At 70.7% G+C, this 54,917-nt stretch carries 57 protein-coding genes, 1 tRNA gene and 1 pseudogene (1 of these 59 only partly in view); 24 read left to right on the top strand and 35 right to left on the bottom strand.

Translation table 11 applies throughout. The features are described 5' to 3' along the window. Positions 1 to 121: 121 nt before the first annotated feature. The 3 genes from FHX53_RS06585 to FHX53_RS06575 all read left to right on the top strand — a co-directional run bounded on the left by FHX53_RS06585 (position 122) and on the right by FHX53_RS06575 (position 3,156). Positions 122 to 1,264, top strand: a complete 1,143-nt coding sequence (locus tag FHX53_RS06585) for an NAD(P)/FAD-dependent oxidoreductase (RefSeq protein WP_343050874.1) — start codon at positions 122 to 124, stop codon at positions 1,262 to 1,264. Beyond that, a complete protein-coding gene (locus tag FHX53_RS06580) occupies positions 1,237 to 2,343 on the top strand; it encodes a bile acid:sodium symporter (protein WP_182490525.1) in 1,107 nt (368 codons plus the stop codon). The genes FHX53_RS06585 and FHX53_RS06580 overlap by 28 nt, the downstream gene beginning before the upstream one ends. 441 nt (positions 2,344 to 2,784) lie before the next feature. Next, positions 2,785 to 3,156, top strand: coding sequence for a hypothetical protein (locus FHX53_RS06575; protein WP_182490524.1), 372 nt, complete (start codon positions 2,785 to 2,787; stop codon positions 3,154 to 3,156). On the opposite strand, the gene FHX53_RS06570 is transcribed toward FHX53_RS06575, so the two are convergent. The 3 genes from FHX53_RS06570 to FHX53_RS14015 are packed head-to-tail and all read right to left on the bottom strand — an operon-like array spanning position 3,114 to position 6,805. Further along, positions 3,114 to 4,631, bottom strand: coding sequence for a glycoside hydrolase family 130 protein (locus FHX53_RS06570; protein ID WP_246335503.1), 1,518 nt, complete (start codon positions 4,629 to 4,631; stop codon positions 3,114 to 3,116). The two genes, FHX53_RS06575 and FHX53_RS06570, sit on opposite strands and share 43 nt — an antisense overlap. After that, a complete protein-coding gene (locus FHX53_RS06565) occupies positions 4,628 to 5,665 on the bottom strand; it encodes a glycosyltransferase (RefSeq protein WP_182490523.1) in 1,038 nt (345 codons plus the stop codon). The genes FHX53_RS06570 and FHX53_RS06565 overlap by 4 nt, the downstream gene beginning before the upstream one ends. 6 nt (positions 5,666 to 5,671) lie before the next feature. Beyond that, entirely contained in the window at positions 5,672 to 6,805 is a 1,134-nt protein-coding gene (locus FHX53_RS14015; RefSeq protein ID WP_182490522.1) for a glycosyltransferase, read from the bottom strand. A 198-nt stretch (positions 6,806 to 7,003) separates the two neighbouring features. Between FHX53_RS14015 and FHX53_RS06555 the strand changes: the two genes are divergently transcribed. Next, positions 7,004 to 7,237: an ANTAR domain-containing protein gene (locus FHX53_RS06555; protein WP_182490614.1), complete on the top strand. Its 234-nt coding sequence runs from the start codon at positions 7,004 to 7,006 to the stop codon at positions 7,235 to 7,237. On the opposite strand, the gene FHX53_RS06550 is transcribed toward FHX53_RS06555, so the two are convergent. From FHX53_RS06550 to FHX53_RS06530, 5 genes are all read right to left on the bottom strand, one after another. Then, positions 7,234 to 8,131 (bottom strand): IS5 family transposase gene (locus tag FHX53_RS06550; RefSeq protein WP_425488290.1). Its coding sequence is split into 2 segments (ribosomal slippage): positions 7,234 to 7,795 and positions 7,794 to 8,131, totalling 900 coding nucleotides; the frame shifts between segments, so codons are not numbered across the junction. The genes FHX53_RS06555 and FHX53_RS06550 overlap by 4 nt on opposite strands. A 45-nt stretch (positions 8,132 to 8,176) precedes the next feature. Then, positions 8,177 to 8,647 carry a UDP binding domain-containing protein gene (locus FHX53_RS13815; protein WP_182490521.1) on the bottom strand — a complete coding sequence of 157 codons (471 nt, stop codon included), beginning with the start codon at positions 8,645 to 8,647 and terminating at the stop codon, positions 8,177 to 8,179. Between the two features lie 185 nt (positions 8,648 to 8,832). Then, complete coding sequence (locus FHX53_RS06540) at positions 8,833 to 9,843, bottom strand: CNNM domain-containing protein (protein WP_182490520.1); 1,011 nt, start codon at positions 9,841 to 9,843, stop codon at positions 8,833 to 8,835. After that, positions 9,840 to 11,309, bottom strand: a complete 1,470-nt coding sequence (locus FHX53_RS06535; RefSeq protein ID WP_182490519.1) for a CNNM domain-containing protein — start codon at positions 11,307 to 11,309, stop codon at positions 9,840 to 9,842. Before FHX53_RS06535 ends, FHX53_RS06540 begins: the two co-directional genes overlap by 4 nt. Before the next feature lie 186 nt (positions 11,310 to 11,495). After that, a complete protein-coding gene (locus FHX53_RS06530) occupies positions 11,496 to 12,470 on the bottom strand; it encodes an arsenic resistance protein (RefSeq protein WP_182490613.1) in 975 nt (324 codons plus the stop codon). Positions 12,471 to 12,566: 96 nt separating this feature from the next. On the opposite strand from FHX53_RS06530, the gene msrB reads away from it, so the two are divergent. The 4 genes and pseudogenes from msrB to FHX53_RS06510 all read left to right on the top strand — a co-directional run bounded on the left by msrB (position 12,567) and on the right by FHX53_RS06510 (position 16,002). Next, complete coding sequence (gene msrB, locus FHX53_RS06525) at positions 12,567 to 13,031, top strand: peptide-methionine (R)-S-oxide reductase MsrB (protein WP_182490518.1); 465 nt, start codon at positions 12,567 to 12,569, stop codon at positions 13,029 to 13,031. Then, positions 13,028 to 13,582: a peptide-methionine (S)-S-oxide reductase MsrA gene (gene msrA / locus FHX53_RS06520; protein WP_220476221.1), complete on the top strand. Its 555-nt coding sequence runs from the start codon at positions 13,028 to 13,030 to the stop codon at positions 13,580 to 13,582. Before msrB ends, msrA begins: the two co-directional genes overlap by 4 nt. A gap of 21 nt (positions 13,583 to 13,603) precedes the next feature. Further along, positions 13,604 to 14,458, top strand: a pseudogene (locus FHX53_RS14155) (serine hydrolase domain-containing protein); the annotation flags it as partial. Between the two features lie 161 nt (positions 14,459 to 14,619). Further along, positions 14,620 to 16,002 (top strand): DUF2130 domain-containing protein, encoded by a 1,383-nt coding sequence (locus tag FHX53_RS06510; RefSeq protein WP_182490517.1) that lies wholly within the window; start codon positions 14,620 to 14,622, stop codon positions 16,000 to 16,002. A gap of 9 nt (positions 16,003 to 16,011) precedes the next feature. Here the strand turns inward: FHX53_RS06510 and FHX53_RS06505 are convergent, their stop codons facing one another. Further along, on the bottom strand, positions 16,012 to 16,476 hold the full coding sequence (locus tag FHX53_RS06505) for a DUF5997 family protein (protein ID WP_220476220.1): 465 nt from the start codon (positions 16,474 to 16,476) through the stop codon (positions 16,012 to 16,014). Positions 16,477 to 16,530: 54 nt separating this feature from the next. Here FHX53_RS06505 and FHX53_RS06500 point away from each other — a divergent pair, with 54 nt between their 5' ends. Beyond that, complete coding sequence (locus FHX53_RS06500; RefSeq protein ID WP_182490516.1) at positions 16,531 to 17,088, top strand: LysR substrate-binding domain-containing protein; 558 nt, start codon at positions 16,531 to 16,533, stop codon at positions 17,086 to 17,088. 12 nt (positions 17,089 to 17,100) lie between these two features. Here the strand turns inward: FHX53_RS06500 and gdhA are convergent, their stop codons facing one another. Continuing rightward, positions 17,101 to 18,450: an NADP-specific glutamate dehydrogenase gene (gene gdhA, locus FHX53_RS06495; protein ID WP_182490515.1), complete on the bottom strand. Its 1,350-nt coding sequence runs from the start codon at positions 18,448 to 18,450 to the stop codon at positions 17,101 to 17,103. A gap of 241 nt (positions 18,451 to 18,691) precedes the next feature. Here gdhA and FHX53_RS06490 point away from each other — a divergent pair, with 241 nt between their 5' ends. Continuing rightward, positions 18,692 to 19,453: a MerR family transcriptional regulator gene (locus tag FHX53_RS06490; protein ID WP_182490514.1), complete on the top strand. Its 762-nt coding sequence runs from the start codon at positions 18,692 to 18,694 to the stop codon at positions 19,451 to 19,453. 10 nt (positions 19,454 to 19,463) lie between these two features. Here FHX53_RS06490 and FHX53_RS06485 read toward each other — a convergent pair whose 3' ends face one another. Then, complete coding sequence (locus FHX53_RS06485) at positions 19,464 to 20,009, bottom strand: small multidrug efflux protein (protein WP_182490513.1); 546 nt, start codon at positions 20,007 to 20,009, stop codon at positions 19,464 to 19,466. A 227-nt stretch (positions 20,010 to 20,236) separates the two neighbouring features. After that, positions 20,237 to 21,661, bottom strand: coding sequence for an SNIPE associated domain-containing protein (locus FHX53_RS06480; RefSeq protein WP_182490512.1), 1,425 nt, complete (start codon positions 21,659 to 21,661; stop codon positions 20,237 to 20,239). An 87-nt stretch (positions 21,662 to 21,748) separates the two neighbouring features. Between FHX53_RS06480 and FHX53_RS06475 the strand changes: the two genes are divergently transcribed. The 3 genes from FHX53_RS06475 to FHX53_RS06465 are packed head-to-tail and all read left to right on the top strand — an operon-like array spanning position 21,749 to position 24,433. Beyond that, complete coding sequence (locus FHX53_RS06475) at positions 21,749 to 22,066, top strand: nucleotide pyrophosphohydrolase (protein WP_182490511.1); 318 nt, start codon at positions 21,749 to 21,751, stop codon at positions 22,064 to 22,066. Further along, positions 22,053 to 23,834: a DUF2075 domain-containing protein gene (locus tag FHX53_RS06470; RefSeq protein ID WP_182490510.1), complete on the top strand. Its 1,782-nt coding sequence runs from the start codon at positions 22,053 to 22,055 to the stop codon at positions 23,832 to 23,834. The genes FHX53_RS06475 and FHX53_RS06470 overlap by 14 nt, the downstream gene beginning before the upstream one ends. Positions 23,835 to 23,851: 17 nt before the next feature. Next, the gene (locus FHX53_RS06465; protein WP_182490509.1) at positions 23,852 to 24,433 is read left to right on the top strand and encodes a DUF1643 domain-containing protein; all 582 of its coding nucleotides are present in this window, start codon (positions 23,852 to 23,854) and stop codon (positions 24,431 to 24,433) included. Positions 24,434 to 24,507: 74 nt separating this feature from the next. Here the strand turns inward: FHX53_RS06465 and FHX53_RS06460 are convergent, their stop codons facing one another. Then, entirely contained in the window at positions 24,508 to 25,248 is a 741-nt protein-coding gene (locus tag FHX53_RS06460; RefSeq protein ID WP_246335501.1) for an integrase core domain-containing protein, read from the bottom strand. Between the two features lie 79 nt (positions 25,249 to 25,327). Here FHX53_RS06460 and istA (FHX53_RS06455) point away from each other — a divergent pair, with 79 nt between their 5' ends. Further along, on the top strand, positions 25,328 to 26,539 hold the full coding sequence (istA, locus tag FHX53_RS06455) for an IS21 family transposase (RefSeq protein WP_182490508.1): 1,212 nt from the start codon (positions 25,328 to 25,330) through the stop codon (positions 26,537 to 26,539). Continuing rightward, positions 26,539 to 27,336, top strand: a complete 798-nt coding sequence (istB, locus tag FHX53_RS06450; protein WP_182490507.1) for an IS21-like element helper ATPase IstB — start codon at positions 26,539 to 26,541, stop codon at positions 27,334 to 27,336. Before istA (FHX53_RS06455) ends, istB (FHX53_RS06450) begins: the two co-directional genes overlap by 1 nt. A gap of 259 nt (positions 27,337 to 27,595) precedes the next feature. On the opposite strand, the gene FHX53_RS06445 is transcribed toward istB (FHX53_RS06450), so the two are convergent. From FHX53_RS06445 to istA (FHX53_RS06430), 4 genes are all read right to left on the bottom strand, one after another. Beyond that, entirely contained in the window at positions 27,596 to 27,913 is a 318-nt protein-coding gene (locus tag FHX53_RS06445) for a transposase (protein WP_159502532.1), read from the bottom strand. 208 nt (positions 27,914 to 28,121) lie between these two features. Next, positions 28,122 to 28,195: transfer RNA gene (locus FHX53_RS06440), tRNA-Pro, on the bottom strand. 151 nt (positions 28,196 to 28,346) lie between these two features. After that, positions 28,347 to 29,165: an IS21-like element helper ATPase IstB gene (istB, locus tag FHX53_RS06435; RefSeq protein ID WP_182490506.1), complete on the bottom strand. Its 819-nt coding sequence runs from the start codon at positions 29,163 to 29,165 to the stop codon at positions 28,347 to 28,349. Further along, positions 29,162 to 30,469 (bottom strand): IS21 family transposase, encoded by a 1,308-nt coding sequence (gene istA / locus FHX53_RS06430; RefSeq protein WP_425488304.1) that lies wholly within the window; start codon positions 30,467 to 30,469, stop codon positions 29,162 to 29,164. The genes istB (FHX53_RS06435) and istA (FHX53_RS06430) overlap by 4 nt, the downstream gene beginning before the upstream one ends. A 167-nt stretch (positions 30,470 to 30,636) precedes the next feature. On the opposite strand from istA (FHX53_RS06430), the gene pcp reads away from it, so the two are divergent. Then, the gene (gene pcp, locus FHX53_RS06425) at positions 30,637 to 31,302 is read left to right on the top strand and encodes a pyroglutamyl-peptidase I (protein WP_182490504.1); all 666 of its coding nucleotides are present in this window, start codon (positions 30,637 to 30,639) and stop codon (positions 31,300 to 31,302) included. Positions 31,303 to 31,349: 47 nt separating this feature from the next. Here pcp and FHX53_RS06420 read toward each other — a convergent pair whose 3' ends face one another. Next, positions 31,350 to 32,090: an SDR family NAD(P)-dependent oxidoreductase gene (locus FHX53_RS06420; RefSeq protein ID WP_182490503.1), complete on the bottom strand. Its 741-nt coding sequence runs from the start codon at positions 32,088 to 32,090 to the stop codon at positions 31,350 to 31,352. Positions 32,091 to 32,222: 132 nt separating this feature from the next. Here FHX53_RS06420 and FHX53_RS06415 point away from each other — a divergent pair, with 132 nt between their 5' ends. Both FHX53_RS06415 and FHX53_RS06410 read left to right on the top strand, forming a co-directional pair. Beyond that, positions 32,223 to 32,828 (top strand): TetR/AcrR family transcriptional regulator, encoded by a 606-nt coding sequence (locus tag FHX53_RS06415; RefSeq protein ID WP_182490502.1) that lies wholly within the window; start codon positions 32,223 to 32,225, stop codon positions 32,826 to 32,828. Further along, the gene (locus tag FHX53_RS06410) at positions 32,825 to 33,223 is read left to right on the top strand and encodes an NUDIX hydrolase (protein WP_182490501.1); all 399 of its coding nucleotides are present in this window, start codon (positions 32,825 to 32,827) and stop codon (positions 33,221 to 33,223) included. Before FHX53_RS06415 ends, FHX53_RS06410 begins: the two co-directional genes overlap by 4 nt. 17 nt (positions 33,224 to 33,240) lie before the next feature. Here the strand turns inward: FHX53_RS06410 and FHX53_RS06405 are convergent, their stop codons facing one another. Beyond that, the gene (locus FHX53_RS06405) at positions 33,241 to 33,768 is read right to left on the bottom strand and encodes an NUDIX hydrolase (RefSeq protein ID WP_182490500.1); all 528 of its coding nucleotides are present in this window, start codon (positions 33,766 to 33,768) and stop codon (positions 33,241 to 33,243) included. A 53-nt stretch (positions 33,769 to 33,821) separates the two neighbouring features. Continuing rightward, a complete protein-coding gene (locus FHX53_RS06400; protein WP_182490499.1) occupies positions 33,822 to 34,541 on the bottom strand; it encodes a class I SAM-dependent methyltransferase in 720 nt (239 codons plus the stop codon). Between the two features lie 73 nt (positions 34,542 to 34,614). On the opposite strand from FHX53_RS06400, the gene FHX53_RS06395 reads away from it, so the two are divergent. Then, positions 34,615 to 35,394, top strand: a complete 780-nt coding sequence (locus FHX53_RS06395; protein WP_182490498.1) for a DUF2071 domain-containing protein — start codon at positions 34,615 to 34,617, stop codon at positions 35,392 to 35,394. A 210-nt stretch (positions 35,395 to 35,604) separates the two neighbouring features. Here the strand turns inward: FHX53_RS06395 and der are convergent, their stop codons facing one another. The 7 genes from der to FHX53_RS06360 all read right to left on the bottom strand — a co-directional run bounded on the left by der (position 35,605) and on the right by FHX53_RS06360 (position 42,155). Beyond that, positions 35,605 to 37,164, bottom strand: a complete 1,560-nt coding sequence (gene der, locus FHX53_RS06390; RefSeq protein WP_182490497.1) for a ribosome biogenesis GTPase Der — start codon at positions 37,162 to 37,164, stop codon at positions 35,605 to 35,607. Positions 37,165 to 37,220: 56 nt separating this feature from the next. Further along, entirely contained in the window at positions 37,221 to 37,889 is a 669-nt protein-coding gene (gene cmk / locus FHX53_RS06385) for a (d)CMP kinase (protein ID WP_182490496.1), read from the bottom strand. A gap of 37 nt (positions 37,890 to 37,926) precedes the next feature. Beyond that, the gene (locus tag FHX53_RS06380) at positions 37,927 to 39,015 is read right to left on the bottom strand and encodes a prephenate dehydrogenase (RefSeq protein ID WP_182490495.1); all 1,089 of its coding nucleotides are present in this window, start codon (positions 39,013 to 39,015) and stop codon (positions 37,927 to 37,929) included. After that, positions 39,012 to 39,764, bottom strand: a complete 753-nt coding sequence (locus tag FHX53_RS06375) for a pseudouridine synthase (protein WP_246335547.1) — start codon at positions 39,762 to 39,764, stop codon at positions 39,012 to 39,014. The genes FHX53_RS06380 and FHX53_RS06375 overlap by 4 nt, the downstream gene beginning before the upstream one ends. Positions 39,765 to 39,837: 73 nt before the next feature. Continuing rightward, on the bottom strand, positions 39,838 to 40,479 hold the full coding sequence (gene scpB, locus FHX53_RS06370; protein WP_182490493.1) for an SMC-Scp complex subunit ScpB: 642 nt from the start codon (positions 40,477 to 40,479) through the stop codon (positions 39,838 to 39,840). Further along, complete coding sequence (locus FHX53_RS06365; RefSeq protein WP_182490492.1) at positions 40,469 to 41,314, bottom strand: segregation/condensation protein A; 846 nt, start codon at positions 41,312 to 41,314, stop codon at positions 40,469 to 40,471. Before FHX53_RS06365 ends, scpB begins: the two co-directional genes overlap by 11 nt. After that, the gene (locus FHX53_RS06360) at positions 41,298 to 42,155 is read right to left on the bottom strand and encodes a ParA family protein (protein ID WP_246335546.1); all 858 of its coding nucleotides are present in this window, start codon (positions 42,153 to 42,155) and stop codon (positions 41,298 to 41,300) included. Before FHX53_RS06360 ends, FHX53_RS06365 begins: the two co-directional genes overlap by 17 nt. A 278-nt stretch (positions 42,156 to 42,433) precedes the next feature. Between FHX53_RS06360 and FHX53_RS06355 the strand changes: the two genes are divergently transcribed. From FHX53_RS06355 to FHX53_RS06340, 4 genes are read left to right on the top strand one after another with little or no spacing between them, the layout of a single operon-like run. After that, on the top strand, positions 42,434 to 43,615 hold the full coding sequence (locus FHX53_RS06355) for a hypothetical protein (protein WP_182490490.1): 1,182 nt from the start codon (positions 42,434 to 42,436) through the stop codon (positions 43,613 to 43,615). Continuing rightward, positions 43,612 to 44,412, top strand: coding sequence for a hypothetical protein (locus tag FHX53_RS06350; RefSeq protein ID WP_182490489.1), 801 nt, complete (start codon positions 43,612 to 43,614; stop codon positions 44,410 to 44,412). Before FHX53_RS06355 ends, FHX53_RS06350 begins: the two co-directional genes overlap by 4 nt. Continuing rightward, the gene (locus FHX53_RS06345) at positions 44,409 to 45,509 is read left to right on the top strand and encodes a hypothetical protein (protein WP_182490488.1); all 1,101 of its coding nucleotides are present in this window, start codon (positions 44,409 to 44,411) and stop codon (positions 45,507 to 45,509) included. The genes FHX53_RS06350 and FHX53_RS06345 overlap by 4 nt, the downstream gene beginning before the upstream one ends. After that, positions 45,506 to 46,039, top strand: coding sequence for a hypothetical protein (locus FHX53_RS06340; RefSeq protein ID WP_182490487.1), 534 nt, complete (start codon positions 45,506 to 45,508; stop codon positions 46,037 to 46,039). Before FHX53_RS06345 ends, FHX53_RS06340 begins: the two co-directional genes overlap by 4 nt. A gap of 6 nt (positions 46,040 to 46,045) precedes the next feature. Here the strand turns inward: FHX53_RS06340 and FHX53_RS06335 are convergent, their stop codons facing one another. The 3 genes from FHX53_RS06335 to pyrG are packed head-to-tail and all read right to left on the bottom strand — an operon-like array spanning position 46,046 to position 49,349. Continuing rightward, complete coding sequence (locus FHX53_RS06335; protein ID WP_182490486.1) at positions 46,046 to 47,029, bottom strand: tyrosine recombinase; 984 nt, start codon at positions 47,027 to 47,029, stop codon at positions 46,046 to 46,048. Continuing rightward, a complete protein-coding gene (locus FHX53_RS06330) occupies positions 47,026 to 47,643 on the bottom strand; it encodes an NUDIX domain-containing protein (RefSeq protein WP_343050873.1) in 618 nt (205 codons plus the stop codon). Before FHX53_RS06330 ends, FHX53_RS06335 begins: the two co-directional genes overlap by 4 nt. Then, complete coding sequence (pyrG, locus tag FHX53_RS06325; protein ID WP_182490485.1) at positions 47,640 to 49,349, bottom strand: CTP synthase; 1,710 nt, start codon at positions 49,347 to 49,349, stop codon at positions 47,640 to 47,642. Before pyrG ends, FHX53_RS06330 begins: the two co-directional genes overlap by 4 nt. 72 nt (positions 49,350 to 49,421) lie before the next feature. Between pyrG and FHX53_RS06320 the strand changes: the two genes are divergently transcribed. Continuing rightward, positions 49,422 to 50,318 carry a hypothetical protein gene (locus tag FHX53_RS06320; RefSeq protein WP_182490484.1) on the top strand — a complete coding sequence of 299 codons (897 nt, stop codon included), beginning with the start codon at positions 49,422 to 49,424 and terminating at the stop codon, positions 50,316 to 50,318. A 38-nt stretch (positions 50,319 to 50,356) separates the two neighbouring features. On the opposite strand, the gene recN is transcribed toward FHX53_RS06320, so the two are convergent. The 5 genes in view from recN to FHX53_RS06295 are tightly spaced (at most 20 nt apart) and all read right to left on the bottom strand, a layout consistent with a single transcriptional unit that may run on beyond the window. Then, complete coding sequence (gene recN / locus FHX53_RS06315) at positions 50,357 to 52,057, bottom strand: DNA repair protein RecN (protein ID WP_182490483.1); 1,701 nt, start codon at positions 52,055 to 52,057, stop codon at positions 50,357 to 50,359. Continuing rightward, positions 52,054 to 53,052: an NAD kinase gene (locus tag FHX53_RS06310; protein WP_182490482.1), complete on the bottom strand. Its 999-nt coding sequence runs from the start codon at positions 53,050 to 53,052 to the stop codon at positions 52,054 to 52,056. The genes recN and FHX53_RS06310 overlap by 4 nt, the downstream gene beginning before the upstream one ends. A 12-nt stretch (positions 53,053 to 53,064) precedes the next feature. Then, on the bottom strand, positions 53,065 to 53,913 hold the full coding sequence (locus FHX53_RS06305; RefSeq protein ID WP_182490481.1) for an SAM-dependent methyltransferase: 849 nt from the start codon (positions 53,911 to 53,913) through the stop codon (positions 53,065 to 53,067). Positions 53,914 to 53,933: 20 nt separating this feature from the next. Further along, positions 53,934 to 54,152 (bottom strand): hypothetical protein, encoded by a 219-nt coding sequence (locus FHX53_RS06300; protein WP_182490620.1) that lies wholly within the window; start codon positions 54,150 to 54,152, stop codon positions 53,934 to 53,936. A 16-nt stretch (positions 54,153 to 54,168) separates the two neighbouring features. After that, positions 54,169 to 54,917, bottom strand: the 3' portion of a protein-coding gene (locus FHX53_RS06295) for an HAD-IIA family hydrolase (protein ID WP_182490480.1). Its footprint extends 280 nt past the window's final position; only the last 749 of its 1,029 coding nucleotides appear in the window; its start codon lies off the right edge, out of view — the gene reads right to left on this strand; the stop codon is at positions 54,169 to 54,171.

The following is a 54,917-nucleotide window of genomic DNA, read 5'->3' as shown; positions in this document are numbered from 1 at the left end:
CCGCGACTGATCGATCCACGGCACCGCTGACCGCGCTTGCGCGGGAGCAGTGCCGTCGGTCGTCGCAGACCCGCGCCACGGGCGCGTCCGTTAGGCTATTGAGAACACTTATCAATAAGCCGTGATCGGACGACACATGCAGCGCACTCCCACCCCCGGCAGCACTCTCGACGCCCTCGTGGTCGGAGCCGGCCCCGCCGGAGTCGGAACTGCGATTGCTCTCGGCGCCGTCGACGACCTCCTGTTCGGCGTCGTGGAGCGCGGCGACATCGGGCAGACCTTCCACGACTGGCCCACCCACCAGCGGTTCCTCACGCCGTCGTTCACCGGCAACGGCTTCGGCGCGACCGACCTCAACTCGGTGCACTTCGCGACATCTCCCGCATACACGCTCGGCGTCGACTATCCGACCGGGGCGCAGTACGCCCGCTACCTCACCACCGTCGCCCGGCACTTCCGGGTTCCCGTCATGACCGGGACCGAGGTGACGGGAGTCGACCGCGACGACGAGGTCTTCGTCGTGCGCACGTCCCGCGGCCCCGTCCGCGCTCGCACGCTCGTCTGGGCCACGGGCGAGTACTCGCGGCCCAGACTGCCCAAGGCCGTCGGCAGCGGACTGCTCGACCACTCGTCGACCGAGGCCGCCTGGGCGCTTCGCGAGGGGCGCGTGATCGTCGTCGGCGGCAACGAGTCGGGGATGGAGCTCGCCTGCCACCACGTCGAAAGGGGCAGCGACGTGCTCGTCCTCGACCCCGACACCCCGTGGGATTCCGGACGCGGCTCCGACCCCTCCCAGCGGCTGTCGCCTCGCACGCGCATCCGCCTCGCCGAGGCCACCGCCACGGGCCGGCTCGAGCTCTCAGACCGCCCGGTCCGCCGCCTCCGCACCACGGCAGGGTCCATCGTCCTGTCGCTCGACGACGGGTCGACCGAGAGCACGCCGTCGAGGCCGATCGCGGCGACCGGCTACTCCCCCGCGATCGACCCCGTCGGATCCCTCTTCGCGCTTCGCCCCGACGGGCTTCCCGAGCTCACCGAGGACGACGAGTCGACGATCACTCCCGGGCTGTTTCTCGCCGGGCCCTCCGTGCGCCACCAGTCGCTCGTGTTCTGCTTCGTCTACAAGTTCCGGCAGCGATTCGCCCACGTTGCCGGCGTGATCGCCGAGCGGACCGGTCACGACCGCTCGCCGCTCGAGGAGTGGCGCGAGAACGGAATGCTCACCGACGATCTGTCGTGCTGCGGAATCGAGTGCGCATGCTGACGGCGGAGACGTCACCGCGCTCCGCCTCCGCGGAGTCCCGCCGCCCCGTCGCCGTGCTCGTCGTCGCCGCGATGGTGATCGGGGGGCTCTCGGCTGCCGGCGCGCCCGCCGCCGCCGAGACGCTCGCCTCGTTCGTCGACCCGATCATCATCGCGCTGCTGGTCCTCCTGCTCGTCGACCTCCAGCTTCCGTCGATGAGCCGCCGTGAGCGTCCGAGTCCGCGACCGATCGCGCGGACGTGCGGCGCCCCGATCGGCACGGTGCGTCTCGCTGCGCTCGTCCTCGGCGTGAACTTCCTCATCACCCCGCTCGTCGCCCTCGCTCTCGCGGCGGCGCTCCCGGCCGAGAGCGGCGTCCGCCTCGGAGTGCTGCTCTTCTGCCTGTTCCCGTGCACCGACTGGTTCCTGGGGTTCACGAGAACAGCGGGGGGCGATGTGCGCACCGGCGCTGTGCTGATCCCGATCAGCCTCGCGCTGCAGCTGACGCTCTTCCCCGTCTACCTGACCGTCCTCGCGAGCTGGCTCGTGACCACCGACGCGTCCGCGAGCCCCGGCGATCCGCTGCTCGCGATCGCCGAGTGGTTCCTGCTGCCGCTCGCCCTCGCGGCGATCGCCCGAGCCCTGCTGCGCATCGCGGTCGCCCCCGAGGCCCGCGCGAGCATTCGCTCCCGGGTGGGACAGAGCATCCCCTTCGTCATCGCCGCGCTCATCGCCTGCCTGTTCGCCGGGAACATCGCGACGGTGCAGACGCAATGGGTGCTCCTCGGAATCGTCGCGGTCGTCGTCGCGGCGTTCTTCCTCGTGATGGGCGCGATCGGCGAAGCCCTATCACGGGGGCTGGGCCTCGATCGAGGGCAGCGCTCGCTGCTGCTGATCGCGACGAGCGCGCGCAACGCGCCGCTCGTGCTCGCGCTGACTGCGGTCGCGGTGCCCGGCGAGCCGCTCGTGCTGACCGTCATCGTCATCGGGATGCTCGTCGAGCTCACCCACCTCACCGCCCTCTCGACGTGGCTGGACCGGCGGCGCGGCGCGCCCGCCCCGTCCGCCCCAGTCGTGTCGCCGACGGGCGCTCCTCGGTGACCGCTCGAGCTCCCGTCGACGACTACGAGGCGATCGGCGAGCTGCACGACCTTTTCATGGCCGACCGCTGGGCCCGCTTTCGACCGGCGCTCACCGCCGCGTTCGGCGACCTGCCCGCGACCGCGCACGTCGTCGACATCGGTGCCGGCTCGGAGCTCGGCACGCGCGCGCTCGCCGCTGCGACGCGGGCGCGCATCACTGCGATCGAGCCATCGCGAACGATGCGCGCGCAGCTTCTCGCGCGCGTCGACGACGACGCGGGGCTCCGCGAGCGCGTCACGGTGATGCCGGGGCACGGCGAGCGACAGCCTCGCCGACACCCCCGAGATCGACGGCTTCCTCGCGGCGCACATGATGGGTCACCTGGACCAGAGCGCCCGACGAGAGTTCTTCGACGCCCTCGGATCGCGTCTTCGCCCCCGGGGCGTCGGTATGCTCACGATGCCCGCTGCCGAGCCGCCGATCGAGAGTGCGCCCTCCGAGAGCGTCGAGCGAACCCGCATCGGCCGGCTCACCTACACCGCCCGCCATCGCGACCCCGGCGACGGCAACTTCGTGAGCGACTACGAGGTGCGGTGCGGCGAGCGGGTCGTGCAGCGCCTGTCGATGACCTGCCGATGGCGGATGCCCACTCGCGAGCAGCTCGAGAGCGAGCTCGCCGACGCAGGACTGACGCTCACCCTGCTGCCGTCGTCCGGGGTCGGGGTGGTGATGCGCCGCCGGTCGGCGTCGAGCGGCACCCCCTGCCCGCTTAAGAGCGGCCTGCGTTTCTACCGCATCGACGCGAGCAGTTCGTCGACCTCGATCGAGTAGACGCCGATCCGCGCGTCGCCGATGCCGATCGGCACCCACAGGACGCCGTCGACGATCGTGCCGCCGCAGGAGTAGATGACATTCGGCACGTACCCGGCATGCCACTCGGGGCCTGGCGACATCAGCGGCGTCGCGGTGCTCGCGATCACGGCAGCAGGGTCGTCCAGGTCGAGCAGTAGAGCGCCGAGCGAGTAGACGCGCATCGGGCCGACGCCGTGCACGAGGACGAGCCATCCGTCGGGGGTCTCGATCGGCGATCCGCAGTTGCCGCTCTGGATGACCTCCCATCCGTGCACGGGGGTGTGCACGGGGCCGACGATCCACCAGTCGAGCCCGTCCGGCGACTCGGCCAGTGACAGGCTCTCGCCGCCCGTGCGGCTGAGTGCCAGCTGCCGGCCACCGACCGCGCGCGGGAACAGCGCCATGCCCTTGTTGTGCGCGGCGTCGCCGGTGAACCGGTGAATGGTGAACTCGCGCAGGTCGGGCGAGGTGATCAGGCGCGGAGCGATACGGTGCCCGTCGTAGGCGGTGTAGGTCGCCCGATACTCGGTCGCGCCGTCGGCGCCGGCGACCTTCACGAAGCGAGCGTCCTCCATCCCGTGATGCTCCTCGACCGAGACCGGCATGAGGATTCGCTGACAGAGCGCTGAATCGGCCGGAAACCGCGCCTCGTACGCCGAGCTCACGAGCTGGCGGAGCCCGTCGAGACGACGATGGTTCTCGGGCCTCATGGTGAGCTCGTGCGGCAGGCCGACGATCGCCGCCTCGAGATCGGTGGAGGTGAAGGATGAGGGCAGCACGCTCAGCAGCGCGCTCGCGATCTCGTCGAGGCCCTCACCGTGCTCGACGGCCGAGCGGAGGTGCGCGAGGGTCCATCGGCCCTCCGCGATCGTCGCCCGCACCAGAGGGCGCGCGCGCTCCTCGAAGCGCCACTCGCGCCCGGGCCCCACAATCGCCTCGGCGAAGCCGATCGACGATATGTGCCCCTCGCCGATCGCGCGCACGCTCACCGCGAGCCGCACCTGGCCCGATTCGAGTCCGCTCTGGTCGGGGTGCTCCACGGCGCTCGGGTTGCACAGAGCGGCACCCTCGACAGCGAACTCGGCGGTGAAGCTCGCACCGAGCACGTGTCGACGGGCCACGCTCAGTACGCTCCCGTCGTCGAGGTGCGAGCCGATGACGTCGGCGTGGTGCGCGAGCACGGTGGTGAGATCGGCGTCGTGGGCGGCGAAGTCTCCGTCGATCTCACGGGCGATCCGCTCCACGTCCCTCTCGTCGAGTAGCAGGACGCGCTCAACGACTTCGGCGGCGCGCGATCGCGACCCGCCCATCTCCTCCCCCGGCACGAACAGCTGCGCGGTCACTCGGGAGGGGTCCGCGCGCAGAGCGGCGTCGTGGATGCGCCCGGGCTCGGGACGGTCCGGGGTCCGGCGGGCGGGAATCCGGTCGGCGGGCATTCGGTCGTCGGTCGTCATGTGAGCACCACCTCGTCGAGTCGCGCTGCCTGCTGGTGCACAGTGAGCGCGGCCAACGTGGATTCCGCCCCGCGGTTCTCATTGCGTCCGTCGGGCTCGAGACCGTCGTAGCCCGCGCCCGTGACGGCGTCGACCATCGGCGTTCCCGCGTCGTTGTCGCCCGCGAACCAGCGCCGGGCGAGGGCCACGGTCTCGAGCCAGGCCGGGTCGCCGGTCACCGCGAACGCCCGTGCGCAGGCGTCGGCGAGCGCCGCCACCTCGACGGGCTGCTGGTCGAACTGCATCGCGAGCTGGCCGCGCGCCCGACCCGTCGTGCCGGTCACCGACAACCGGCCATCCCGCGTCTCGACCGAGACCAGGAAGGCGAGCAGGCGCAGCCCGCGCGCGATCGTGGCCGGCCGACCGAGCGCGGTGCCGGCCGCGATGAGAGCCTCGGGGATCGCGGCGTTCGCGTACCGGAGGGTCGGCTCGGGCCACGGCCAGTCGGCGTGCGCTCCGGGCGGGATCCCGTCGTCGACGCGCTCGAGCAGATCTCGGGCCGCGGCGTTCCCCTGGTCCACCAGGAGAAGCTCGGCGGCGCCCAGGGCGGCGAAGACGGTGGGGCGCAGGTCGTGCGTCCGCCGGTCTCGCGTCCGCTGCGCGAGCGCCGTCGCGACACCGGTCGAGGCGCGGATGCGCGTAGCGAGGTCGGCGCTGTGCGCGGAGGCGACGCCGAACGCCCACACCGCGCGTCCCCACCAGTCGGCGGAGCCGCTCGGGTCGCTCCACGCGCCGTCGACGCCGCGGCGGTTGCGCACGACGCCGTCGGGCGTCATCGACTCCTCCAGGAACCGCAGGTAGGTTTCGGTCAGCAGGGCCACCTCGGGGGGAGCATCCGCGTCGTCGGAGGCCTCGCGCACCATCGCGACGAGCGCGCGGGCGACGTCGTCGACGCAGTAGCCGTGCTCGCGCCGCGGCACGTCTAACCGGGCGTGCTCGAACAGCCCGACGTCATCGGTGAGGGCAATCAGGTGGGTGAGGGTGCTCGGCGCCATGGTCGGTCACACCAGCTGCAAGTGGACGAGCTCAGCGGCGATCGCGCGATACTGCTCGGCTACGGCGAGCCAGCTCGTGTTCGCCGAGCTCAGAGCCGCGGATCGCCGCATCGCGTGAGCGACGGCGTCGGTGGTGAGGATCGCGCGCAAAGCATCCGCCATCGATTCCGGGTCGCGATGCGGCACGACGATGCCCGCCCCTCCGGCCAGGAGCTCGATCGCGTGCGGGAACCCCGTGGCGACGACGGGGATCCCCGCCGCGACCGCCTCGGCAAGCACCCCGGAGGTCGCCTGATCCGTCGAGTCGTACGGCAGCAGCACCGCGTCGGCCGTAGCCAGCAGGCGGGCGAGCTCTGCCGGGTCGAGGTACCGCCCGTCGAGGCGCACGCGCTGCTCGAGCTCGAGCTGCGCTACGAGACCGGCGAGCTTCGTGCGGTACCTCTCGCCGGACTGTGCGATCACCTTCGGATGCGTCTGCCCCGCCATGAGGTAGTGCACCTGCGGGTGCACGTCGCGCAGGAGGCTCATGGCCCGAATGCCCCACTCCAGCCCTTTGCCCGGCGAGATGAGGCCCCAGGTGAGAACGCGACGCGTGGACCCTGCGGGCGGCGCTGCGGCGACCATCGTCGTCACGCCGTGGGGGACGACCCGCACGCGCGGCCCGTCGACGCCGAAGACGCGGGCGAGCGTCATCCGTGCCCGCTCGGTCATGACGATGACGACGGATGCGCGCCGGCACACCGCGATGAGGACTTCGTGCTGGTGCGCGGTCGGGTCCGGGAGCACGGTGTGCAGCACCACGATCGCGGGGGACGCGGTCGCCTCGAGGAGCGCGACGACCTCCTCGCCGTCGGCACCGCCGTAGATGCCGTACTCGTGCTGCACGATCGCGACGTCGCACCCGCTCAGCATCGCGGCCGCCTGACGGACAGTGCGGGGGCGGCCGGCGATGAGATCGACGGAGGGCCCGGCGAAGGCGAGCCTGCCCGTCAGTCCGGTTCCGTCGGGGGCATCGAGCACACGCACGACGCTCGCGCTCGAGCGGGGGTCGTCGAGCAGGGCATCGGCGAGGGCCTCGGTGAAGGTGGCCAGACCGCAGCGGGTCGGGGGGACGGTGCTGACGAATCCGAAGTGAGTCACGAGTGCGCACCCTCATTACGCCCGCGCCTCGCGGCATCGGGCAGGTCGGGACGTTTGCCGACACCACCACATGCTGCGCGATGCCCGCGCTTCCGTCGTTCTGTCGGCGCACAGCCCTCGGTCGAGTGCCCTGCGTAGGGTTCGGACGCTACACCCGCGACCGAGCGGCGCGTCACCCCCTCCTCAGCGACTGCGCAGATTCCGGAGGGCACGCTCCTCGCCGAGCAGCTGCACCGGGCGCTCGACAGCCGCATCCTCATCGAGCAGGCGAAGGGCATGATCGCCCCCTCGCCGTCGCCCAGCATGGATGATGCGGTCACCGTCCTGCGTGCGCACGCCAGCATCACCAACCGTACGATCCGAGCGTTCGCCAACGCGATCAGCGCCCGCGAGCTCGAGGTCTCGGCGCTGCAGTCGCGCGCCCCTCACTAGGGCGTGTCTCCTAAGCGTTTGAGCCAGAGTGTGATGGCTCGCAGGACCGCGCCGCCGCGGTAGGTGAGCGCGAGTTTGTCGTATCTGGTGGCGAGCCCACGCCATTGCTTGTCTTCGTTGAAGCCGCGTTCGACAACGTTGCGACCCTTGTAGTCCTCGACGTCGTAGCTGACTGGTCGCCCGCCACGGGAGCCGCGACGCTGCCGGTGTCCCTGCTGGTCGGAGGGCTCGGGGATCACGGCGACGATCCCGCGTTCGCGCAGGCGGGTGCGGATGGCACGCGAGGAATACGCCTTGTCGCCGCGGACGCGGTCCGGTCTCGAGCGGGGCCTGCCCGGGCCACGCCGGCCAACTTTGAGGTGGTCCATGAGCACGGGGAACATCGGGGCATCGCCGGCCTGCCCGGGGCCGACCAGCACGACCAGCGGTAGCCCGCGGCCGTCGACGAGGTGGTGGATCTTCGTGCTCAACCCTCCGCGTGACCTGCCAATCGCGTGGTCAGGCGGCTCCTCCCGCAAATTCTTGTAACTCGATAGAGCCCCCTGTGTCGCGCGGGAGGTTCGTTGCGTGCTGATGCGCACGGTTGATGGTGGAGTCCACGCTGACGGCCCATTCGATCTCGCCCGCTGCGTCCGCGTCAGCGAGGATCTCGGCGTAGATACGATCCCAAGTGCCGTCTCCGCTGAACCGGCGATGACGCTTCCACGCGGTCTGCCACGGCCCGAACTCGGCGGGCAGATCACGCCACGGCGAACCCGTCCGATACCGCCACACGATCCCCTCCAGCACCCGACGATGCTCCTGAAACGGTCGCCCGCCCTTGCGGGAAGCGATCGGCATCAAAGGCTCGATCCGAGCCCAAGCAGAATCCGACAAAGTACGAGTACGCGTCACGCTCCCAGCCTGCCGCAACATCCCGCAGAGGTTACGAGACACGCCCTAGTCGTCGAGCGCCAGGTACTCCCCGCGCGCCGCACTGTAGCGCTCGGCATCGAGTGCTCGGCGGCAGTCGACGACGCGCCGGGCCGCGACGAGCAGACCGACGATGTACGGATCAGCCAGCCGCAGCTCCCTCCACTGGCAGAGCACGGCGAAGATGCGGTCGTCGAGGATCGCCCGGGCGAGCGAGTCGACGAACGAGATGTCGGGATGCGCAGCGACGGCATCCTGGTCGGCCTCCGGGTCGAAGGCGGTCACGGTCGCTCCTTCGCGCATCAGGGCGCGCATGACGGCCAGGCTGAGGCATCCGCGGCCTTGGCCGCACTCAGGCCTCCGCCTAGCGGTCGCGCCGATCGCGGCGATGCGGAGACCGGCGACCTCGCCTCCCGCGATGCGCCGGATGACCTCGAGCGTTCGCCTGCCGGCGTCCGGGAGCTCGACGATCTCGGGAAGGATCGGCGTGACGGTCACAGGGAGTCCTCTGCTCGGGCGGGTGCGCAACCGAACGCTCGACGATCTCCTGGAGCGGTCCTCGACGACCATGCCTGGAGGTCGAACCCCGAGGACTGGAGGGTTGGGCTTACGACGAAGCGTGCTGCGCTCGTTACACACACGCGCCGTGCGACCGCAAGCCCCGGGCCGGCTCGGACCGGGGCTCAGCGCGCGACAGGAGTCGCGGGCAGAACTCGCCGCAGCACATCGGCGAGCGTCACGACGCCGAGCATGCGCTCACCGTCGAGCACCACGCCGAGCTGCACGCTTGCCTCGCGCATGCGGGCGAGCACCTCGTAGACGGGAGTGCCCGCGGCGATGACATACGCGTCGCGCGCGTGGGCGGCGACGAGCGAGTCGGGCGCCTCGAGCAGCGTGTCGCGCACGTGTACCACTCGGGGTCGGCCGGGACCGTCGAGGAGGATGCGGAGGTGACCGGATCGCAGCGCGGCGTCGCGCAGATCCGCCACCGAGGCATCCGCCGCGACCGACGTCGGAGTGCGGTCCGACGCGATGAGCGACTCGACGGTGAGCGACTGCAGCTCGAGCATCGCCGAGAGCTGCGCCTCGTACTCGGGCTCGAGCACGCCTGCCTTGGCGGAACTCTCGACCAGGAGGCGAATCGTGGCGACATCCTGCCCGCCGACCGCCGCTCGTTCGACGGGCGTCACGCCCGTGGCGGCGACGAGGCGGTTCGCGATGCTGTTGATCCAGCTGAGCAGCGGGCGCAGTGCCGTGACGAACAACCGCGACGGGAGGCCGATGATGCGAGCGGAGAGTTCGGGGTGAGCGATCGCCCACGACTTCGGCGCCATCTCTCCCACCACGAGGTGCAGGAAGGTCACGGCGAACAGTGAGAGGGCGAATGCCGTCACGTCAGACGCCCACGGCGCGAGGCCCCAGGAGGTGAAGATCGGGCCGAGCCACGCATCGACCGCGGGTTTCGTGACGGCGCCGAGTGCGAAGGTGCACGCGGTGATGCCGAGCTGGGCGACCGCGAGCATCATGGTGAGCTCGTTGACTCCGCGCAGCGCGGCGCGGGCGGAGCGGCTCGTCGCCGCCATCTCCTCCAGACGGTGCCGGCGGGCGCCGAGCAGGGCGAACTCGATGACGACGAAGAAGGCGCTCAGAGCGATCAGAAGAGTCGTGACGAAAAAGACGATCCAGCCGTTCATCGGTGGTCCTCCTGGCCGGCGTGGGCGGCACGGCCGGTCTCCACGCCGCTGTCGCTGGTTTCGGATCCGCCGCGCTCTGCCGCGCTGGCGTCCGCATCGCCGTCGTGGTCGTCGGGCAAGTCGATGAGGCGCACGCGCACCTGGCTCGGCACGTGGCGCTCGATCTCGAGCACCTCGATCTCGAGGGCGCGGCGAGCGGGCCTCTCGTCGGCGAGGTCGGCGCTGCTGGCGCTCACCTCGATCACCGCGATCTCGCCCACCTCGGGAAGAGAACCGCGCTCGGCGATCAGGAGACCAGCGATCGTCTCGACCTCGCCCCGGGGCAGCTCGACGCTCACGGCACGCTCGACCTCGTCGAGGTGAACATCCCCCTCCATGATCCAGATGCCATCGTCGTCGGGCTCGAGCAGGCTGGTCGCGTCGTCCTCGTCGTGCTCGTCGGTGATCTCGCCGACGACCTCCTCGGCGAGATCCTCGAGCGTGAGGACGCCGGCGAATCCGCCGTACTCGTCGATGACGCAGGCGAGCTCGTTGCGGGTGGAGGTCAGCTCGGCGAGGGCATCGGGCAGGCTCATGACAGTCGGCAGCACAAGCGGCGGGCGCATGAGCGACTCGACGTGGCTCTCGTCGGAGGCGGACGACGAGAGGACGTCGACCAGATGCACGACCCCGAGCGGCTGCTCGTCGTCGCCGATCACCGGGTAGCGGGTGTGGGCCTGCGCCATGAGGCCCCGCAGCTCGCCGACCGTCATCTCTGGGCGAGCAATGCCGACGCGGCTGCGCGGGATCATCGCGTGCTCGACATCCTGCTGCGGGAAGTCGAGAATGCGGTCGAGCATGATCGACAGCTCCTCCGGCAGGTTTCCGCTCTGACGCGAGTCGTAGATGATGCGCTCGAGATCGCGCGCCGTGGCGCTCGTGTCGACGTCGTGGACGGGCTCGATGCGCAGGAGCTTCAGCAGCAGGTTCGCGGAGTGGTCGAAGACCGAGATGAGCCAGCCGAACACGGTGAGGTAGACGAGCGTGGACGGGGCAAGCGCGCGCGCGAGCGGGTCGGGACTCGCGATGGCGAGATTCTTGGGGAAGAGCTCTCCGAAGATCATCTGGATGACGGTCGCCGCGATGAGCGTCACGACGGTGCCGACGGTGACGCTGACGGCGGCTGGCACCCCGACGCCGCCGAGCAGCACGCCGAGGGACTCGCCGACGAGGGGCTCGGCGACGAAGCCGACGAGAAGGCCCGTCACCGTGATGCCGAGCTGCGCGCCCGAGAGCATGAAGGAAGTGCGCTGCGTGACCTTGAGCGCTCGCGCGGCGGCCTTGTCGCCCGACTTCGCCTGCGCCGCGAGCTTCACGCGATCGACGGACATGTAGGCGAATTCCTGGGCGACGAAGTAGCCGTTCGCGGCGATGATCACGAGGATCACCAGGATGCCGAAGAGGAGGAGGCCGACCGTCTCGATCACTCGAGACCACCCGGGAGGTGCGAAGCGCTCAGTGCGTCGGTCGGACGACTATGACTGGGGTCGCCGGAAGGCGATGAGGGTGTGTCGTGAGGCACGGGGGTTCGGGATCTCCAAGCGAGAGGGGTCGGGAACAGCGGCAAGCATGGCGAGAGAACCTTGGCGGCGCCTGTGACGTGCTCGCGTCCGTCAGCGCTCGACCGACCCCCGGCTCGGCAGGAGCCGCGGCACCAGCCGCACCAGGACGATCATGCCGACGAGCTCGATGAGCGTCTGCGTCACGACCACGAGGGGTGCGAGGGCGAGTTCGGCAGGCAGCGCGAGGGCGAGCGGCAGCACGACGAGGCTGTTGCGCGTCGCCCCGCTGAATGTCACCGAGCGGGCGCCGGGGGTGTCGAGTCGCAGCATCCGGCACACGATGAGCCCCGCGAGCGGCATGAGAACCAGGAACGCCACGTACAGGGGCACGACCCGCAGCAGCGCCGGCAGGTCGGCGGCAACGGCCGCGACCTGCGAGCCGACGACAGTCGCGAGGGTCAGCATCATGAGCGGCACCATCGTCGTGAGCGCCGCCTGCTGCCCAAGGTCGACGATCGATGAGCGGGATGCGCCCCACTGGGCGACACCCGCCAGGGCGAGCGGCAGCGCGATCAGGACGAGGAAAGCCTCGACGAAAGGCCCGGGCTCGACGCTCGCGAGCACGGCCTCCCCCGCCATCGGCAGCAGGTAGAGCGGCAGCAGGATCGTCTGGGCGAGCATCAGCAGCGGAGTCGAGGCGACGAGCCGCGCCCGATCGCCGCCGGCAAGACCCGCGAAGACGATGACGTAGTCGACGCACGGGGTCAGCAGCACGAGCAGCACTCCGAGCAGCAGGGCGCGGTCATCGACGACGAACCGCGACAGCGCGAACGCGACGATCGGGGCGATGACGAGGTTCACGACGGCGAGCGCGACGAGGAACCTTCCCGACCGCACGGCGCGCCCGATATCGCGGAACGGTACCGCGAGGAAGGTCACGAACAGCAGAGCGGCGAGCACGGGCGTGATCGCCGCCTCCATCGCGCCAGCGGTGCGGGGCAACCCGAGCCCGAGCGCGGCGCCGGCCGCGATCGCGAGCGCGTACAGGAGCACCTGATGGCGCTCCCACGCGGCGGGGTCGCGCATCCGTCTCACGGCTCGAGAGTACGGCGGGAACGCAGGCGGGGGTTGCAGTGTTGACTCCAGTGGCCGCCCGTCGCGGCCTCGTCGGAAGGACCCGCCATGACGAACCAGTACCGCGCCACCCCCGAGGCGATCGCCCGCCTCACCCCCATTCAACGCAAGGTGACGCAGAACGGCGGCACCGAGCCGCCGTTCCGCAACGAGTACCACGACAACAAGGTCGCCGGCCTCTACGTCGACATCGTCTCGGGCCAGCCGCTGTTCTCGAGCCGCGACAAGTTCGACAGCGGAACCGGCTGGCCGAGCTTCACGAAGCCCGTCAGCTCGGACGCCGTCACCACGAAGACCGACCGCACGCTGTGGATGAAGCGCGTCGAGGTGCGCTCCTCCGGCGCCGACAGCCACCTCGGGCACGTCTTCGACGACGGCCCGCGCGAGGCCGGCGGCATGCGGTACTGCATGAACTCGGCGTCGCTGCGATTCATCCCCGTCGACCAGCTCGAGGCCGAGGGCTACGGCGAGTACCTGACCCACTTCACCACTACGGACGGAGACGCCTCATGAGCATCGACATCAGCACCGGCGAGATCACCCGCACCCCCGGCACCGAGACGGCCGTCCTCGCGGGAGGCTGCTTCTGGGGCATGGAAGACCTCATCCGCAAGCAGCCCGGCGTCATCAGCACGCGCGTCGGCTACACCGGCGGCCGCAACGAGAACGCCACGTACCGCAACCACCCCGGCCACGCCGAGGCGGTCGAGATCGTCTTCGACCCGAGCGCGACGACGTACCGCGACATCCTGGCGTTCTTCTTCCAGATCCACGACCCGTCGACCCTCGACCGGCAGGGCAACGACGTCGGATCGAGCTACCGGTCGGCGATCTTCCCGCTCACCCCCGAGCAGGAGCACGTCGCGCGCGAGACGATCGCCGACGTCGACGCCACGCTCCGCTGGCCCGGCCCAGCCGTCACGACGATCGAGAAGGCGGGCCCGTTCTGGCAGGCCGAGGAGGAGCACCAGGACTACCTGATCAAGCACCCCAACGGCTACACCTGCCACTACCCGCGCCCGGGCTGGGTTCTGCCGCGGCGCGACGAGGCCGCCGCGAGCTAGGCGGCCAGTAGCCTTGCGGCCATGACGAGCTGGTCGGGCGACGCGTCGCTCTCGGCGAGCGCCGACCGACTGCTCGGGCGCGCCCACCCGCGCGCGGCCGTCGCGCTCGTCACGCCGCAGGGCTCGGCGACTGCGTGGCACGGCGTCTCCGAGGGCGCCGACTTCGAGATCGGGTCGATCTCGAAGGCCATGACCGGGATGCTCTACCGCGACTCGATCGACCGCGGCCGGGTGGCACCCACCACCGTGCTCGCTGAGCTACTCCCGCTCGGCGGTCACGGCGCGCTCGAGCGGGTCACGCTCGAGGCGCTCGCGACGCACCGCTCGGGACTCCCCCGCCTTCCTCCCGGCATGCGCCCGCTGCGACGCTCGTGGCGCCTGTGGACGCGCGGCGAGAACCCGTACGGCGACACCCTCGCCGAACTGCTCGAGCAGTGCCGAGGTATCCGCGTCGGCGCGCCGCGCGGCCGGTACTCGAACCTCGGGTTCCAGCTCCTCGGTCACGCGGACGCCGCCGCCGAGGGCACGAGCTATGCCGAGCTGCTGCAGCGCCAGCTCGGGGCGGAGTACTGGGCTCCGCGCACGCCCGACGATCTTCGACCGTCGAGCCTCCTCGGCGTCTCGCGGCGCGGGCGGCCGCGGGAGGCGTGGACGGGAGAGGCGATCGCGCCGGCCGGGGGCATCCGCGCCACGATCGGTGCCATGCGCGAGCTGATCGAGCGCATCCTCGACGGCTCTGCGCCCGGCGTCTCGGCGCTCGACCCCGACACCGCGTACGCTCCGGGCGTCCGCATCGGCGCCGGGTGGATCACGATCGGCCGGGACGGCCGGAGCCTCACGTGGCACAACGGCGGCACGGGCGGCTTCCGCAGCTGGATCGGCGTCGACCGCGCCTCCGGCACCGGAGCCGTCGTCCTCACCGCGTGCGAGCGCTCCGTCGACCGTGCCGGTTCCGACTGCTCGGCGGGCACGCGCCCTCCTCATGAACGTCGCCGCGGCGACGTAGGGTGTGCTCGACCGACCCGGAGGATCCACCGATGCACGAGATCACCTGCCCGCACTGCAGCAAGGCGTTCACCGTCGACGAGGCCGGCTACGCCGAGATCCTCAAGCAGGTGCGCGACCGCGAGTTCACGCAGGAGCTCCACGAGCGGCTCGAGCTCGCCGCGAAGGAGAAGCAGACCGAGATCGCTCTCGCCGAGGCGACCCTCACGGCCAAGTTCGAGCGCGACGCCGCCAAGCGGCAGACCGAGATCGAGCACGCCGCCGTCGAGCGGCAGGCCGAGATCGAGCGCCTCAAGGCGGAGCTGCGCTCCACCGAGACGACGCAGAAGCTCGCCGTGAGCGAGGCCCTCGCCGCTGTCGAGCGCGAGCGCGACGCCCTCAAGAGCGCCCTCGAGAAGGAGGTCGCGCAGACCCACGCCGAGGTCGAGAAGCTCAAGGCCGAGCTGTCGGTCGCCGACGTCGCCCGCCAACTCGCCCTCGCCCGGGCCACGAGCGCCCTCGAGAAGGAGCGCGACGACCTCAAGCGCGACCTCGAGCTGCGCGCCACCGAGCAGAAGCTGCTCGAGGCCTCCCTCAAAGAGCAGCACAGCACCGAGGTAGCCCTCCTGCAGCAGACCATCGAGACGTACAAGGACTTCAAGGCCAAGCAGTCGACCAAGATGCTCGGCGAGACCCTCGAGCAGCACTGCGAGATCGTCTTCAACCGGGCCCGCTCCGGCGCCTTCCCGCGCGCCTACTTCGAGAAGGACAACGACGCGAGCGGCGGCACCAAGGGCGACTTCATCTTCCGCGAGTCGAACGACGAGGGCGTCCAGGTCATCTCGATCATGTTCGAGATGAAGAACGAGGCCGACGCCACAGCGACGAAGAAGAAGAACGAGGAATTCTTCGACAAGCTCGACAAGGACCGCACGGCGAAGGGCTGCGAGTACGCCGTCCTCGTCTCGATGCTCGAGCCCGACAGCGAGCTCTACAACGAGGGCATCGTCGACGTCTCGTACCGCTACCCGAAGATGTACGTCGTCCGCCCGCAGTTCTTCCTGCCGATCATCACGCTTCTGCGCAACGCGGCCCTCAGCACCGAGCAGGTGAAGAGCGAGCTCGCCCGCGTGCGCGAGCAGAACGTCGACATCACCAACTTCGAGGAACGCCTGAAGGTCTTCAAGACCGGCTTCGCCCGCAACTACACGCTCGCCTCCGACCAGTTCGGCGAGGCCGTGAAGCGCATCGACGAGGCGATCAAAGACCTCGAGAAGGTCAAGGATGCCCTCATGAAGTCGGCGAACAACCTGCGGCTGGCGAACGACAAGGCCGACGGTCTCACCATCAAGTCGCTCACGAGCGGCAACCCGACGATGGCGGCGAAGTTCGCCGAGCTCGAGAAGGGCGAGGTCGCGGTCGCCGAGGTCGAGTAGCACTGCTGGCTAGAGCAGCTCGTCGTCCTCGTCGTCCGCGTCATCGCTCGTCCGCGAGGTCGGCGAGACGGGCCGCTCGCCGACGGCGGTGCCGGGCTTCACACCGGTGCCCGGTGCGTGCTTGTCGCGCTCGACGACGAGCCACTCGGGCATCTCCTCGAGCAGCGCCGTGATCTCGGCCGTCGTCATCGAGTCGCTCACTCCCCCGCGCGCGAGCGCCGAGTTCGACACGCCCAGGCGGCGTGCGACCTCATCGCGCGGGTGCGGGCCCTCGCGGCGCAGCGACGTCAGCCACTCGGGCGGGTTCTCCTGCAGCTCCATGAGCGCTGTGCGCGAGATCTGCGCCTCCTGGAACTCCGCGGGCGTCGCCGGCAGGAACACGCCGAGCTTCTTCGCGGCCGTCTTCGGGCTGAGCAGCTGCTCCTTCGGGGGCTTCGGCTGCTGGCGGCGGTCTTCGCGGGGCGCATCGGTCATACCCCGAGCGTAGGCGACCCCGGCGCCCGCCTGCCTCGCCGGTAGCCTGACCCCATGCCCGATCCGCGCCCCGAGCCCCTGCGCGTCGCCTTCGTGCCCGGCGTCACCCCGACCAAGTGGGAGCGCATCTGGCGCGAGCGCCGCCCCCGCGGTCGCCTCGATCTCACCCCCATGACGCAGACGGATGCTCTCGCCGCGTTGCACGACGGCACCGCCCACATGGCGCTCCTCCGCGACGCCTCCGCGACCGACGACTGGCACGCCATCTCCCTGTACCGCGAGGCCCCTGTCGTGGTCGCCCCCAAGGAGTCGCTCGTCGCCGACCTTGCCGCGCCCACGCTCGAGGATCTCGCGGATGAGACGGTTCTGCCCGTCGACCTCCTCGACGGCACCGGCGAGGATGCAGTGGCGCTCGTCGCCGCGAACGTCGGCGTCGCGGTGATGCCGCAGTCAGTGGCGCGGGCGCAGTCGCGCAAGGACGTGGTGGCGCGGCTGGTGACCGGCGCGCCGGACACGGGGATCTCGCTCGTGTGGCCGATCGACGGCCCGCATCCGCTCGTCGGCGAGTTCATCGGGATCGTGCGCGGGCGAACCGCCAACAGCTCGCGCTGACCGGGCGGCGCCTCAGACCACCCCGAGCGCGAGCATCGCGTCGGCGACCTGGGTGACCCCGGCGATATTGGCGCCGGCGACGTAGTCGTCGGGCACCCCGTACTCTTCGGCCGTCTCCAGGCACCGGTCGTGGATCTGCCGCATGATCTCGGCGAGCCGCTGCTCGGTGTGCTCGAAGCTCCACGAGTCGCGCGACGCGTTCTGCTGCATCTCCAGCGCGCTCGTCGCCACACCTCCCGCATTCACCGCCTTGCCGGGGGCGAAGAGGATGCCCGCCTCGCGCAGAACGCGCACGCCGGCCGGCGTGGTCGGCATGTTCGCACCCTCGGCCACGACCTGCGCGCCGTTCGAGGCGAGCGCCCTCGCTCCGCGGTCGTCGAGCTCGTTCTGCGTCGCGCACGGCAGCGCGATATAGCACGGCACGTCCCAGATCGAGCCACCCGCGACGTAGCTGACCGCTCCACCGCGCTCGTCGGCGTACTGCGAGATGCGACCGCGACGCACCGTCTTGATGTCGGTCAGCAGCTCGAGGTCGATGCCCCGGGCATCCACCACATAGCCACCGGAATCGGAGCAGGCGACCACCGTCGCGCCCAGCTGATGAGCCTTCTCGATCGCGTAGAGGGCGACGTTGCCCGAGCCCGAGACGACGACGCGCTTGCCCTCGAGGCTCTGGCCGTGGCGGCGCAGCATCTCGTCGACGAAGAACACGGCGCCGTAGCCGGTGGCCTCGCGGCGAACGAGCGAGCCGCCCCAGCCGATGCCCTTCCCGGTGAGGACTCCCGACTCGTATCGGTTGGTGAGCCGCTTGTACTGGCCGAAGAGGTAGCCGATCTCGCGGCCTCCGACGCCGATGTCGCCCGCGGGCACGTCGGTGTGCTCGCCGATGTGGCGGTGCAGCTCGGTCATGTACGACTGGCAGAAGCGCATGACCTCGGCGTCGCTCTTGCCCTTCGGGTCGAAGTCAGCGCCGCCCTTGCCCCCGCCGATGGGCATGCCGGTGAGAGCGTTCTTGAACGTCTGCTCGAAGCCCAGGAACTTGATGATGCCGACGTTGACCGATGGGTGGAAGCGCAGGCCGCCCTTGAACGGGCCGAGGGCCGAGTTGAACTGCACCCGGAACCCGCGGTTCAGCTGAACGCACCCCGCATCGTCGACCCACGGCACCCGGAAGATCAGCTGCCGCTCGGGCTCGACAAGGCGCTGCATGATCGCGGCGTCGGCGTACTCGGGGTGCTTCGCGACGACCGGCGCGAGGCTCTCGAAGACCTCGAGCACCGCCTGGTGGAACTCGGTGTCGCCCGGATTGCGGCTCACCACCTCGTCGTAGACGGGCTGAAGGGCAGGGTCGAGAGCGAGCATGCGGTGGCCTCCGAGAGCAGACGGAAGCCCGCGCGGATGAGCGCGGGCGACACCTGCCAGGCTACCGACAATCCGACACCTGTTGTGTCGGTCGTCGCGGGGCTCGTCAGTCGAGCAGGGCATCCACCGCAACGAAGCCGTAGCCCGTCGCGCGCAGCCCCTCGACACAAATGTCACCCGCACGAGTCCGCCTCTGCCCGGCAGGATCACTCGGGACGGCGCTGCTGAGGGGGCACCACTGATGGCCTGGAGCACGAGAGAGCTCGCCGAACTCGCCGGCACGACCGTCAACACGGTGCGCCACTACCACCACCTCGGCCTGCTCCCCGAGCCCGAGCGGCGCTACAACGGCTACAAGCAGTACGAGGTCTCGCACCTCATGGCGCTGCTGCGCATCCGCCGCCTCGTCGACCTCGGAGTCCCGCTCGCTCAGATCCCCGATCTGGGCGGCGCGACCGCCGAGGATCAGGCGCTGCACGAGGTCGACGCCGACTTCGCCGGCAGCATCGAGCGACTGCAGCGGGCGCGCGACGGAATCGCTGCCGTCATCCGAGAACGAGCCCCCGCCGACATCCCAGAGGGGTTCGAATCCGTCGCCGCGCGCATGTCGGAGGCCGACCGCTCGATGGTCCACCTCTACAGCCGCGTCTACGACGACGACGCGCTCGCCGACCTGCGCAGCACGGTCGAGTCCAGCGACCCGGCCGTCGAGGCCGAGATCGAGAGCCTCCCGGCCGACGCCGACCCCGACACCGTGCAGCGACTGGCCGAGCGGCTCGCCCCGACCCTCGCGCGCAACCTTCTCGAGCATCCGTGGCTCGCCGACCCCGAATCGCGCCGCTCCACCGGCGGAGCCCACGCCCGCGACGCGCTCATCGAGAGCGTCAAGGCGCTCTACAACCCCGCGCAGCTGCAGGTGTTCATGCGCGCGAGCACGCTGGCGCGGGAGCTCGCCGACGAGATGCGCAGCACCCGCGACGAGCCTCCCGCACCAGCGGACTGAGTGCTCAGGCTCACGCCCCGAACAGGGTGACGAGCCCGAGCGCGATGGCGGCGACGAGCGCCGTCCACAGCACGATCGCGACGACCTGCCAGAGCAGCACCCAGCCCTTGCGCACACCCGACGCGACGAGGAACGCCGCCGTGAACTGCGTCGGCAGGGCGAGCGGGGCGAGGATGCTCGCTCCGGGCACCCCGTAGCGCACGAGCCAGGCGCTCAGGCGCTTGCGGCCCTTCGCCCGCCGGGTCTCGGTGCCCTCGACGGGTTCGTGCTCGAGCACGGCGACGCCCCCGCCGTCGGCCGACGACGCTCGCCGCGTCACGACGGACTCGCGCACCCGCGAGCTCAGCAGCACCACGGCGATGACGCTGAGGATGTTGCCCACCGCGCCCGCGAGCGCGGCGACGATGGGGTTGATGCCGACGACGATGCCGATCGCGGCCGACCCTTCGCCTTCGACGTACGGGATCATCCCGAGCGCGGCGACGATGAGCGGCTGCGCGAGCTCCGGCAGCCCGGCGACGAAGTCGGTGACTCCGTCAAGAGGTGTGGTGGTCATGGTCGATCTGCTCTCTGTCAGAGGCGAGAAATCTCGCCTGCGGACAGAGAACTCTGTGTGGTCGCCACAGGGTCAAGGGCTTTCGTCGCGGCGGTGGCCGGGTTCGCTCCCCGCGGACCTGGCGCGCTACTCGACCTCGCGACCCTCGGCCTCCTAGCCCCCCCGTGCTGTCGTGCCCCGCCGCGATGCTGGAGCTTCGCGTCGCGCACCCACGCTCGCCTAGAAGGTCACCCGCCGGTGGAGATCTTCGGCGCTGACTTCGCGGCACTGACTTTGAATTCCAGCGCCTCTGGCTCGAGGACGTACTCCAGCACCTCGACCGATTCCGCTTTCAGTGCTTCAAGCACCGCGTCTGGCGTGACCTTGAAGTACTCACGTCGCAGGTTCACCTTGTTGATGCGGTGCTCGTCGAACTTCTTGTGGAGCTTCGCCTCGATTCCGAGCGCGTCATCGGCAAAGAAGAGGGCGTGAACGTCGAATCTGAATGGCACCGACGCGTCCCCGAGTTCGTTGACGCGATCCATCGGTTCAAGCCTGCGCGTCATTCCAATTTTCACCACATCCCCGCCGAATGACCCGACGTTCGAAATTACGTAGACATACCCAGCGCGGATGTTCGCAGCCCTGTAGTCGACGTCCTCGATCGCCCTATCGACGTCCGCCAGGCGATCGCGGATGCGCTGGGCACCCTCTACATCACCATTCGCCTCTAGCGCAGCAAGGGTCGCGACGTAGTGGGATCGCTCCTTCTCAAGCTTCTCCTTCTGCCTGGCGAGTTCTTGCTCGGCCTTGCGTTGCTCGCGTAGCTCCTCCCTGTGCGCTCGTTCCAGTTCTTTTTCTCGCTGGCGGGCCTGGAGGTGCTCGGCAGCTAATGCAAGCTCTTTCATACGGAGCTGATGGAAGTGCGGGGTGATTCGAAGATCGATCATCGTGCCCTGACGAGCGATCTGTTCCACAACGGTGTTCAGTCGCTTCGTTGCTGTGGGCAGGTTCCCGGCCTTCACCGACTTGACGCAGTTCTCGGCTTCGGCGTTGTACGCACGTAGCAGAAGATTCGACATGTCACTGACGAACTTCTTCCCCTTCGCGGTTGAGCCGTTGAAGGTGAAGTTGCTGCTCGCCTGAGTGGCTCGCTTCCCGCGAATCGTTTGCTTGATTTCAGACCTGAGAGCATCGAGCTGCGACCCCAGCAACGTCGAAGACTCGGCCGGGTGCTCGTAGTCGAATAGCCCGTAGGACTGGAGCTCGACCGCTGCCCGCGCGCTCAGGACATCGCGTTGAACGGCGGCCGCAAGCTCGCCTGCGGAACGCGCGACGGCTTCCCGCGACGCGTCCATTTGCGCCTTGAGCTCGTCGAGTTGCTTCTTGTAGGTCTCCTTGAGCGCGTCAAGCTCCTCGACCTCCGCGAGTCCGTGCTTGTCGATTAGCGACTGCAGACGCCCGTTTTCAGCTGCGTAAGCGAGCGCCGCCCTCTTCCCACCGAAGAGTCCGACCTTCGGCATTGCGGAGGCCGAGCGGACAGATGGCGTCGGGCTGGAGATCTGCGCACGGGTTACGGCCTGGTCTGCGAAGTGCGCCGTCCACGCTTGACCGTCCCACCACCGCTGCCGCCCAGAACCATCGTCGTACCAACCGGCAACTGCATTCGTCATGGGGCGAAGGTATCTGAAGTTGAGGCTGGCTCCGATCCCCCGTTTCAGGGGCGGCGACTTACGCCATCGCCCGGCTACGCTTTGCGCATGACAGAGGCCGCATTCGAAGCCTTGCGCGCATTCGTTGCGGAACGCGACTGGTCTCAGTTCCACACACCTGAGAACCTCGCGAAGAGCATCTCAATCGAGGCAGCGGAGCTTCTCGAGGTATTTCAGTGGGGCGGCGAAGTCGACGATGCTCACCTTCGGGAAGAACTCGCAGACGTACTGACTTACTGCTTCCTGCTGGCCGACAAGATCGGCGCTGACCCGCAGCAGCTCGTGCTCGACAAGCTTGAGCAGACCCGCGCCAAGTACCCGGCCGACATTGTGCGGGGCCGCAGCGAGAAGTATGACCAGCTCTGAGATTCAGCGCATCGCGTTTGAGAAAGACGCCGTGCGCGCGTGGGCCAAGACCGACCCGCGGCACCGCAACTGGCCGGTCGTGTACCTGCTCGACGCCGCGGACAAGAACGTGAAGGCGCCCGGCCTCAAAGAGGTCTACGTCGGCGAGACGCTCAACGCTGAGGCACGCATCCTGCAGCACCTCGAGAACCCCGACAAGAAGCGCCTGCTCGCGCAGTTCCGGGTCGTGCTTGACGACCGGTACAACAAGTCGGCGTGCCTCGACCTCGAATCGCACCTCATCCGCCTGCTCGCCGGCGACGGCACCTACCGCGTGCTCAACCGCAACGACGGCATCACCGACTCCAACTACTACGACCGCGAGCTGTACCGCGAATCGTTCCAGGATGTGTTCGAGCAGTTGCTCGATGAGGGCATCTTCTCCCGCAGCATTCCCGAGATCGAGAACAGTGATCTCTTCAAGCTCTCCCCGTACAAGGCGCTCACCACCGACCAGGCGGTCGCCGTCGAGAGCATCGTGGAGGGTCTCTTCGACGACCTCGAGGAGAACATCGGCGAGCTGCTGATCGTGCAAGGTGAACCCGGCACCGGCAAGACCGTCGTCGCGATCTACCTGATGAAGTTGCTCGCCGACATCAAGGCCTCCCGGCCCGATGATGAGCCCGACGCCGACTCGATCTTCTCCGACTTCTTCACGGACGGACATCGTCAACTGCTGACCGACTTCCGGGTCGGGCTCGTCGTACCGCAGCAGTCTCTGCGGAAAAGCATCCAAAGCGTCTTCAAGCGCACGCCCGGGCTGAGCCCCATCCAGGTGCTGACGCCGTTCCAGGTCGGGGTGAGCGATGAGCCATGGGATCTGCTCATCGTCGACGAAGCCCACCGCCTCAACCAGCGCGCCAACCAGCCATCGGGCATCCAGAACCGGCAGTTCATCGACATCACCACGAAGCTCTTCGGCGCCGATGACATCACCAAGACGCAGCTCGACTGGATTCGCGCGCGGAGTCGCCACCAGATCCTCATGGTGGATCCCGCGCAGAGCGTGCGACCCGCCGACCTACCGCCCAACCTGCTGCGCGCGCTCGTCGACGAGGCCAAGGCTGACGGGCGTCACTATCCGCTCGTATCGCAATTACGGGTGAAGGCCGGCGAAGACTACATCGGGTGGGTGCGCAGCATCCTGCGCCCGGGCCTTCCCGATCCGGATGCTCCGCCCCCCGCACCGCGGAACTTTGAGGGCTACGACCTGCGGTTCGTCGAGGACCTCGGCGAGATGCACGACGCCATCCGCGAGCGCGACGCCGAACACGGGCTCGCGCGCCTTGTCGCCGGCTACGCGTGGGAGTGGAAGAGCCGCAACGACCCCGCGGCATTCGACATCGAACTCGACGGCCGGCAGCTTCGCTGGAACACCACTGCCACCGACTGGATCGCCTCGAAGACCTCGCTGGAAGAAGTCGGTTCGATCCACACGGTGCAGGGTTACGACCTCAACTACGCCGGCGTCATCATCGGCAACGACCTTCAGTGGGACGAGGATGCACAGCGCCTGATCGTCGACCGCGCCAGCTACTTCGACAAGAAAGGCAAGGAGAACAACCCGACGCTGGGGCGGGTCTACAGCGACGACGAATTGCTGCGTTACATCTCGAACGTCTACGCGGTGTTGCTGACTCGAGGAATCAAGGGGACCTACGTCTACGTCTGCGACTCCTCGCTCCGGGCCCATTTGAGGCGGCATATTGGCACGTCAGGGACGACTTAGCAGCCTCGGAGGATTGAGTGTCGACTGAGTACCCCCTAGGACAAGAGCCAGACTTCTGGGAGCCGGACCCCGAGGAGCAAAGCCATCGTTTTGCCCTCGGCAATGTGCAACGTAGCTCGATCAGCAGCCCGCCATTGATCGCGATCTGCATGAATCCGTCATATGCCACTCGCCTTCAAGCCGACAGGACGGTCAATCGTCTCATCAGGGCGAGCATCGACAACCGGGCTTCAGGTTGGCTGATGCTTAACCTCTATCCGGAGAGAGCCACTGACGCGTCAAACCTGTCCCCATTCGACCCGAGTCTCTCAGCAGCGAACTGCGAAGTGATTGGGGCGGTCCTCCGAAGATTCGGGGCCAGCGAGGTGCTGGGAGCCTGGGGTGGGTTGAAGAACCGGACGCTACGTCGAGCAAGAGCTGACGTCCTGGAGACGCTCGAACGCCTCGATGTGAAGCTCTTCACGTTCGACGGGCTCACGGGCGGTGGAGATCCGCTGCACCCCACCCCGCGAGGTACCCCGCTGCAAATGCGTGGCGACAAGCGCTTTCTCATGGCCAAAGGTGCACGTCTCGTGGAGCACCCTCACGAAACCCGCTGACACGAATGTCGCGGTCCTCTGCGAACGAATGTCTGCCTGACAGGGTCGATTTGTCCCCACCGGCTTGTCCCGCGTCAAGTAGTTGGCAGGGTTTCTTCGATTTCGAAGTTGGGGATGGTGGGGTCGGCCAGGCCGAGGTGCACGTCGATCGGCCGGTTCCAGGCGATCGCTTCGTGAGGACGTTCGGTGTTGTACTCGATGCGGTAGTCCTCTGCGCGTTCGACGAGGGTGAGCGCGTCGGGGATGTCGTCGAGGAACAGCCGCTCGTATTTCAATGTTCCGAATCCGCGTTCGCGTGACCCGTTCTGACCCGGTGATCTCACTCGGGTGCGGACGTGACGTAGCTCGGGGTGGCGCATGATGAACAGCTCGAAATTCAGCGACCGGAACGGGCCGCCGTTGTCCGTCACGATCGTCACCACCGGCAGCAGCTCACCGGTCTCGGGATCGATAGGGCAGGTGTCGACGAGCGGGTGCCCGAACATCGCTTCGTAATCGACCAAGGCGAGCTCTATCGCCGCGATCGCGTCGTGCTGATTCGCTGTCGGCGACACGTGGAACGGATGCTCGACCTTGGAGAACCAGTCCCGGCACCCGGCGATCCGCCAGGTGCCACCGGTCGTGGTCTCGAACTCGCTGAAGTCCAGCTGCCACACCTGATTGGGCCCCGTCGGGTTCCTCGCGAACGCGGCCTTGCGATCCGCCGCGAGCTGGCGGCGCTGCCTCTGGTACTCGGACGGCAGGATCAGCCCGTCATCGCGCAGCAGCCGCAGCACAGTCGCCTGCGACACCTTATGACCGTCATGCCGCGTCATCGCCCAGATCTTCCTGTCGACGACGCTCGAAAACTGGACAGTAACGACGCTCGAAAAGTGAACACTCAACGATTGGAGAGTGATCACTTTGGAAGACTGGGCATTGATCAGGAGGCTCGCTGCGGAGGGCGTGCCTAAGGCGCGGATTGCCGAGCGGTTGGCGGTGTCGCGGACGACGGTGGTGAAGGCGGTGAACTCGGACGCGCCGCCACGGTATGTTCGGGCTCCGCAGGCGACGTCGTTCTCCGTGTTCGAGCTGCGGGTGCGGGCGCTGCTGGCCGAGACGCCGGACATGCCGGCGACGGTGATTGCGGAGCGCGTTGACTGGACGGGGTCGATGACCTGGTTCCGTCAGAATGTGAAGGCGCTGCGGCCGGAGCACCGACGAGTTGATCCCGCGGACCGGTTGAACTGGGAACCGGGGGATGCAGCGCAATGCGACCTCTGGTTCCCGCCGCGGAAGATACCGCTGGAGGACGGCACGGCGAAGCTGCTGCCGGTGTTGGTGATCACGTCCGCGCACTCGCGGTTCGTCACCGGCCGGATGATCCCGACACGCAGAACGGAGGATCTGCTGCTGGGGTCGTGGGAGGTGATCCGGCAGCTGGGGCGGGTCCCACGCCGGCTGATCTGGGACAACGAGCCCGGCATCGGGCGCGGCAACCGCCGAGCGGAGGGCGTCGCGACCTTCATGGGCACCCTGGCAACCAGGCTTGTGCTCCTGCCGCCGAACGACCCGGAGTCCAAGGGCGTGGTCGAGCGCCGCAACGGGTGGTTCGAGACCTCGTTCATGCCCGGCCGCTCGTTCGCCTCCCCCGCGGACTTCAACGCCCAGTTCACCGACTGGCTGGTCAAAGCGAACGCGCGGGTGGTGCGCACGACCAAGGCCGCACCCATCGATCGGTTGGAAGCGGATCGGGCCGGGATGCTGCCGTTGCCGCCGATCCCGTTGCATCTGGGCTGGCGCAACAGGGTCCGCCTCGGCCGCGACTACTACGTTCGTCTGGATACGAACGACTACTCCGTTGACCCGACCCTGATTGGTCGCCTCGTCGACGTGAGCGCAGATCTGGAACGGGTGCGGGTGCGTGCTGACGGGCGTATCGTCGCCGACCACGCCCGCATCTGGGCACGCGGGATCACTGTCACTGACCCTAATCACGTCCAGACGGCGGCACGGCTGCGTCGGCAGTTCCAGCAGCCGCGCACGGCGCAGGTTGCGGGGGACCTGACCCGCGATCTTGCCGACTACGACAGAGCGTTCGGGTTGATCGACGAGGAGGTCAGCTGATGGGCGCCGTCACCAGCGCCGAGGCGGTCAAGCAAATCCACTACCTCGCCGCCGCGCTGAAGGCCCCCCGCATCGTCGAGGCCGCGACCCGGCTGGCGGAGCAGGCCCGCGACGCAGGTTGGACCCACGAGGACTACCTCGCCGCGGTCCTGGAACGCGAGGTGTCCGCCCGCAACGCCTCCGGCGCCGAACTGCGCATCCGCGCCGCGGCCTTCGGCGCCCGCAAGACGATCGACGACTTCGACTGGGACGCGCAATCGGCAGTGCGGCAACAGGTTGCCTCACTCGCCTCCGGCGCTTTCCTGACCGAGGCCCGCAACGTCGTGCTCCTGGGCCCGCCCGGGACCGGGAAGACGCACCTCGCGACCGGCCTCGGCATCATCGCAGCCCGGCACGGGCACCGTGTGCTGTTTGCAACGGCGACTGACTGGGTCACCCGTCTCGGCGACGCCCACCGGCACGGCCGGCTCCCGGCTGAGCTCGCCCGGCTCCGCCGCTACGGGCTGATCATCGTCGACGAAGTCGGATACCTCCCCTTCGAGCAGGACGCCGCGAACCTGTTCTTCCAGCTTGTCTCATCCCGCTACGAGCACGCATCTCTCGTACTCACCAGCAACCTGCCGTTCTCCGGCTGGGGCGGCGTCTTCGGGGACCAGGCAGTCGCCGCAGCCATGATCGACCGCATCGTCCACCACGCCGACGTGATCACGCTGAAGGGCGCCAGCTATCGGCTCCGCGGACGCGGCATCGACAGCCTCCCCAGCACGCGAACCGCCAATGGCGAATCAGCCAACTAAACTGCCCACAAACGTTCACTTTTCAAGCGCCGAAACCGTTCAGTTTTCGAGCGTCGCCGACACTTCCGATGACCCCACGCCGGATGCGCCAAGGCGTGTTTCGTGGCGAGCTCGCGGGCCGCCTCCCTCGCCGGCTGCGGCCACGGGCCCTTCGGCGGTCGGGACTGCTTCGCTTTGGCCTGCCAGCGCCGCCAGGTGCGTTCGGGCATGTCGATCAGCTGGCAGAACCTCGAAGTCGACATGCCCGCCTCGACGCGGATCACCTCGAGGTCCTCGAAGGGCCCAAGCGGCCCTCGGCGCTCTTCTTCCAGACGCGGATCTCAACCGCTGCCTCACCCAGAGCCTGGGTGAGCTCGGCGACCTCGTCCTCGAGTTGCTGCTCCCGGGTCGAGGGCTTGGACTTGCCCGCCTCGATCCCAGCCTTGCCGCCCTCGAGGAACTGGCGCTTCCAGTTCCCGATCGCTTGCTCGGAGACCTTCTCGCGGCGGGCTGCCTCGGCGATCGTGATCTCGCCCTGCAGCACGGACAACACGATGCGGAGCTTCTTCTCCGCGGGGATCGTGGGGGGACGACTCATGACATTCAGACCTTTCAGCTGGGGCGTTGCATCAGCAACTAACTACCCCTGCCAAACATTCTGACGCGCGACAGGCTCCCCCAGACGCGGCGGAGCCGCGCCCGGGGCCCCTCGCGCGGCGTGGGCCCACCTGCTCGCAGGTGCAATGTCGATTAGCCCAAGAAATGCCGAAAGGGGCCGTCCATTGGACGGCCCCTTTCGGCATTTGTCGGGCTGACAGGATTTGAACCTGCGACCCCTTGACCCCCAGTCAAGTGCGCTACCAAGCTGCGCCACAGCCCGTGGCTGGCCCTCCGCGGGGGTGGGCCGTAGGAGAGTCTAGCGGCAACCGGGAGGGGGTGAGCGCAACCGCCCGCGCTCCGTGGGAGGCTGACGGCGCTCAGCGAATTTCCCCAGAGTTGCTCATCGAACTTCCCCAGGTCGCGGGGTCAGGTTAGCGCGGGTTGGTGCCGGTGGTGACGCGGCGGAGCTCGTCCGCGGCAGCGTGGTGGTTGCGGAGCCGGTAGGAGGCGCCGTCGAGGGTGACGACGACGGAGCGGTGCAGGAGCCGGTCGAGCATGGCGGCGGCGACGGTGGTGTCGCCGAGGACCTCGCCCCAGGCTCCGACGGGCCGGTTCGTGGTGATCACGATCGAGGTCTTCAGGTAGCGCTGGTTGATGACCTGGAACAGGGCGGAGGCGGCCTCGCCGGGCAGCGGCAGGTAGCCGAGCTCGTCGATGATCAGCAGCGTCGGGCCGGCGAAGAAGCGCATCATCGTGGACCACTTGCCCTCGATCGCGGCGCGGTGGCAGCGGGCGGCGAGGTCGGCGGCGGAGGTGAAATAGACGCGGTAGCCGGCGTGCACGGCGGCGTGGCCGAGGCCGGTGGCGATGTGGGTCTTGCCGACGCCGGGCGGGCCGATGAGGAGCAGGTTGGTGGCGGTCTCGAGGTAGCGGCAGGTGCCGAGCTCGGCCAGCAGCGACCGGTCGATGCCGGAGGCTGCGTCGAGGTCGAAGTCGGCCAGGGTGGCGCCGGTGGGGAGGTTCGCGAACCGGTGACGGCCGGCGAGGCGGCGCGCGTCGGTGGCAGTGACCTCGACGCGCAGCAGCCGCTCGAGCGCCTGCGTCAGCGACCAGCCCTCGGCGCTGGCCTGGTCCAGCACGGACGGGAGAGCCTCGGCGGCGTCGGCGAGCTTCAGCTCGGCCAGGTGGCCGCGCAGCTGCTGATAGACGCTCGCCGCCGTCGCGGTGGTGGTGTGGGTGTGGGTGGTCATGGGAGGGTGTTCCTGTTCTTCGCGGCCTGCTCGTAGGCGGCCAGGTCGATGACGGTCGAGACGGGTCCGGCGGTGCCGGTGAGGATGCCGGCGGCGCGCAGCGCCGCGCTGCCGGGCGGGATGCGCTCCTTGCGACGATGGGGTCGTCCGGGCGGGGCCGAGGCGAGCGCGATCGTCTCGAGCGCGGTGACGTGGCCGGTGTCGCGGATCGTGACGCCCAGCCCGGGCTCGGCGAGCCGGTGGCGGGCGATGACGGTGCCGGCGGCGGTGGCGATGTCGATCGTGTCCGCGGCCAGCCGCCAGCGGACGTGCACGCGCGCCGCGGCCAGCTCCGGCGGGACCGAGTAGCGGTTGCCGCGCCAGTCGATCAGCGCCTGCCGGGTCGCGGTGCGTTGCTCGGTGACGACCACCGGGAACGGCGCCGAAGGCAGCGGCCGCAGCCGCTCGGCGGCGAACATCGCGGCCGCGGTCGTCGTCCCGGCCGAGCCCTCGCGCTTGCGCCCGTCCTGGCGCTGGGCGAACGCCTGGAGGGACGCTTGCGCCTGCTCGAGGGTCGTCTCGTCCGGCAGGGTCCGCCACCAGCGCTGCGCGGCGGTGTGGTTGTTCTTCTCCACCACGCCCTTGCGGTTGCCGGAGCGGGGCCGGCAGGCGACCGCCTGCACGCCGTGGTGCTTCGCGAACGCGGCGAACTGCGCCGTCAGATCGCCCGAGGCGGGATCGAGCACGGTCCGCATCCGGTCGAAGCGCCAGTCGCGGGTGAGCCCGCCCAGCAGGCCCAGCACGGCCGTCATCGCGGCCAGCAGGTGCGGCAGGTCCATCGAGGGCGACAGCACCGCCCGCCAGACGCCCGAGTGGGCGAGGGAGCCGACCAGCGCGTAGGCGCGCTTGCCCGGGAACGCCCAGCCCGCCGGTGGGTCCGGCAGCTCGACCCAGTCGAACTGCGTCTCCTCGCCCGGCGGGTGCGCGATGACCGCGTTCGCCCGCCTCGTGACATGCGCGCACGCGACGCACGCTGGCCGCAGCCCCCGAGCACGGATCTGCCGCGTGAGCGTCGGGTACGAGCCGGCGTAGCCGAGCGCGGCGAGCTCGTCCAGCAGCGTCACCGCCCAGAGGTGCGGGTCCTCGGTCAGCCGGGCCGCGACGTAGTCGACGAACCCATCGAACGGGTCCGGCGAAGCTCGCTGGCGGACTCCAGGTTGGCGCTCACCGGCGAGGTAGGCGCGGATCGTCTTGCGGTCGTGGTTCGTGCGGCGGGCGATCTCGCTGATCGTCACCCCCTGCCGCTGCAGAGCGTGGATGTCCACGCTGCTCCTCTCTGAGAGCATGAGAAACAGGGCCTTCCTGGGCTGGTGTGTGTTCAGAGACCACCAGCATCCAGGGAGGCCCGCCTCATGCGGCGGAGCGACCCAGAGTGGGGAGATTCGATGAGCAGAACTGGGGAAATTCAGTGAGCGCCGTCAAGGCTGGGCGGGTGAAGAACACGCGCGTGCTGGTGACCGGGTTCGAGGCGTTCGCGGTGGCCGCATCCAACCCCAGCGGTGAGGTCGTGCGCCGGCTCGTCAGCGTTCCTCAGCCTGAGCTCGCCGAGGCGGGGGTCGAAGTACGTGGGGTCGTCCTGCCCGTGTCGTACCGGGCATCCGGGCCTGCCCTCATGGAGGCGATCGCGGCGCACGCTCCCGACGTCGTCATCGCGCTGGGGCTCGCGGACGGGCGCAGCGGCATCACGCCCGAGCGCGTCGCGATCAACCTCGACGACGCGCGCATCCCCGACAACGACGGCGATCAGCCCATCGATGCGGCCATCGACGATAACGGGCCCGCTGCTCGATTCTCGACGCTGCCGGTCAAGGCCATCGTCGCCGCGCTCACCGAGGTGGGGCTGCCGGCGAGCGTGTCGCTCACGGCGGGCAGCTTCGTGTGCAACCACGTCGCGTACCTGGTGGGCGGGGCGGTCGAGCGGAATCCGGGGCTGCGGGGCGGGTTCATGCACGTGCCCGCGACGCCCGACCTCGTGCCGCCCGGATCGAGCGTGCCGACGATGACGATCGACGAGCTCGAGCGGGGCATCCGCCTCGCCATCATCACGGCGGTGCAGACGGCGACCGATGCGAAGGTCACCGGGGGCAGCATCCACTGATCGGATTCGCACCGACACGGGCAGCGGATGCGCCCCCGGCCTCGACGTCAGCGGGCGGTGTAGCCGCCGTCGACGACGAGCTCGGAGCCGGTCATGAACGACGCGTCGTCGCTCACGAGGAAGGCGATCGCCGCGGCGAGCTCCTCCGGCTGGGCGATGCGGCCCATGGGGGTGGTCTGGGCGAGCATCGAGCGGTCGGTCTCGCCGAGGATCGGCGTGTCGACGAAGCCCGGGTGGATCGAGTTGACGCGCACGCCCTCCGTCGCCCAGCCGAGCGCGACCGACTTGGTCAGCGTGCGCACGGCGCCCTTGGCGGCGGCGTAGGCGGGCGAGGTGCCGAAGCCGCCGACGATGCCGAACATCGACGAGACGTTCACCACCGCGCCGTGGCCGCTCGCCTTGAGCGCCTCGGCGGCGGCCTTGAGGCCGAAGTAGACGCTGTTCTGCGTGACCGCGACGACCTTCAGGTACTCGTCGGTCGTACTCTGCTCGAGCGGCACGGTGTCGCCGATGCCTGCGTTGTTGACGAGGAAGTCGAGGCCGCCGAAGCGCTCGACCGTCGCGCGGATGCCCGCGGCCCAGCTGGCCTCGTCGGTCACGTTCAGATTCAGCGCGACCGCGGTGCCGCCCGCGGCCTCGATCTCGGCGACGACGGCGGCCGCCTTGTCGTCCTGCAGGTCGGCGACGACGACGCGCGCGCCCTCCGAGGCGAGGCGCAGCGCGGTAGCGCGACCGATGCCGCTCGCGGCTCCCGTGACGAGGGCGGTGCGGTTCTCGAGGCGGTTCATGATCACTCCCATGGCTCGGCCGGGTGGGCGAGGTCGGTCGCGCCTCCGGCGGTTTATTCGACAGGTGTCGGTTACTGCAACCGGCGCTCTCGCGGGGCTATTCCCCGACAGCTGACGGATACGATGAGCCGCATGACCGCGGCCGAGACGACCCCCGTCGGGCTCGACCCGCGATGGGTGCGGTCGCGCGACCGGCTGCACGCGGCGGTGCTCGAGCTCGCGCGCACCTCGCCCGCGTCGGCGATCACGGGGGCGGCCCTCGCGCGCACCGCGGGAGTCCACCGCTCGACGATCTACGAGCACGGCGCCGACCCCGCCGACCTCCTGCGCAGCGCGCTGCGGGCCGAGCTCGACGAGATCCGCCACCGAGTCATCGAGCCCGCGACACCGCAGACGATCGTCGCCGCGATCGGCTCCTCCGCCGACGAGGTCTTCGCCCACGTCGAGCGGCACTCCCCCGTCTACGCGCGCGAGCTCGCCGCCGGAACCTCCGGCCTCGGCGCGATGCTCGCCGAGCACTTCGCCCACTCGATCGCGCTCCTCATCGAGCACGGCGCGCTCACGCCTCCCGCGATCGACGACGACCCCGACCGGTTCGCCGAGACCGTCGCCGCCGCCCTCGCCGCGACCACGGTCGCCGTCATCACCGACTGGCTGCGCGACCCCGAGCCGCGCGACCGTGCGCTGCTGCTGCGCCGCTGGCGCGCCGTGCAGCCGCCGTGGTGGCCAGCGGCATGAGGCCGGTCATCCACGTCTCGGCCGCGCTCGTCGTCGACGACGTCGGCCGGCTGCTCGTCGTCCGCAAGCGCGGGACGTCCGTCCACATGCAGCCCGGCGGCAAACCCGAGCCCGGCGAGACCCCCGCCGAGACGCTCAGCCGCGAGCTGCTCGAGGAGCTCGGCGTGCACGTGCCCGTCGCCGCGCTCGAGTCGCTCGGGCGCTTCACGACCGCCGCCGCGAACGAACCAGCGACGACGCTCGTCGCCGACGTCTTCCGGGCCGTCATCACCGAGCCGTGCGTGGCGGCCGCCGAGATCGACGACGTGCGCTGGATGCACCCGGTCGAGTTCGCGACCACCCCCGTCGCGCCGCTCATCACCGAGCACATGCTCGCCCTTCTGCCGCCGCACTAGCAGGGCTCGGCGCCGGGTTAGACGCCGGGCAGCTGCCCCCGGAGGGCGGGCCATGAACTCGCGAATCCGGGGTGCAGGGGCAGAGCATCCACCTGCTCGATCGCGACCCAGCGCAGCTCGAGGCTCTCCAGATCGCCGACGACCGGCTCGAAGAGCTCGTCGACCCGCACGACGACCGTCGTGTACGACCAGAATCCGAGGTCGACGACGCTCTCGAACAGGACGCTGACCGCGTGCAGCGGAACGCCGGCCTCCTCGTTCGACTCGCGCAGGGCGGCATCGGCGGCCGACTCATCGAGCTTGCGTGCGCCGCCCGGGATCCCCCACGTCCCGCCGTGGTGCGACCACTCGGCGCGGTGCTGCAGCAGGATGCCCGCCTCGGGGTGCCACGCGAGCAGACCCGCGGCGCCGAAGCGGCCCCAGAAGCGCTGACCGTCGGGGCCCTCGACCCACGCGTCGCCCGGGTCGCGCAGGTGCGGCGGCGGCAGCGGCGGCGGGGTGCGACGCGCGGCTCCGTCGGGTGCGGCGGAGGGCGGGGTCGACATGGTGCTCAGGCTACGGCGGGAATCCTGCGAATCGGCGAGGACGATCGGGGAGCTCAGGCGAGAAGCGCGCGGAACGCGTGCGTGCGATACGGCATGAGGATGTCGCCGTCGGCGGTCGCGACGCGCGCGCCGAGCGCGCCCACCTCCGCGAGCACCCGCTCGCGCTCGTCAGGGTCCATCGCGATGACGTCGCTGCGGGAGGCGGCGAGATCGATGAGGCCCGCGATCGTGAGGGTCGCCGTCCACTCCCACGCGGCGTGCTCGAGCGCGGTGAACGGGGCGCCGATCTCGGGCATGCCCTCGGTGAGCAGGCGCTCGGCGGCGCTCGAGTGCATGATGCCGCTGAGCTCCTTCACCCACGGCACCGTCTCGTCGCGGATGTTCCAGAACAGGCCGAGGCGGCCGCCGGGGCGCAGCACGCGCGCGGCCTCCTGCGTGGCGAGCGTCGGGTCGACCCAGTGCCACGACTGGCCGAAGGTGACGGCGTCGACGGAGAGGTCGTCGACGGGAAGGTCCTCCGCGGTGCCGACGGCGGTCGCGACGCTCGGCAGACGCCGAGCCAGGGTCGCGAGCATCGTCGGGTCGGGGTCGACGGCGCGCACGGCGTGGCCGGCTCGGGCGAGCTGAGCGGTGAGCTTGCCGGTGCCGGCGCCGACGTCGAGCACGATGGCGCCCTGGCGCGGCAGGAGCCACTCGATCGCTGCGGCGGGATAACCGGGTCGCGCCCGCTCGTAGGCTTGCGCGGCCGTACCGAATGACGTGGCGATCTCCATCCTCGCGACGCTACGGCACGAGAACCCGACCGCGCAGGGGCTTGCGCTCGGGTGCCGGGAGCAGAATGAATCCGTGCCCGACCCCTCGCCCCGCCCGCCCGCGCCTGCCGACCCGCCGGCGCCGCCGCTGCCGGGGCGCGCGATCATCCGCCAGCGCTGGAGCGACTTCATCTTCCTCCACTGGCGCGTCGAGCCCGACCTCGTCGCCCCGTTCCTCCCCGCCGGCACGCGCCCCGACGTCTTCGACGGCAGCGCGTGGGTCGGGCTCATCCCGTTCGTGCTCGGCCGGCACCAGTTCCTGCCCCTGCCGCCGGTCCCGGGCGTCGGAACGTTCATCGAGATCAACGTGCGCACCTACTCGGTCGATGCGGCGGGCGATCGCGGCGTCGTCTTCCGCTCGCTCGAGGCGCAGCACCTCGCGCCGGTGCTCGCCGCCCGCGCGCTGTTCGGGCTCCCCTATCAGTGGGCGGATGCCTCGCTCACCGTGTCGGGCGACGAGCTCGAGTACCGCAGCCGACGTCACCGCCTCGCCGGTGGAGCCGCCCACCCGCTCGTCGACCGCCCGACGACGCGCATCCGCGCCCGCGTCGCGGAGTCGCCCGTCGACACCCCGCTCAGCCGGTTCCTCACCGACCGGTGGGGGTTCCACGAGCGGCACCTCGGGCGCACGATCCACGCGCGCAACATCCACGAGCCGTGGCCGCTCGTCGAGGCGACGCTGCTGTCGCTCGAGGATCAGCTGCTCGAGGCGGCGGGGTTCCCCGGCCTCGCCGGGCGCGCGCCCGACTCGGTGCTCGCCACGCCGCCCGGCCGCGGAGTGATCACGGAGTTCGCGGCCGCGCGCCGCGTCTGAGTCGGCTGGTCGCCGCCTCGGAATTGGCGGCTCGCCGGGTTTGAGCGGAGTACGCCGGCTCGCGTCGCCGGCAGAGCGATCCGTCGTCGAAAAAAGCGTGAGTGCCCAACGGGGCATGTGCCTCGAAAAGCACACAGGGAAAGGGCGACCGCAGGGCACCCGACGAGCCCCCGAGGAAAGCGCGCCGCCGACAGCGCGACGGAGCGCGACCTACTTGCGCTGGCGCTTCTCGCGAACCCGCATGTTGACCTGGATGGGCGAGCCCTCGAAGCCCCACACCTCGCGCAGGCGGCGGGTGATGAAGCGGCGGTACTGCGGGTCGAGGAATCCGGTCGTGAACAGCACGAAGGTCGGCGGGCGCGTCGACGCCTGCGTCGCGAAGAGGATGCGCGGCTGCTTGCCGCTGCGGACGGGGTGCGGATGCTCCTGCGTCAGCTCGGCGACGAAGGCGTTGAGCTTGCCGGTCGGAATGCGGGTATCCCACGACTCGAGCGCGAGCTCGAGGGCCGGGACGAGCTTCTCGAGGTGACGGCCGGTGCGGGCCGAGATGTTGACGCGCGGCGCCCACGACACGTGCGCGAGATCCTGGTCGATCTCGCGCTCCAGGTAGCGGCGGCGCTCGTCATCCAGCAGGTCCCACTTGTTGAACGCGAGCACGAGCGCGCGGCCCGACTGCAGGACGAGCTCGATGATGCGGACATCCTGCTCGCTCACCGGCTCGGTCACGTCGATGAGCACGACCGCGACCTCCGCCTTCTCGAGCGCCGCAGCCGTGCGCAGCGAGGCGTAGAAGTCGCTGCCCTGCTGCAGGTGCACGCGACGGCGGATGCCGGCCGTGTCGACGAAGTTCCAGATCTTCCCGCCGAGCTCGATCTGCTCGTCGATCGGGTCGCGCGTCGTGCCGGCGAGCTCGTTCACGACGACGCGCTCCTCGCGTGCCGCCTTGTTGAGCAGGCTCGACTTGCCGACGTTCGGGCGGCCGATGAGGGCGACGCGCCGCGGGCCGCCGAACTCCTGCTTCGCGACCGCCGAGACCTCCGGAAGCACCGTCAGCACGTGGTCGAGCAGGTCGGCGACGCCGCGGCCGTGCACGGCCGACGTCGGCCACGGCTGCCCGAGGCCGAGGCCCCACAGCTCGGCCGTCAGCGGCTCCTGGCGGGTGTCGTCGATCTTGTTGCCGACGAGGATGACGGGCTTCTTCGACCGGCGAAGCATCTTCACGACGAACTCGTCCGTCGCGGTCGCGCCCGTGATGGCGTCGACGACGAACAGCACGGCGTCGGCGAGCTCGACGGCGACCTCCGCCTGCGCGGCGACCGAGGCGTTGATGCCCGTCGCGTCGGGCTCCCACCCGCCCGTGTCGACGAGGGTGAATCGCTTGTCGTTCCACTCGGCCTTGTAGGTGACGCGGTCGCGCGTGACACCCGGGGTGTCCTCCACGACGGCCTCGCGGCGGCCGAGGATGCGGTTCACGAGCGCGCTCTTGCCGACGTTCGGCCGGCCCACGATCGCGAGCACCGGCAGAGCGGGCAGCGTGATGATGCCGTCCTCGCCGAGCTCGGCGCTCTCGAGCAGATCGAGGTCGTCCTCGTCGAGGTCGTAGTCGGCGAGACCCTTGCGCAGCGACTCCGCCCGCGCGAGCGCGAGGTCGTCGTCGAGCTCGGCCAGGCGCGCGGCGACCTGCTCGGCCGCCTCCTGATTCAGTTGCGGGTACTCGGCGTCGCCGTCGTCGTCAGAGACGGCATCGGGGGTGTTCTGGTCGGCGGTCATGGGATCCTCCCACTGTCTCCTCGCCCACCGGCGAGGCGTGTTCCGCGCCCCCTCCCCTAGGCGGAAGGAGCGGCGCGCACGATATCGATCAACGCCTGCACCGTCTGCTCGAAGTCGAGCTCGGTGGAATCGAGGGTCGTGACACCCGCGGCGGCGTTCATGAAGTCGACGACCTTGAGGTCCTGCGCATCGCGTGAGGCGAGCTGCTGCGCTGTCGACTCGGTCGGCTCACTGCCCAGTTCGGCCGACCTTCTGGCCATTCTAGCCTCCGGGCTCGCCGTCAGCAGAACGCGGGCCCGAGCATCCGGCGCCACGACCGTCGTGATGTCGCGCCCCTCGATGATCATGCCCGCCCGGTCGCTGTCGGTGGCGATGCGCCGGAAGAGCTCCGTGAGCCCCTGCCGCACCTCCGGAACGCGCGCGACCGCGCTCACGACCGCCGTCACGCGCGGCTCGCGGATGTCGCTCGTGATCTCCTCGCCGCCCACGCGGACGAAGTAGAAGTCGGGATCGGTGCCGATCGCGTAATCGAAGTCGGCGACGCGCTCGGCGACCGCACGGGCATCCTCGACGTCGACGCCCTCGTCGAGGCAGTGCCAGGCGAGCGCGCGGTAGGCGGCGCCCGTGTCGAGGTAGCCGAAGCCGAGGCGGCGGGCGGCCTCGCGGCTCACGCTCGACTTGCCGCTGCCGGCGGGGCCGTCGACGGCCACGATGAGGTCGGTCACTGCGTCTCCTGGGGTCGGGGGAACGGGAAGAGGGCGCTCAGCTCGCGCCGGCGATGCGCCAACCGCGCCCGGTGAGGGCCGCGATGAGCGGAGCCTCCGCCTCGGGCACGACCGACACCTCGGCGAAGCCGACCTGCGCGCCCGGCGAGTGCTCGAGCCGCAGATCCTCCATGTTGACGCCGAGTTCGCCGATCTCGGTGAGCAGGCGCGCGAGTTGGCCGGGGGTGTCGTCGATCATGACGACCAGCTGGGCATAGCGGCGGGTCGAGCCGTGCTTGCCGGGGATGCGCGCGACTCCGGCGTTGCCCGCGCCCATGAGGTCGGCGATCGTGCGGCGGGACCCGGGGGCATCGGGATGCTCGAGCGCCTCGATCGCGGAGTCCACGTCGTCGCGCACCCGCTTCAGGATCGCGGCCACCGGGTCGGCGTTGGCGGCGAGGATCTGCACCCACAGCCCCGGGTCGCTCCCGGCGATGCGGGTGACATCCCGCACGCCCTGCCCCGCGAGGCCCACTGCGCCATCGGTCGCGGCCGCGAGTCGCGCGGCCATGATCGTCGAGACGAGCTGCGGCACGTGGCTGATCATCGCGACGCTCGCGTCGTGCTCGTCGACCGTCATCTCGACGGGCACGGCGCCGAGGTCGAGGATGAGATCCTCGATCGCACCGGCGCGCGAGTAGCTGATCCCGTCGTGGCCGGCGATGACCCACGGGCGGCCGAGGAAGAGGTCGGCGCGCGCCGAGATGGGGCCGCCGCGCTCGCGCCCCGCCATCGGGTGGGTGCCGAGGTAGCGTCTCACGTCGGCGCCGAGCACACGCAGCTCGCGCAGGATTCCTGCCTTCACGCTCGCAACATCGGTCACGAGGGCGTCGGGATGCGCGGCGAGCTCGTGCGCGACCGTGCGGGCCGTGACATCCGGCGGCACCGCGACGATCACGAGGCCGGGGCGGTCGTCGGCGGTCGCGGGGCGCCCGGCGCCGTAGTCGACGGCGAGGCGGACGGCCGTCGGCGACAGGTCGTCGAGGGAGACGTCGACGCCCTTCTCGCTCAGCGCGAGGCCGATGCTCGTGCCGAGCAGGCCCGCGCCGACGACGCGGACGTCGAGCTGGAGGCGGCGGTCGCTCATTCGCCGTCCTCCGCCGCCGAGCCCGTCTCGCGAGCGCGCGCGGCGCGAGCGTCTCGGGCGAGGGTGAGCAGTGCGCCGCGCTCCGCGGTTGAGAGCTCGCGCGTGCGCCCGACGGGCAGGGTGCCGAGATTGAGGGGGCCGAAGCGGCGCCGGACGAGGTCCTCCACCGGATGATCGACGGCGGCGAGCATCCGTCGCACGATGCGATTGCGGCCGGAGTGGAGGGTCAACTCGACCATGCTCCGCCCGCCGTTCGGCTCGCCCATGACACGCACCTTGTCGGCGGCGATCGGGCCGTCGTCGAGCTCGACGCCCGCGAGGAGCTTCCGGATCGTCGCCGGGTAGACGGTGCCGCGCACCTGCGCGATGTACGTCTTCTCCACGCCGAAGCTCGGGTGCGCGAGCACGTGCGCGAGGTCGCCATCGTTCGTGAGCAGCAGCAGGCCGCTCGTCTCGGCGTCGAGGCGGCCGACGTTGTACAGGCGCTCCTCGTACTTCTCGGTGTACTGCCGCAGGTCGGGGCGTCCGTTCTCGTCCTTCATCGTGCTCACGACGCCGCTCGGCTTGTTGAGCATGATGTAGCGCTTCGTCTGGTCGAGCTGGATCACGACGCCGTCGACCGCGAGCTCATCCGATCCAGGCTCGATACGGGCGCCGAGCTCGTCGACGATGACGCCGTTGACGCTCACGCGGCCGGCGATGATCATCTGCTCGCTCACGCGGCGCGAGGCGACGCCCGCCGCCGCCATGACCTTCTGCAGGCGCTCGCTCGTGGGGCTGTCGCCCGCGCGGTCGTGCGCGGGAACATCCCACGGGTGGATCTCAGACATCGTCGAACCCCTTGCTGCCGTCGTCGAGGAGCGGCGAGATCGGCGGCAGCTCATCGAGAGAGTTGATGCCGAGCTGCGTCAGCAGCAGCTCGGTCGTCGCGTAGTGGATCGCCCCGGTCTCGGAGTCGGTGAACGCCTCCGTGATGAGACCGCGGCCGAGCAGCGTGCGCACGACCGAGTCGACGTTCACCGCGCGGATGCTGGCGATCGCGCCCCGGCTGATCGGCTGCTTGTAGGCGATGACGGCGAGAGTCTCGAGCGCCGCCTGCGAGAGCTTCGCCGGGCTCTGCGTGTGCACGAAGTCAAGCACCACTTTGTCGTACTCATTACGTACATACAGCCGCCAGCCGCCGCCGACCTCGCGGAGCTCGAAGCCGCGGCGGGGGCCGCCGGCCTCGCCGTCGTAATCGGCGACCAGCGCGGCGAGGGCGGCACGGACATCCGCGACCGGTCGGCCGACGCCCGCCGCGAGGCCCACGACGCTCTGCGGCTCATCGGCGATCATGAGGATCGCCTCGAGCGCGCGGGCCACATCGACCCCCTGCGGGATGCCCGCGGGCGCGCTCTCGACGTCGGTGCCGTCCAGCTGCGGTGCGGTCTCGGTCGCGGTGTCGGTGCGGGTCTCACTGGCCATAATCGGCTCCCAGGTTCACGAGGTTCTCATCGCTCCAGTTCTCCGCCGTCCAGCGCACGGTGAGCTCGCCGAGCGGCTCGAGCTGCTCGAAGCCGACCGCGGAATGGCGATACAGCTCGAGCAGCGCGAGGAAGCGCGCCACGATGACGCCCTTCTGATCGGCTCCGGCGATGAGCTGGCGGAAGGTCACGGGGTCGCCGCGGCGCAGCAGGCTCACGACGTGCGCCGCCTGCTCGCGGATCGAGATGAGCGGCGCGTGCAGGTGGTCGAGGCCGACCGTGGGGATCTCGCGCGGCGTGAAGGCGAGCAGGGCGAGGGCGGCGAAGTCGTCGAGGCTCGTCGTCCAGCGCAGCTCGGGGGTGCGCTCGCGGAAGCGATCCTCGAGGCGCACGCTCCGTGCGTGACGGCCGGCCTCGGCCTCGAGACGGCTGGCGAACCAGCCGCTCGACTGCTTGAACGCGCGGTACTGCAGCAGGCGGGCGAAGAGCAGGTCGCGCGCCTCGAGCAGCGCGACGTCCTCCGCGTCGACGAGCTCGCCCTGCGGCAGGAGGCTCGCGATCTTCCAGTCGAGCAGCGTGACCGCGACGACGAGGAACTCGCTCGCCTCCTCCAGCTCGTCCGGCCCGTCGAGCTCGCGCAGATAGGTCAGGAACTCGTCGGTCACCGCGCTCAGTGCGATCTCGGTGATGTCGAGCTCGCGCTTGCTGATGAGGCTCAGCAGGAGGTCGAACGGTCCGTCGAAGCTCGCGAGATGGACGCGGAACCCGGCGGGAGCATCCGTCGCCGCCACGTCGGTCGGTGTCGCCGGAGCCTCGGGCTCAGGCGACCGCGCCACGGTCGATCAGCTCTCGGGCCAACTGACGGTAGGCCTTCGCGGCCGGGTGCTCGGGGGCGTAGCTCGTGATGGGCGTGCCCGAGACCGACGCGTCGGGGAACTTCACCGTGCGGCCGATGACCGTCTCGAACACGCGGTCGCCGAACGCGTCGACGACGCGCTCGAGCACCTCGCGCGAGTGCAGCGTGCGCGGGTCGTACATCGTGGCGATGATGCCGTCGAGCTGGATGGCGGGGTTCAGGCGATCCTGGACCTTCTCGATCGTCTCGACCAGGAGCGCGACGCCGCGGAGGGCGAAGTACTCGCACTCGAGCGGGATCAGCACGCCGTGCGCCGCGGTGAGCGCGTTGACCGTCAGCAGACCCAGGCTCGGCTGGCAGTCGACGAGGATCACGTCGTAGTCGCCGAGCACCGGGCGCAGCACGCGGGCTAGGATCTGCTCGCGGGCGACCTCGTTGATGAGGTGCACCTCGGCCGCGCTCAGGTCGATGTTGGCCGGGATGATGTCGAAGCCCGGCACGCTCGTCTGCTGGATGGCGGCCTTGGGGTCTTTCTCGCGGCCGAGCAGCAGGTCGTAGATGGTGGTGACGTCGTGACTCTCGATGCCGAGGCCCGCTGAGAGCGCACCCTGCGGGTCGAAGTCGACGGCGAGCACGCGGCGGCCGTACTCGGCGAGGCTCGCGCCGAGGCTGATCGTGGTCGTCGTCTTGCCGACGCCGCCCTTCTGGTTGCAGAGGGCGATGATGCGAGCGGGGCCGTGCTGGTCGAGCGGAGCGGGCTCGTCGAAGACGCGAGCGGGGCGCCCGGTGGGGCCCTTCTTCTCGCCGGGGCTCGCGGTCATGCCCGGCAGCTCGGTGCCCGTCGTCGTCTTGCCGCTCATAGCGCCCGAGTCTACTGAGCACAGGCCGTTCGGGCCGCGCGACGGGCCGCGCGCGGGGCGGGTCGGTGGGCGGTGTTGCGCGGCCGCGTGTCTGGCGCTGGCGCCATGCCGAATGCAGGCACTTGAGACGGCGAACGGCTTCTCCTCTCGCGTCGAGCTCTCACGGATCGGCCTAGTGCCTGCATTCGGCAACGGGCCCCTCGTTGCGTCACCGGGTGCGACGGGATTGACTGATCGTCATGAGGGAGGATGCACCGCGGGCGGTGGGCGCGCCGGCCCCCGCGGGTGCGCCCGCGGCCGCGCTCGCGGCGAGCGCCGAACGACTGCGCGACCTCGAGCGGCGCGCCTTCGCGCGTCCGAACTCGCGCGGCGGGGCGGCCGACGCGGCCGCGGCCGCCGCCGAGCTCGCCCGGCTCCGCGCGCTCACCCCCATCGACACGGAGGTGCGGATCGCCGGCATCGCGCAGTCCGTCGACCCCGGCGAGTTGCCCGAGGACGACCCCGACTTCCCGCCCACCCTCGGCGAGCGCCTCACCGCCACCGCCACGGCCTTCGCCGCGCGCGCTGTCCGTTGCGCCCGCGGCCTGACGCGCCGCGACCTCCGCCGCGCGGGCGCCTCCGCTCTCGCGCTCGGCCTCGCCTCGACCGTCGGCGGCGTCCTCCACGCCACGGCCGTCGCTCCCCCGCCCGCCTACGCGATCTTCGACTTCGCCGATCAGGCGCCCGAGAACGAACGCGCCCCCGCCGGCGTCGTGACGATCGACCAGTCCTTCCGCGAGCGAGGCGCGCTCCTGCTCAGCGGTCCGCACGTGTTCGGCGAGCGCGACGATGCTCTGCGGCTCGCGGTCTACCGGGAGTGGATCAGCGACTCCCTCACCGAGGTGTGCGCGACGATCGTCGCCGAGAGCGCCTGGCCGATGCACACCACGTGCGTCTCCGAGCAGTCTTTCCGCGCCGAGGGGGTCGTCGGCACCTTCGAGCGCGACGGCTTCCGGCTCGACTACTCCTGGTCGCCCGACGGCGCGCACTCGATCGTCGACTCGACGGAGGGGGCGGAGACCGTCGAGGAGATCCGCGCCCTCGGCATCCCCGCCCTCGACGCGCTCGAGACGGTCGCCGAGGACGTCCCGCTCTCCCAGGCCGTCTTCCTCGACCCGGGCGGTGCGCTCGCAGGCCCCCTCCTGCTCGGCGAGGTCGACGGCTGGATCTTCGTCGGCGCTCTCGTCCGCAGTCAGGACGCGATGTGGCAGCCAGGCGATGACCGTCCGCAGTTCTGCCTGCTCGCGTCGAGCGGGCAGGGCGGCACGCGTGCGTGCGCTCGCGCCGAGCTCTTCCTCGAGGACGGCATCGAGCTCCAGGTGAGCGACGGCCTCCTAGCGAACTGGGATGCCTCCGGCGCGTTCGACGCGGGCCTCCCGTGATCGACGACGACGCCCGCGATCGCGCCCGCGCGCTGTACGGGCGCCTCGACCCGAACCGGCTCCTCCCAGACCCGCCACCGGATGCCCACCCCGCCGCCCCTGCGCCCGCCGCGTCGACCGCGCCGCCGCCGGCGACCGCGGCAGAGCTCCCACCGCCTGACGAACCCGACGCGCGCCCCGCGATCGGCGCGCAGCCCCTGATCGACGTGGAGCCCGAGCCGGGGCGCGGACCCCGCCGCCCCCTGAGCCGCGGCGGGCGGGTCGCGGTCGCCGCGGGCTTCCTCGTCATCGGAGCGGCGCTCACGGCCGTGGCGATCGTCACCGAGCCGCAGCCGTCGCTCGCCGTGTTCGATCGGGAGCCCACCGAGGTCGAGGTCGAGAAGCTCGGGGAGCTCACGCGCCTCGACTACTTCGGTCTCGACGCCGACGTGGCGCCGCGACTGCTGCTCGAGGCGCCGAGCCGCACGCGCGGCGAGGCGGACGCGCAGCGGGTGTGGGCTCTCCGGATCGACGGCGCGCGGCTCGGCACTCCGGACGGCGCCGACTACGTGTGCCTGCTCCTCGAGTCGTTCTCCTCCGGCCCTGGCGACTACGGCGGGTGCATGCTCGAGCCCGACGCGGCGCGCCGCGGCTTCGTGCCGCTCGACCAGCCGCGCCCGTCGCTCGTCGTCGAGGGCGAGCTCCGGGTGATCCAGTGGGGGCCGACCGGCGACGCGCGGCTCATCGACCCGCCGACGCTGCCGGGCGACGATCCGTCGGATGAGCCGGGCGACGGGCCCGAGGAGGCGCACGGGTGAGCGAGCAGGGCGAGCTCGACGCGGCACGACGTCGGGAGCTCGAGCGACGCGCCTTCGCCCGGCCCCGCGACGAGGCGTCGGTCGCCGATGCCGCCGTCGCGGCCGCGGAGCTCGCCGCCCTTCGACCTCCGGCACCGCCGCCGTCGGTCGCTCGACCTGCGCGGCCCCCAGGCGGCCCGCCCGCCGAGGACGACCCCGACGACCCCGACGATGAACGCACCTGGCTCGCGGCCGCGAGCGCCGTGGTGCTCGCACGACTGCGCAGCTCGAGCCGGTCGGAGCGGCGGGACGCCGCGATCGGAGCGGGCGCGCTCGTGATCCTCACGGGCATCCTCGTCGCGGCGCACATCGCCCTCACCGCTCCGCCGCCCGCGTTCGCGGACTTCGAAGGCGACCAGCCGCCGCAGCGTGACGCGACGGGCCAGTGGGATCTCGCCGACGAGACCGTGCGCACGCAGCTCGAGGGTCGGGGCATCGACATCGTGTCGGGGCCCGTGGTCTTCGGCGAGCCCTCGCGCGACCCGCGCCTCATCGTCTACCGGCAGTGGGTGAGCGAGTCGATCGTCGAGGTGTGCGGCGGCATCGTCGTCGACGGGGCGTTCTTCACGGCGGAGACGTGCACGAGCGACGAGGTCTTCCGCAGCGAGGGGCTCGAGGGCGCGTACGACGACGGGGCGTTCTCGGTGGAATTCTCGTGGTCGCCCGAGGGGACGCCGAGCCTGGAGGTCCTCCAGCAGGGCGCGGTGACGCTCGATGAGGTGCGAGCGCTCGGCATCCTCGCACTGGCCGCGCTCGAGGCCGACCCCACCCCCGCCGACGCGCTCATCTGGAACTACGCCCCCGACACGATCGCTGGCCCGCTCCTGCTCGCCGAGATCGACGGCGTGCAGTACGTCGGGCTGCTCTCGGCCGACGACGACTCCATCGGGCGCCTCGGGGATGCCCCGACGTTCTGCCTGTGGATCGCCGACCGCGAGAGCAATGGCGGCGGCTGCACGACCGCCGAGCGCTTCGCGGTCGAGGGGATCGAGGTCTTGAGCGACGGCGTCAGGGCTCGGTGGCTGCCGAGCGGCGAGCTCGTGCGGGTCGAGCCGTGATCGACGGCGCGGCACGCGGGCCGGCCCTCCGCGCTCTCGCCCTCACGGGCATCCTCGCCGTGTCGGCGGCCGGCACCGTCGCGCTCACGATGCCGGGTGAGCCCTCGCTCGCCGTCTTCGACCGCCCCGCGACCGAGGTCGAGCGCGAGAAGGAGGAGCAGCTCGCCGCCGACGGCATCTTCAGCGCCACGCAGAACGACATCGACGTGCGACTGCTGCTCGAGGCGCCCAGCCGCACCCGCGAGACCGGGCAGCGTATCTGGGCCTACCGCAGCGCCGGCTCGGAGGCGAGCTTCTTCGGCGATGATGACGTCGTCTGCCTGTCGGTCGAGTCGACCCCGGGCACGGTCGGCACCGTGCAGGGCTGCATGCTTATCGACGACGTCGCGCGCCGCGGGTTCGTCCCGCTGAGCGCGCCGCGCCCGTTCCTGTTCGTCGACGGGGACGAGTTCATCATCGAATGGGGTCCGACGGGGGATGCCCGGCTCATCGACCGGCCGACGCCCCCGTCGTCCGAACCGACGCCCTAGTCGCCGCTACCGCGCGCGCGGGTGAGCGAGCGCCCACGCCTCGCGCATCGCGTCGGCGGTGACGAGCGTGTAGATCTGCGTCGTGGCGACGCTCGCATGGCCGAGGAGCTCCTGCACCACGCGGACGTCCGCGCCGCCCTCGATGAGGTGCGTCGCGAACGAGTGGCGCAGGGTGTGCGGCGAGAGCTCGACGTCGAGGTGCACGCGCTCGGCCGCGGCGCGGATCACGAGCCACGCCGACTGCCGACTCAGCCGCGCCCCGCGCGCGCCGAGGAAGAGCGCCGGCGTCGCCGCCCCGCGCGGCGCGACGAGCGGACGCGCCCGCACGAGATAGGCGTCGAGAGCCTCCTGCGCATACCGGCCGAGCGGCACGATGCGCTGCTTGCGACCCTTGCCGAAGAGCCGCACGGCCGTGCCGACGCGCGCGGCGTCGCCGATCACGTCGTCGACGTTGAGGTCGATCGCCTCGCTCACACGGGCGCCCGTCGCGTACAGCAGCTCGAGCAGGGCGCGGTCGCGCAGCATGAGCGGGTCGTCGCCCGCGCACGCCTCGAGCAGCCGCTCGACGTCGGCGATCGAGATCGCCTTCGGCAGTCGCTTGGGCTGACGGGGCGGTTTCTGATCGACCGCGACGTCGGAGACGAGGATGCCCTCCTCGACGAGGAAGCGGTGCCACCCGCGCACGCTCGACAGCATGCGCGCGGCGCTCGACGCGCTCACGGGGGCCGGAGCCGCTCCGCTCTCGTCGAGGGGCCCGCTCGGGTCGCGCAGCTCGGTGACGAAGGCCGCGACGTCGGCGCTCGTGATGTCGGCGGGCTCCTCGCGCCCGAGCCCGCCGACGAAGGCGGCGTAGCGGAGCAGGTCGCGGCGGTACGCCGCCACGGTGTGCGGGCTGCGCCCGCGTTCGAGGGCGATGTGCCTCACATACGTCTCGATCGCGCGCACGAGCGCCGGAGGGGCATCCCCCGCGATCGCGGCACCCGGCGTCACGAGCGGGTGAGCCGGGCCTGCGCGGCGAGCACCGCGGCGATCATGATGCCGTTGCGGACGCGGCCGGCGAGCACCGCGTCGACCGCCTCGTCGAGCGGAACCCAGCGCAGGGTCATGTCGAGCTCCTCCGCCTCGCGGGCGAAGACCTCCTCGGTGGGCGAGAGGCCCGTCGCGAGGTAGACGGTGATGACCTCGTCCGAGCCGCCGGGGCTCGTGTGCAGGGTCAGCAGGGTCTCCCAGTTCTCGGCGACGAGGTCGACCTCCTCGGCGAGCTCGCGCTGGGCGGCGACGAGGGGGTCCTCCCCCTCGACGTCGAGCAGGCCCGCCGGCAGCTCCCAGTCGCGCGCCTGGATGGGGTGGCGGTACTGCTGGATGAGCAGCACGCGCCCGGCCTCGTCCATGACGAGCACGGCGACAGCACCCGGGTGCTCCATGAACTCGCGGACGAGCGTCACCTCGCCGTAGGCGAAGCGCTCGCGCCGGATATCCCACACCTTGCCGTCGAACGCGACGTCGGAGTCGAGCACCTCGACCGAGTGCGCCGCGTCGGCCAGGAGGTCGGCGGCCGTCTCGTCCGCGGCGCCGTGCACGCCCGCGGCCCCGGTCGCGCTCACGCCTCGGCCGCGGCCTCGTCGTCGAACAGCCGGCTCGCGAGCTGGCGCTCGATCGCGGCGCCGACGAGCCCGGCGAAGAGGGGGTGGGCGTTGTTGGGGCGCGAGCGCAGCTCCGGGTGGGCCTGCGTCGCGACGTAGTAGGGGTGCGCCTCGCGCGGCAGCTCGACGTACTCCACGAGGGTGCCGTCGGGGCTCGTGCCCGAGAACTGCAGGCCCGCCGCGGCGATCTGCTCGCGGTAGGCGTTGTTGACCTCGTAGCGGTGGCGGTGCCGCTCGTGCGAGACCTCGGCACCGTACACCTCGGCGACGATCGACCCGGGCGCGAGCCTCGCCTCGTAGAGGCCCAGGCGCATCGTGCCGCCGAGGTCGCCGCCGGCGATGATGTCGACCTGCTCGGCCATCGTCGCAATGACGGGGAACTCGGTCTCGGGGTCGAACTCGGTCGAGGATGCGCCCGGCAGGTCCACCTCGTTGCGCGCGTACTCGATGACCATGCACTGCAGCCCCAGGCACAGGCCGAGCGTGGGGATCTTGTTCTCGCGAGCGAACTTCAGCGCGCCGAGCTTGCCCTCGATGCCGCGCACGCCGAAGCCGCCCGGCACGCAGATGCCGTCGACGTCGCCGAGCATCTTCGCCGCACCCTCGGGAGTCTCGCACTCGTCGCTCGCGATCCAGCGCAGCACGACCTTCGCCTGGTGCGCGAACCCGCCGGCCCTGAGCGCCTCGGTGACGCTCAGGTACGCGTCTGGCAGGTCGATGTACTTGCCGACCAGGCCGATCGTCACCTCGCGCTTGGGCTCGTGCACCGCGGTGAGCAGCTCGCGCCAGCCGTCCCACTGCACCTCGCCCGCCTCGATGTCGAGCTGGTCGATGATGTACGCGTCGAGGCCCTGGCTGTGCAGCATGGAGGGGATGTCGTAGATCGACGACACGTCGACCGCGTTCACGACGCCCGCCTCCTCGACGTCGCACATGAGCGCGATCTTGCGACGGTTGGAGCTCGTGACGGGGCGGTCGGATCGCAGCACCAGGGCATCCGGCTGGATGCCGATGGAGCGCAAGGCCGCGACCGAGTGCTGCGTCGGCTTGGTCTTCTGCTCGCCGCTCGCGCCCATGAACGGCACGAGGCTCACGTGCACGAAGAACACGTTCTTGCGGCCGAGCTCGTGGCGCACCTGACGGGCCGACTCGATGAAGGGCTGCGACTCGATGTCGCCGACGGTGCCGCCGATCTCGGTGATGATGACGTCGGGCTGCGGGTCGTCCTGCGCCTGCAGGCGCATGCGGCGCTTGATCTCGTCGGTGATGTGCGGGATCACCTGCACGGTGTCGCCGAGGTACTCGCCGCGGCGCTCCTTCGCGATGACCTGCGAGTAGATCTGACCGGTCGTGACGTTCGCGGCCTGGCTGAGGTTGATGTCGAGGAAGCGCTCGTAGTGCCCGATGTCGAGGTCGGTCTCGGCGCCGTCGTCGGTCACGAAGACCTCGCCGTGCTGGAACGGGTTCATCGTTCCCGGATCGACGTTCAGATACGGGTCGAGCTTCTGCATGACGACGCGCAGACCGCGCGCGGTGAGCAGGTTGCCCAGGCTCGCGGCGGTGAGGCCCTTGCCGAGCGAGGAGACGACACCCCCGGTCACGAAGATGTGCTTCGTCGTCTTCGCGGTTCGGTCGGATGCAGGGCCCTGGTCGGAAGTGTTCGCCACGGGGTTCCATGCTATCCGAATCGTGACCGGCCGCACCTCGACGCGCGCACGCCGTGAGCGTACCGTCGAGGCATGAGCGCGAGAACTCCTCGGATGCCGTCGCTTTCCCGCCGTACGCGGGATGGCGTCGGTCGCGCGCTCGCCATCGCGGTCTCCGTCGTGCTCGTCGCGTCGGTGGGCGGATGCGCGACTCCGGGTGCGAAGCCCGAATCCGTCGCTCTCTCCGCGCAGCAGGGGTGGCCCGAGGCGAAGGCCCCCGGCCCGCCCCCGCTCATCGACACCTACCCGACGCCGCCCGTCGGCTGGCTCGCCCAGGAGGGCGACCGGTTCTGGCTCGTCACGTGGGGCAGCGGGTCGTGCGTCTTCGACGCGACCGAGGTCGAGGAGGTCGACGCGTTCACGGTCGCCGTGCGCTTCGAGCAGGCTCCCGCCGAGGGCTGCACCGACGACCTCTCGCCCCGCGCTCACGAGCTCGCCGTGCCCGACGGCCTCGTCGGTCAGCTCGAGACGGCCGAGGTCGTGCTCGTCGAGAACGCTTTCGCGCACGTCGGCGGCGAGGTGTCGCAGACGGAGTGGACGGTCGATCTCGTCGGCGGCTGGTTCCAGTCGATCGCCGAGTCGTTCGAGTCTGGGTTGGCATACGGTATGCCGATGCCTCCGCCGGCGTACGAGCAGTTCGCACCGCGGGTTCTCGCCCGCGGCCCCGGTGAGCCGGTCACGCTCGTGACCTACGGCAGCTCGAGCTGCCCGCTCCTGCCGATCGCCGCAGCGGTGGAGGGCGACGTGCTGGCGATCACCGTGCGCGAACGGCCCGCGGGTGCGTGCACGGCCGACATCGCGCCGACGACGAGCCGCCTGCCGCCGGTCGATGGGTTCGACCCTGACGTGATCGCGTCGGCGCGCGTGACGATCGAGCGCTCGGTCGGCGGCGGCGAGGTCGTCACGGTGCCGGTCGAGCGCCTGGACTGAGCGCAACCCCGACCCGACGCCTGCGGGCGCGCGGGGCGCTAAGCCCTGGCGCGCTCCTGAGCGACGTCGATGAGCTCGCGCGCGTGGGCGAGTCCGCTCTCGCTGTCGGGGAGCCCACTGAGCAGGCGCGCCATCTCGGCGATGCGCTCCTCCCCCTCGAGCTGCTGCACGCTCGACGCGGTCACCTCGCCGTCGTCGCCCTTGATCACCCGCAGGTGGTTCGTCGCGAACGCGGCGACCTGCGCGAGGTGGGTGACGACGATGACCTGCGCGGTCTCGGCGAGGCGCGCGAGCCGCCGGCCGATCTCGATCGCGCTCGCGCCGCCGACGCCCGCGTCGACCTCGTCGAAGATGAGCGTCGGCACGGGGTCGATTCCGGCGATGACGACCTCGAGGGCGAGCATGACGCGCGACAGCTCGCCGCCGCTCGCGCCCTTCGCGATCGGCCGGGGCTCGGCGCCCGCGTGGGGCCGCAGCAGGATGACGACGTCATCGCGACCGTGCCCGGCGAAGTCGTCGCGCGTCGTCACCTCGACCGTGAGGCGCGCGTTCGGCATCGCGAGCGCGGCGAGTTCGGCCGTGACGGCGTCGCCCAGTCGCTCGGCCGCCGCTCTCCGCAGCTCCGTGAGCCGTTCGGCGAGCGCGGTGAGCGCTGAGAGGTCGGCGTCGACGCTCGCGCGCAGGCGCTCGACCCGCAGGTCGTCCTGGTCGAGCTCGAGCAGTCGAGCCGAGCCCTGCTCGAGAGTGTCGATCACGTCGTCCAGGCTCGACCCGTGCTTGCGGACGAGTGCGGAGAGCTCGGCGCGGCGCTCCTGCACGACCTCGAGCTCGCGGCCGCCGTCGGTGTCGAGCGAGGCGAGGTAGCCGGAGAGCTGGACGGCGGTCTCGCCGAGCACGTAGCCGGCGTTGGCGATCGCCTCGACGATGGGCTCGAGCTGGGCGTCGTGTGCAGCGACCCGGTCGACGGCGCGACGCGCGGCCTCGACGAGGGTCACGGCATCGCGGCCGTCGTCGAGCGACTCGCTCGACAGCAGCTCGTGAGCCTGAGCCGCCGCGAGTCGGAGGTCTTCGACGTTCGCGAGCCGATCGGCGCGCGCGGCGAGCTCGTCGTCCTCCCCGCGCTGGGGCACCGCCGCCTCGATCTCGTCGAGAGCGAGACGCAGCTCCTCCGCCTCCCGCACGCGCGCCTCGCGGTGGGCGACGAGCGTGTCGAGGTCGGCGCGCGCCTCGAGCCAGCGCTCGTGCACCTCGCGGTAGTCGCCGAGCACCGTCTGCAGCTCGGCGCCCGCGAAGCGGTCGAGCGTGTCGCGCTGCGCCGCGGTCGAGCGCAGGCGCAGCTGATCGCTCTGGCCGTGGACGACGACGAGCTGCTCGCCGATCTCGGTGAGCACCCCGACGGGGGCGGAGCGGCCGCCGACCACCGCGCGGCTGCGGCCCTCGATCGAGAGCGAGCGGCTCAGGATCAGTTCATCGCCGTCGATGTCGCCTCCGGCATCCCGCACGCGCTCGGCGACGGCGCCATCGGGGTCGACGCGCCAGCGGCCCTCGATGAGTGCCTGGTCGCTGCCGAGGCGGACGGCGCCGGAGTCGGCGCGCGAGCCCAGAAGCAGCCCGAGAGCGGTGACGACCATCGTCTTTCCGGCGCCCGTCTCGCCCGTGAGCGCCGTGAAACCCGGCCCGAGCGGCAGCGTGGCCTCATCGATGACGCCGAGACTGCGGATGCTGATCTCGTCGATCACGCCCCCGCGCCTCCCCCCGCCGTGGCGCCCGGTCGCGGAAGCGCGATCGCTCCGGTCGCGGGAGCGGCGTCGGTCGGCGGATCGATCGGCCCGCGCCAACCGGTGACCGGCAGCGCGAACTTTCTCACGAGCCGGTCGGTGAACGGCCCCTGGTGCAGGCGCGCAAGGCGCACAGGGGTGGACGATCGGCGAGCGACGACGCGCGCGCCGATCGGCAGGTCGAAGGCGCGGCGCCCGTCGCACCACAGGATGCCGAGCCCGGGAGTTCGGTCGAGCAGTTCGACGGCGAGAGAGGAGTTGGGTCCGACGACGAGCGGGCGGGCGAAGAGCGCGTGCGCGCTGAGCGGCACGAGCAGCAGCGCGTCGAGGCTCGGCCACACGATCGGGCCGCCGGCCGAGAACGCGTAGGCGGTCGAGCCGGTCGGCGTGGCCATGACGACGCCGTCGCAGCCGAAGCTCGACAGGGGGCGGCCGTCGACCTCGACGACGACGTCGAGCATGCGCTCACGGCTCGCCTTCTCGACGGTCGCCTCGTTGAGGGCCCACGTCTCGTGGATGATCTCGTTGTCGAGCTTCACCCGCACCGAGAGCGTCATGCGCTCCTCGACGAGGTAGTCGCGATCGAGGGCCCGGCCGACGGCGGAGCCGAGGTCGTCGCGCTCGCTCTCGGCGAGGAAGCCGACGTGGCCGAGGTTGATGCCGAGGAGCGGAGCGCTGCCCCCGCGCACGAGCTCGGCCGCACGCAGGATGGTGCCGTCGCCGCCGAGCACGATCGCGAGCTCGATGTCGCCCACGCCGATCTCGCCCGCAGCGGGGTCGGTGCCGAGCACACGGAACTCGTGGCCGCCCGTCGCCCCCCGCAGATCGTTGAGCGCCTCGGGGTCGACAACGGGGACGACGCCTGCGTCACGCAGGAGCCCGCACACCGCGACAGCCGCGTCGAGCGTCTCGCGCCGCCCCGTATGGGCGACGACGAGGATGTGGCGAGCGGTCACGGGGAGCCTTCCTCACGGGTCGGGCGCCGCTCGCGCGATCGAAGCGACGCGGCTCCTCCATTCTGTCGGATGCTCCCCAGCGCCCGGCCGGAAGACGGCCAGATACTCGGAATTGCCGTTCGTCCCCGCGATCGGCGAGGAGCGGACGTCGCTCGCGAGCAGCCCGAGGTCGAACGCCGCCCACAGGACGCCCATGATCGCGTCCTCCCGCAGCGCCGACTCGTGCACGATGCCCTCGCGGATCCCCGTGCGACCCACCTCGAACTGCGGCTTCACGAGCAGGATGATCGGGCTTCCGGTGCCGACCGTCTCGACGATCGCGGGCAGGATGTGCGCGAGCGAGATGAAGCTCAGGTCGCCCACGACGAGCTCCGGACGCTCAGTGACCCCGCTCACCTCGGCGAGCCGCTCGGCAGTCAGATGCCGCGCATTCTCGCCCTCGACGACCACGACGCGGGGGTCGAGGGCGATGCTCGGAGCGAGCTGTCCGTGCCCGACGTCGAGCGCGATGACCTTCCGCGCGCCGCGCTCGAGCAGCACCTGGGTGAATCCGCCCGTGCTGGCGCCGAGGTCGAGGCAGAGCATCCTGGCCGGATCGATGCCGCTGGAGTCGAGCGCGGCGATGAGCTTGTGGGCCGCGCGGCTCACGTGGTGGTCCTCGCCCTCGACGACGATGACCGACGAGGCGATCACGGGATGCGCGGCCTTGACGACCGCGCCGCCGTCGACGCGGACGCGCCCCGACTCGATCGCGGCGCGGGCCGTGGCGCGGCTGCGAGCCAGTCCGCGCGCCACGAGCGCAGCATCGAGCCGCACGGGGGCACCGGGCGCGGCCGACTCGGGGTCGAACGGATCCGTCACGACGAGCTCAGACGCGGCGGTCAGGCGCCCGGCCGGTGGGCGTCGCCGTCGGTGCCGTCCAGGTGCGCGTACAGCTCGTCGGTCAGCTGCCGGAACGCCGTCGCCCGGTCGCCGAGCGGCTGGTCCTCGATGAGCGCGATGCGCGTGAGGAACGCGTCGTCGACCTGGGTCGCGTGCACGACGTGGGGCGTCGTGATCGGGCTGTCGCCGGTCGGAGTGAGATCGCCGTCGTCGCTCATGGCTCGAGACTACGCCTCAGCCGCCGGCGAGGGCGAGCAGCGCCGGATCGACGTCGACCCCGTAGATCTGCAGCCCGCTGCCGTGGATCGCGGCCGCGCCCGCCCGCAGCAGATCGAGGTCGTCGCGCCCGCGCGAGGCGACGCGCACGACGTTCTCGCGCATCATCACGACCGTCTCACCGACCTCGATCGTGCGCACGCCGTCGGAATCGGTCGTCTCGCGCACCTCCGGGTACGGCTCGAAGAGCCCGCGCAGGTCGTCGAGGATGTACGTCGGCCGCATCGTCGCGTTCGCCGCGAGCACCTGCTTCGCGCGATCGATGCCGGTGAGCACGAGCGCGGTGGCCATGCCGGCCCGGTTGCCTCCGAGGATGTCGGTGTCGAGGCGGTCGCCGACGACGAGGGCGCGGGATGCCCCGAACCGCTCGGCGGCGACGTCGAAGATCGCCTTCTCAGGCTTGCCCGCGAACACGGGCAGGCGTCCGACGGCGAGGTGCACGGCCGAGACGAGCGTGCCGTTGCCGGGCGCGATGCCGCGGGCGACGGGGATCGTCCAGTCGGTGTTGGTCGCGACCCACGGGATCCCGGTGTGCAGGGCGAAGCTCGCCTCCGCGAGGTGCTCCCATCCGACGTGCGGCGCGAAGCCCTGGATGACCGCGGCCGGGTCGTCCTCGGCCGATCGCGTCACCACGAACCCCGCGTTCTCGACCTCGCTCACGAGGCCGTCGCCCCCGACGACGAGGATGCGCGACCCTGGCTCGACGA

The sequence above is a fragment of the Microcella alkalica genome (assembly GCF_014137945.1).
Lineage (GTDB): Bacteria > Actinomycetota > Actinomycetes > Actinomycetales > Microbacteriaceae > Microcella > Microcella alkalica.
Note: the sequence above shows the minus strand (reverse complement) of the source record. Positions and strands in the feature narration are given on the sequence as shown.

What these genes read in the sequence shown, in the direction of transcription:
- FHX53_RS06575 (WP_182490524.1), top strand. Translation starts at nt 2,785, where the DNA reads ATGCCCGCTGCCGAGCCGCCGATCGAGAGTGCGCCCTCCGAGAGCGTC.
- FHX53_RS06570 (WP_246335503.1), bottom strand. Translation starts at nt 4,631, where the DNA reads ATGACGACCGACGACCGAATGCCCGCCGACCGGATTCCCGCCCGCCGG.
- FHX53_RS06565 (WP_182490523.1), bottom strand. Translation starts at nt 5,665, where the DNA reads ATGGCGCCGAGCACCCTCACCCACCTGATTGCCCTCACCGATGACGTC.
- FHX53_RS06540 (WP_182490520.1), bottom strand. Translation starts at nt 9,843, where the DNA reads ATGAACGGCTGGATCGTCTTTTTCGTCACGACTCTTCTGATCGCTCTG.
- FHX53_RS06530 (WP_182490613.1), bottom strand. Translation starts at nt 12,470, where the DNA reads ATGCGCGACCCCGCCGCGTGGGAGCGCCATCAGGTGCTCCTGTACGCG.
- msrB (WP_182490518.1), top strand. Translation starts at nt 12,567, where the DNA reads ATGACGAACCAGTACCGCGCCACCCCCGAGGCGATCGCCCGCCTCACC.
- msrA (WP_220476221.1), top strand. Translation starts at nt 13,028, where the DNA reads ATGAGCATCGACATCAGCACCGGCGAGATCACCCGCACCCCCGGCACC.
- FHX53_RS06510 (WP_182490517.1), top strand. Translation starts at nt 14,620, where the DNA reads ATGCACGAGATCACCTGCCCGCACTGCAGCAAGGCGTTCACCGTCGAC.
- FHX53_RS06505 (WP_220476220.1), bottom strand. Translation starts at nt 16,476, where the DNA reads ATGACCGATGCGCCCCGCGAAGACCGCCGCCAGCAGCCGAAGCCCCCG.
- FHX53_RS06500 (WP_182490516.1), top strand. Translation starts at nt 16,531, where the DNA reads ATGCCCGATCCGCGCCCCGAGCCCCTGCGCGTCGCCTTCGTGCCCGGC.
- gdhA (WP_182490515.1), bottom strand. Translation starts at nt 18,450, where the DNA reads ATGCTCGCTCTCGACCCTGCCCTTCAGCCCGTCTACGACGAGGTGGTG.
- FHX53_RS06490 (WP_182490514.1), top strand. Translation starts at nt 18,692, where the DNA reads ATGGCCTGGAGCACGAGAGAGCTCGCCGAACTCGCCGGCACGACCGTC.
- FHX53_RS06485 (WP_182490513.1), bottom strand. Translation starts at nt 20,009, where the DNA reads ATGACCACCACACCTCTTGACGGAGTCACCGACTTCGTCGCCGGGCTG.
- FHX53_RS06480 (WP_182490512.1), bottom strand. Translation starts at nt 21,661, where the DNA reads ATGACGAATGCAGTTGCCGGTTGGTACGACGATGGTTCTGGGCGGCAG.
- FHX53_RS06475 (WP_182490511.1), top strand. Translation starts at nt 21,749, where the DNA reads ATGACAGAGGCCGCATTCGAAGCCTTGCGCGCATTCGTTGCGGAACGC.
- FHX53_RS06470 (WP_182490510.1), top strand. Translation starts at nt 22,053, where the DNA reads ATGACCAGCTCTGAGATTCAGCGCATCGCGTTTGAGAAAGACGCCGTG.
- FHX53_RS06460 (WP_246335501.1), bottom strand. Translation starts at nt 25,248, where the DNA reads ATGACGCGGCATGACGGTCATAAGGTGTCGCAGGCGACTGTGCTGCGG.
- istB (WP_182490507.1), top strand. Translation starts at nt 26,539, where the DNA reads ATGGGCGCCGTCACCAGCGCCGAGGCGGTCAAGCAAATCCACTACCTC.
- FHX53_RS06445 (WP_159502532.1), bottom strand. Translation starts at nt 27,913, where the DNA reads ATGAGTCGTCCCCCCACGATCCCCGCGGAGAAGAAGCTCCGCATCGTG.
- istB (WP_182490506.1), bottom strand. Translation starts at nt 29,165, where the DNA reads ATGACCACCCACACCCACACCACCACCGCGACGGCGGCGAGCGTCTAT.
- FHX53_RS06420 (WP_182490503.1), bottom strand. Translation starts at nt 32,090, where the DNA reads ATGAACCGCCTCGAGAACCGCACCGCCCTCGTCACGGGAGCCGCGAGC.
- FHX53_RS06415 (WP_182490502.1), top strand. Translation starts at nt 32,223, where the DNA reads ATGACCGCGGCCGAGACGACCCCCGTCGGGCTCGACCCGCGATGGGTG.
- FHX53_RS06410 (WP_182490501.1), top strand. Translation starts at nt 32,825, where the DNA reads ATGAGGCCGGTCATCCACGTCTCGGCCGCGCTCGTCGTCGACGACGTC.
- FHX53_RS06405 (WP_182490500.1), bottom strand. Translation starts at nt 33,768, where the DNA reads ATGTCGACCCCGCCCTCCGCCGCACCCGACGGAGCCGCGCGTCGCACC.
- FHX53_RS06400 (WP_182490499.1), bottom strand. Translation starts at nt 34,541, where the DNA reads ATGGAGATCGCCACGTCATTCGGTACGGCCGCGCAAGCCTACGAGCGG.
- der (WP_182490497.1), bottom strand. Translation starts at nt 37,164, where the DNA reads ATGACCGCCGACCAGAACACCCCCGATGCCGTCTCTGACGACGACGGC.
- FHX53_RS06380 (WP_182490495.1), bottom strand. Translation starts at nt 39,015, where the DNA reads ATGAGCGACCGCCGCCTCCAGCTCGACGTCCGCGTCGTCGGCGCGGGC.
- FHX53_RS06375 (WP_246335547.1), bottom strand. Translation starts at nt 39,764, where the DNA reads ATGGCGGCGGCGGGCGTCGCCTCGCGCCGCGTGAGCGAGCAGATGATC.
- scpB (WP_182490493.1), bottom strand. Translation starts at nt 40,479, where the DNA reads ATGGCCAGTGAGACCCGCACCGACACCGCGACCGAGACCGCACCGCAG.
- FHX53_RS06360 (WP_246335546.1), bottom strand. Translation starts at nt 42,155, where the DNA reads ATGACCGCGAGCCCCGGCGAGAAGAAGGGCCCCACCGGGCGCCCCGCT.
- FHX53_RS06355 (WP_182490490.1), top strand. Translation starts at nt 42,434, where the DNA reads ATGAGGGAGGATGCACCGCGGGCGGTGGGCGCGCCGGCCCCCGCGGGT.
- FHX53_RS06320 (WP_182490484.1), top strand. Translation starts at nt 49,422, where the DNA reads ATGAGCGCGAGAACTCCTCGGATGCCGTCGCTTTCCCGCCGTACGCGG.
- FHX53_RS06300 (WP_182490620.1), bottom strand. Translation starts at nt 54,152, where the DNA reads ATGAGCGACGACGGCGATCTCACTCCGACCGGCGACAGCCCGATCACG.